At 73.1% G+C, this 55,738-nt stretch carries 51 protein-coding genes (2 of these 51 running past the window's edge); 26 read left to right on the forward strand and 25 right to left on the reverse strand.

The window, feature by feature from the left end; all coding sequences use genetic code 11:
* The 6 genes from ACWCO8_RS08460 to ACWCO8_RS08485 all read left to right on the forward strand — a co-directional run.
* Positions 1–473 carry the final stretch of a S8 family serine peptidase gene (locus ACWCO8_RS08460; protein ID WP_451031581.1) on the forward strand. The gene continues 841 nt to the left of window position 1, outside the view, so the window shows 473 of its 1,314 coding nt (coding positions 842–1,314); its start codon lies beyond the left edge, outside the window; it ends in the stop codon at positions 471–473.
* Between the two features lie 182 nt (positions 474–655).
* The gene (locus ACWCO8_RS08465) at positions 656–1,351 is read left to right on the forward strand and encodes a sigma-70 family RNA polymerase sigma factor (RefSeq protein WP_451031582.1); all 696 of its coding nucleotides are present in this window, start codon (positions 656–658) and stop codon (positions 1,349–1,351) included.
* 41 nt (positions 1,352–1,392) lie between these two features.
* Complete coding sequence (locus tag ACWCO8_RS08470; RefSeq protein WP_451031583.1) at positions 1,393–2,646, forward strand: nucleotide-binding protein; 1,254 nt, start codon at positions 1,393–1,395, stop codon at positions 2,644–2,646.
* 75 nt (positions 2,647–2,721) lie between these two features.
* The gene (locus tag ACWCO8_RS08475) at positions 2,722–3,327 is read left to right on the forward strand and encodes a hypothetical protein (protein WP_451031584.1); all 606 of its coding nucleotides are present in this window, start codon (positions 2,722–2,724) and stop codon (positions 3,325–3,327) included.
* A gap of 358 nt (positions 3,328–3,685) precedes the next feature.
* Positions 3,686–6,529, forward strand: coding sequence for a BTAD domain-containing putative transcriptional regulator (locus tag ACWCO8_RS08480; RefSeq protein ID WP_451031585.1), 2,844 nt, complete (start codon positions 3,686–3,688; stop codon positions 6,527–6,529).
* 70 nt (positions 6,530–6,599) lie between these two features.
* Positions 6,600–7,844: a cytochrome P450 gene (locus tag ACWCO8_RS08485; RefSeq protein ID WP_451031586.1), complete on the forward strand. Its 1,245-nt coding sequence runs from the start codon at positions 6,600–6,602 to the stop codon at positions 7,842–7,844.
* A 9-nt stretch (positions 7,845–7,853) separates the two neighbouring features.
* Here the strand turns inward: ACWCO8_RS08485 and ACWCO8_RS08490 are convergent, their stop codons facing one another.
* From ACWCO8_RS08490 to ACWCO8_RS08505, 4 genes are all read right to left on the reverse strand, one after another.
* Positions 7,854–8,132: a hypothetical protein gene (locus tag ACWCO8_RS08490; protein ID WP_451031587.1), complete on the reverse strand. Its 279-nt coding sequence runs from the start codon at positions 8,130–8,132 to the stop codon at positions 7,854–7,856.
* 179 nt (positions 8,133–8,311) lie between these two features.
* Positions 8,312–9,874: a GMC family oxidoreductase gene (locus ACWCO8_RS08495; protein ID WP_451031588.1), complete on the reverse strand. Its 1,563-nt coding sequence runs from the start codon at positions 9,872–9,874 to the stop codon at positions 8,312–8,314.
* A gap of 53 nt (positions 9,875–9,927) precedes the next feature.
* Complete coding sequence (locus ACWCO8_RS08500) at positions 9,928–11,484, reverse strand: APC family permease (RefSeq protein WP_451031589.1); 1,557 nt, start codon at positions 11,482–11,484, stop codon at positions 9,928–9,930.
* Positions 11,472–12,941, reverse strand: a complete 1,470-nt coding sequence (locus tag ACWCO8_RS08505) for an aldehyde dehydrogenase family protein (protein WP_451031590.1) — start codon at positions 12,939–12,941, stop codon at positions 11,472–11,474. Before ACWCO8_RS08505 ends, ACWCO8_RS08500 begins: the two co-directional genes overlap by 13 nt.
* A gap of 314 nt (positions 12,942–13,255) precedes the next feature.
* Here ACWCO8_RS08505 and ACWCO8_RS08510 point away from each other — a divergent pair, with 314 nt between their 5' ends.
* Positions 13,256–14,638 carry an MFS transporter gene (locus ACWCO8_RS08510; RefSeq protein ID WP_451031591.1) on the forward strand — a complete coding sequence of 461 codons (1,383 nt, stop codon included), beginning with the start codon at positions 13,256–13,258 and terminating at the stop codon, positions 14,636–14,638.
* A gap of 61 nt (positions 14,639–14,699) precedes the next feature.
* Here the strand turns inward: ACWCO8_RS08510 and ACWCO8_RS08515 are convergent, their stop codons facing one another.
* The 4 genes from ACWCO8_RS08515 to lnt all read right to left on the reverse strand — a co-directional run bounded on the left by ACWCO8_RS08515 (position 14,700) and on the right by lnt (position 19,900).
* Positions 14,700–16,595 (reverse strand): helix-turn-helix domain-containing protein, encoded by a 1,896-nt coding sequence (locus ACWCO8_RS08515; RefSeq protein WP_451031592.1) that lies wholly within the window; start codon positions 16,593–16,595, stop codon positions 14,700–14,702.
* Positions 16,596–16,673: 78 nt separating this feature from the next.
* On the reverse strand, positions 16,674–17,534 hold the full coding sequence (locus ACWCO8_RS08520) for a 3-hydroxybutyrate dehydrogenase (RefSeq protein ID WP_451031593.1): 861 nt from the start codon (positions 17,532–17,534) through the stop codon (positions 16,674–16,676).
* A gap of 55 nt (positions 17,535–17,589) precedes the next feature.
* A complete protein-coding gene (locus tag ACWCO8_RS08525; RefSeq protein ID WP_362008552.1) occupies positions 17,590–18,072 on the reverse strand; it encodes an NUDIX hydrolase in 483 nt (160 codons plus the stop codon).
* Positions 18,073–18,298: 226 nt separating this feature from the next.
* Positions 18,299–19,900 carry an apolipoprotein N-acyltransferase gene (gene lnt / locus ACWCO8_RS08530; RefSeq protein ID WP_451031594.1) on the reverse strand — a complete coding sequence of 534 codons (1,602 nt, stop codon included), beginning with the start codon at positions 19,898–19,900 and terminating at the stop codon, positions 18,299–18,301.
* A 212-nt stretch (positions 19,901–20,112) separates the two neighbouring features.
* On the opposite strand from lnt, the gene ACWCO8_RS08535 reads away from it, so the two are divergent.
* On the forward strand, positions 20,113–21,201 hold the full coding sequence (locus tag ACWCO8_RS08535; RefSeq protein WP_451031595.1) for an O-antigen ligase family protein: 1,089 nt from the start codon (positions 20,113–20,115) through the stop codon (positions 21,199–21,201).
* 5 nt (positions 21,202–21,206) lie between these two features.
* Here ACWCO8_RS08535 and ACWCO8_RS08540 read toward each other — a convergent pair whose 3' ends face one another.
* Positions 21,207–21,782, reverse strand: coding sequence for a hypothetical protein (locus tag ACWCO8_RS08540; protein WP_362008561.1), 576 nt, complete (start codon positions 21,780–21,782; stop codon positions 21,207–21,209).
* Between the two features lie 72 nt (positions 21,783–21,854).
* Positions 21,855–22,640: a glutamate racemase gene (locus ACWCO8_RS08545; RefSeq protein WP_451031596.1), complete on the reverse strand. Its 786-nt coding sequence runs from the start codon at positions 22,638–22,640 to the stop codon at positions 21,855–21,857.
* 58 nt (positions 22,641–22,698) lie between these two features.
* On the opposite strand from ACWCO8_RS08545, the gene ACWCO8_RS08550 reads away from it, so the two are divergent.
* On the forward strand, positions 22,699–23,940 hold the full coding sequence (locus ACWCO8_RS08550) for a glycosyltransferase (RefSeq protein WP_451031597.1): 1,242 nt from the start codon (positions 22,699–22,701) through the stop codon (positions 23,938–23,940).
* Positions 23,941–23,999: 59 nt separating this feature from the next.
* Here the strand turns inward: ACWCO8_RS08550 and ACWCO8_RS08555 are convergent, their stop codons facing one another.
* The 3 genes from ACWCO8_RS08555 to ACWCO8_RS08565 all read right to left on the reverse strand — a co-directional run bounded on the left by ACWCO8_RS08555 (position 24,000) and on the right by ACWCO8_RS08565 (position 26,607).
* The gene (locus ACWCO8_RS08555) at positions 24,000–25,256 is read right to left on the reverse strand and encodes a TerD family protein (RefSeq protein ID WP_451031915.1); all 1,257 of its coding nucleotides are present in this window, start codon (positions 25,254–25,256) and stop codon (positions 24,000–24,002) included.
* Between the two features lie 89 nt (positions 25,257–25,345).
* Positions 25,346–25,648: a hypothetical protein gene (locus ACWCO8_RS08560; RefSeq protein ID WP_362008570.1), complete on the reverse strand. Its 303-nt coding sequence runs from the start codon at positions 25,646–25,648 to the stop codon at positions 25,346–25,348.
* Positions 25,645–26,607, reverse strand: a complete 963-nt coding sequence (locus tag ACWCO8_RS08565; protein ID WP_451031598.1) for a serine hydrolase domain-containing protein — start codon at positions 26,605–26,607, stop codon at positions 25,645–25,647. Before ACWCO8_RS08565 ends, ACWCO8_RS08560 begins: the two co-directional genes overlap by 4 nt.
* Before the next feature lie 98 nt (positions 26,608–26,705).
* Between ACWCO8_RS08565 and ACWCO8_RS08570 the strand changes: the two genes are divergently transcribed.
* From ACWCO8_RS08570 to ACWCO8_RS08595, 6 genes are all read left to right on the forward strand, one after another.
* Positions 26,706–27,332, forward strand: a complete 627-nt coding sequence (locus tag ACWCO8_RS08570) for a TetR/AcrR family transcriptional regulator (protein ID WP_451031599.1) — start codon at positions 26,706–26,708, stop codon at positions 27,330–27,332.
* 51 nt (positions 27,333–27,383) lie between these two features.
* A complete protein-coding gene (locus ACWCO8_RS08575) occupies positions 27,384–28,079 on the forward strand; it encodes an alpha/beta fold hydrolase (RefSeq protein ID WP_451031600.1) in 696 nt (231 codons plus the stop codon).
* A 253-nt stretch (positions 28,080–28,332) separates the two neighbouring features.
* Entirely contained in the window at positions 28,333–28,806 is a 474-nt protein-coding gene (locus tag ACWCO8_RS08580; protein WP_451031601.1) for a DUF6643 family protein, read from the forward strand.
* A 36-nt stretch (positions 28,807–28,842) separates the two neighbouring features.
* Positions 28,843–29,667, forward strand: a complete 825-nt coding sequence (locus ACWCO8_RS08585; protein WP_451031602.1) for an MOSC domain-containing protein — start codon at positions 28,843–28,845, stop codon at positions 29,665–29,667.
* 99 nt (positions 29,668–29,766) lie between these two features.
* Positions 29,767–30,375 carry an Rv1733c family protein gene (locus ACWCO8_RS08590; protein ID WP_451031603.1) on the forward strand — a complete coding sequence of 203 codons (609 nt, stop codon included), beginning with the start codon at positions 29,767–29,769 and terminating at the stop codon, positions 30,373–30,375.
* A gap of 82 nt (positions 30,376–30,457) precedes the next feature.
* Positions 30,458–32,890 (forward strand): right-handed parallel beta-helix repeat-containing protein, encoded by a 2,433-nt coding sequence (locus ACWCO8_RS08595; RefSeq protein ID WP_451031604.1) that lies wholly within the window; start codon positions 30,458–30,460, stop codon positions 32,888–32,890.
* Here ACWCO8_RS08595 and ACWCO8_RS08600 read toward each other — a convergent pair.
* Positions 32,860–35,325: a hypothetical protein gene (locus tag ACWCO8_RS08600; protein ID WP_451031605.1), complete on the reverse strand. Its 2,466-nt coding sequence runs from the start codon at positions 35,323–35,325 to the stop codon at positions 32,860–32,862. The two genes, ACWCO8_RS08595 and ACWCO8_RS08600, sit on opposite strands and share 31 nt — an antisense overlap.
* 170 nt (positions 35,326–35,495) lie before the next feature.
* Here ACWCO8_RS08600 and ACWCO8_RS08605 point away from each other — a divergent pair, with 170 nt between their 5' ends.
* The 3 genes from ACWCO8_RS08605 to ACWCO8_RS08615 all read left to right on the forward strand — a co-directional run bounded on the left by ACWCO8_RS08605 (position 35,496) and on the right by ACWCO8_RS08615 (position 37,346).
* Positions 35,496–36,320 (forward strand): DeoR/GlpR family DNA-binding transcription regulator, encoded by an 825-nt coding sequence (locus ACWCO8_RS08605; protein ID WP_451031606.1) that lies wholly within the window; start codon positions 35,496–35,498, stop codon positions 36,318–36,320.
* Complete coding sequence (locus ACWCO8_RS08610; protein ID WP_451031607.1) at positions 36,317–36,748, forward strand: SRPBCC family protein; 432 nt, start codon at positions 36,317–36,319, stop codon at positions 36,746–36,748. Before ACWCO8_RS08605 ends, ACWCO8_RS08610 begins: the two co-directional genes overlap by 4 nt.
* Before the next feature lie 97 nt (positions 36,749–36,845).
* The gene (locus ACWCO8_RS08615; protein ID WP_362008598.1) at positions 36,846–37,346 is read left to right on the forward strand and encodes an SRPBCC family protein; all 501 of its coding nucleotides are present in this window, start codon (positions 36,846–36,848) and stop codon (positions 37,344–37,346) included.
* Here the strand turns inward: ACWCO8_RS08615 and ACWCO8_RS08620 are convergent.
* The gene (locus ACWCO8_RS08620; RefSeq protein WP_451031608.1) at positions 37,306–38,436 is read right to left on the reverse strand and encodes a PLP-dependent cysteine synthase family protein; all 1,131 of its coding nucleotides are present in this window, start codon (positions 38,434–38,436) and stop codon (positions 37,306–37,308) included. The genes ACWCO8_RS08615 and ACWCO8_RS08620 overlap by 41 nt on opposite strands.
* Positions 38,437–38,626: 190 nt before the next feature.
* Here ACWCO8_RS08620 and ACWCO8_RS08625 point away from each other — a divergent pair, with 190 nt between their 5' ends.
* The 3 genes from ACWCO8_RS08625 (at position 38,627) to ACWCO8_RS08635 (ending at position 40,897) form a co-directional block, all read left to right on the forward strand.
* Positions 38,627–39,736, forward strand: coding sequence for a PP2C family protein-serine/threonine phosphatase (locus tag ACWCO8_RS08625; protein ID WP_451031609.1), 1,110 nt, complete (start codon positions 38,627–38,629; stop codon positions 39,734–39,736).
* A 71-nt stretch (positions 39,737–39,807) separates the two neighbouring features.
* The gene (locus tag ACWCO8_RS08630) at positions 39,808–40,125 is read left to right on the forward strand and encodes a hypothetical protein (RefSeq protein WP_451031610.1); all 318 of its coding nucleotides are present in this window, start codon (positions 39,808–39,810) and stop codon (positions 40,123–40,125) included.
* 172 nt (positions 40,126–40,297) lie between these two features.
* Positions 40,298–40,897 (forward strand): ATP-binding protein, encoded by a 600-nt coding sequence (locus ACWCO8_RS08635; RefSeq protein WP_451031611.1) that lies wholly within the window; start codon positions 40,298–40,300, stop codon positions 40,895–40,897.
* A 101-nt stretch (positions 40,898–40,998) separates the two neighbouring features.
* Here ACWCO8_RS08635 and ACWCO8_RS08640 read toward each other — a convergent pair whose 3' ends face one another.
* From ACWCO8_RS08640 to ACWCO8_RS08650, 3 genes are read right to left on the reverse strand one after another with little or no spacing between them, the layout of a single operon-like run.
* On the reverse strand, positions 40,999–43,551 hold the full coding sequence (locus ACWCO8_RS08640; RefSeq protein ID WP_451031612.1) for an ABC transporter permease: 2,553 nt from the start codon (positions 43,549–43,551) through the stop codon (positions 40,999–41,001).
* Positions 43,548–44,354, reverse strand: coding sequence for an ABC transporter ATP-binding protein (locus tag ACWCO8_RS08645; protein WP_362008613.1), 807 nt, complete (start codon positions 44,352–44,354; stop codon positions 43,548–43,550). Before ACWCO8_RS08645 ends, ACWCO8_RS08640 begins: the two co-directional genes overlap by 4 nt.
* A complete protein-coding gene (locus ACWCO8_RS08650; protein WP_362008615.1) occupies positions 44,351–44,632 on the reverse strand; it encodes an SHOCT domain-containing protein in 282 nt (93 codons plus the stop codon). The genes ACWCO8_RS08645 and ACWCO8_RS08650 overlap by 4 nt, the downstream gene beginning before the upstream one ends.
* 169 nt (positions 44,633–44,801) lie before the next feature.
* Between ACWCO8_RS08650 and ACWCO8_RS08655 the strand changes: the two genes are divergently transcribed.
* Positions 44,802–45,389 (forward strand): TetR/AcrR family transcriptional regulator, encoded by a 588-nt coding sequence (locus ACWCO8_RS08655; RefSeq protein WP_451031613.1) that lies wholly within the window; start codon positions 44,802–44,804, stop codon positions 45,387–45,389.
* 92 nt (positions 45,390–45,481) lie between these two features.
* Positions 45,482–46,057: a DUF4865 family protein gene (locus ACWCO8_RS08660; protein ID WP_451031614.1), complete on the forward strand. Its 576-nt coding sequence runs from the start codon at positions 45,482–45,484 to the stop codon at positions 46,055–46,057.
* 7 nt (positions 46,058–46,064) lie between these two features.
* Here ACWCO8_RS08660 and ACWCO8_RS08665 read toward each other — a convergent pair whose 3' ends face one another.
* Positions 46,065–46,829, reverse strand: a complete 765-nt coding sequence (locus ACWCO8_RS08665; protein ID WP_451031615.1) for a class I SAM-dependent methyltransferase — start codon at positions 46,827–46,829, stop codon at positions 46,065–46,067.
* Between the two features lie 145 nt (positions 46,830–46,974).
* Entirely contained in the window at positions 46,975–48,201 is a 1,227-nt protein-coding gene (locus tag ACWCO8_RS08670; RefSeq protein ID WP_451031616.1) for an ROK family protein, read from the reverse strand.
* Between the two features lie 282 nt (positions 48,202–48,483).
* Here ACWCO8_RS08670 and ACWCO8_RS08675 point away from each other — a divergent pair, with 282 nt between their 5' ends.
* Both ACWCO8_RS08675 and ACWCO8_RS08680 read left to right on the forward strand, forming a co-directional pair.
* Positions 48,484–49,707, forward strand: coding sequence for an MFS transporter (locus ACWCO8_RS08675; protein WP_451031617.1), 1,224 nt, complete (start codon positions 48,484–48,486; stop codon positions 49,705–49,707).
* A 70-nt stretch (positions 49,708–49,777) separates the two neighbouring features.
* A complete protein-coding gene (locus tag ACWCO8_RS08680; protein WP_451031916.1) occupies positions 49,778–50,533 on the forward strand; it encodes a maleylpyruvate isomerase family mycothiol-dependent enzyme in 756 nt (251 codons plus the stop codon).
* Positions 50,534–50,552: 19 nt separating this feature from the next.
* On the opposite strand, the gene ACWCO8_RS08685 is transcribed toward ACWCO8_RS08680, so the two are convergent.
* The 5 genes from ACWCO8_RS08685 to ACWCO8_RS08705 all read right to left on the reverse strand — a co-directional run bounded on the left by ACWCO8_RS08685 (position 50,553) and on the right by ACWCO8_RS08705 (position 55,397).
* Positions 50,553–51,218, reverse strand: coding sequence for a response regulator (locus ACWCO8_RS08685; RefSeq protein ID WP_451031618.1), 666 nt, complete (start codon positions 51,216–51,218; stop codon positions 50,553–50,555).
* A complete protein-coding gene (locus ACWCO8_RS08690) occupies positions 51,215–52,453 on the reverse strand; it encodes a sensor histidine kinase (RefSeq protein ID WP_451031619.1) in 1,239 nt (412 codons plus the stop codon). The genes ACWCO8_RS08685 and ACWCO8_RS08690 overlap by 4 nt, the downstream gene beginning before the upstream one ends.
* A gap of 241 nt (positions 52,454–52,694) precedes the next feature.
* Complete coding sequence (gene lysA, locus ACWCO8_RS08695; RefSeq protein WP_451031620.1) at positions 52,695–54,035, reverse strand: diaminopimelate decarboxylase; 1,341 nt, start codon at positions 54,033–54,035, stop codon at positions 52,695–52,697.
* A 9-nt stretch (positions 54,036–54,044) separates the two neighbouring features.
* A complete protein-coding gene (locus ACWCO8_RS08700; protein ID WP_451031621.1) occupies positions 54,045–54,488 on the reverse strand; it encodes an SAV_915 family protein in 444 nt (147 codons plus the stop codon).
* 189 nt (positions 54,489–54,677) lie between these two features.
* Positions 54,678–55,397, reverse strand: a complete 720-nt coding sequence (locus tag ACWCO8_RS08705) for a TetR/AcrR family transcriptional regulator (protein WP_451031622.1) — start codon at positions 55,395–55,397, stop codon at positions 54,678–54,680.
* A gap of 180 nt (positions 55,398–55,577) precedes the next feature.
* Here ACWCO8_RS08705 and ACWCO8_RS08710 point away from each other — a divergent pair, with 180 nt between their 5' ends.
* Positions 55,578–55,738: the 5' portion of a nitroreductase family deazaflavin-dependent oxidoreductase gene (locus tag ACWCO8_RS08710; RefSeq protein WP_451031623.1), read on the forward strand. The gene runs 316 nt beyond the window's last position; only the first 161 of its 477 coding nucleotides appear in the window; it begins with the start codon at positions 55,578–55,580; the stop codon falls past the right edge of the window.

The following is a 55,738-nucleotide window of genomic DNA, read 5'->3' on the forward strand; positions in this document are numbered from 1 at the left end:
CGGCGCCGGGCGAGGCCGTCATGGGGCCAGGTCCGGGCGGCAAGGGGCAGTTCACCGCCTCCGGGCCGAGTTACGCCGCCGCCCTGGTGGCCGGCACCGCGGCACTGGTGCTCGGCTACCGGCCGGACCTCGGCGGCGCGGCGCTCGCGCACCGGCTGCGGGCCACCGCGTCCGGCCCGGCCGGGGTGGACCCGGTGGCAGCCGTCACGGCGGTGCTCCCCGAGGAGCAGAAGGGCCCGGCACCGTCCCTGCCCTCCGGCACCAGGGCCGCCGCCACCGGCGTGGCGATGCCGCCGGACCCCGGGCCGTCGGCGGCGGGTCCCGCCTACCTGGTGTCGGCAGGTGCCTTCGCCGTGGCGCTGGGGGTGGCCGGTGCCGCCGTGGTCGTGCCGGGAGGGCGCCGACGCGGCTGGCGGCCGGGCCGATACCAGGCCCCTGTGGCGGAGCGGAAGCACACGACCGAGGCGCTCTGACGGTATGTCGGCGGCACACGCCCGGGCCCGTTGGAGGCCGTTGGCGAATCGTTGGTGGGACGTTGGGCCGGGCTGGGACTCTCACACCAGTCAAGCCCGACACGCCGGAAACAAGGCGGTCGGACGGTTGCCGTACGGCCCCACGATCAGGCCGGCGGTGCGATGCGGGAGGAACAGCCGTGATGGTGAACGAGCGGCAGTGCGCGCACCCGGACCCGACGGCCGACGGGTCCGCCCGGGACGGGGCCGGCGCCACGGACACGGAATCAGGCACGGATACGGACGTCGTGACCGACAGGGACGCGTGCGGGGCCGAGGGCCAAGGCGACGGCAAGGGCGCGGCGCGCCGCCCGACGATGGACCGCGACACGCTCGCCGAGCTGTACCGGCTGCACTCCTCGTATCTGCTGCGCGCGCTGCTCCGCCTGACCAGCGGTGACCGCGGCAGAGCGGAGGACATGCTCCAGGAAACGTTCCTGCGCGCCTGGCAGAACCCGCAGGCGCTGACCCGCGGCCCGGAGCACGGCCGTCCGTGGCTCTACACCGTGGCGCGCCGGATCGCCATCGACCACTTCCGGATGCAGGCCGCCCGCGCCAAGGAACTCGGCGACGAGACCCCGGAGGACCGGGCGGCCACGCACGATCCGTACGAGGAGATCCTCGTCGCCCACGACATCCACGGCGTACTCGCCGAACTGCCCCCGCACCACCGGCAGGTACTCGTCGAGCTGCACCTCAACGACCGCACCACCGTCGACGCCGCCGCCGTCCTCGGGGTCCCGCCGGGCACCGTCAAGTCCCGGAACTTCTACGCGGTACGGGCCTTCCGCCCCCTGCTGGAACAGCACGGCCTCGCCCCGGCGTGGTCGGGACAGTGAAAGGCGACCGCGAAGTGACCCTCGTCGTGGACAGAAACGACATGAACGACCCCGAACACTGGACGGGCGCCCCCGACTACGGCCCGACCCCTTGGCCCGGCGCCGCCGCCGCGCCTGGTGAGGCCTTGGAGACCGTAGAGCCCGGCGAGTCCGCGGAGCCCAGCGAGCCCGTGGAGGCCGTGGAACACGTAGAGGCCGTCGAGAAGTTGGAGACCGGCGAGCCCGCAGAGGCCACGGAGCCCGTACAGACCACGGAACCCGTGGAGCCCGAACAGACCACGGAGCCAACGGAGCCCGAACGGCCCGTCGTCGAAACCGCCCTCCTCGTCCAAACCGTGGAGGCGGTCCCGGCGGAGCCCGCCATGCCCGCCGCCTCCGCCACCGAGACGACCGCGGGCCTGGTCCCGGCAGCCCCGTTGGGCGGCCTCACCGAGGCCGCCGGGTTGTCGGCGGAACGGCTGGTCCGCCGTACGCCCCGTGAGCGGCTGCGCCTCGGCCTGCGCCGGGCGCCGGGCGGGTTCTCGGAGGCCATCCGCACCCCGCTGCGGCGCAGCCACCGCATCGCGGTGATCAGCCTCAAGGGAGGGGTCAGCAAGACCACGACCACCACCGCCCTCGGCGCGGTCCTGGCCCGCGAACGGCCCGACCGGGTCGTCGCGGTCGACGCGGACCCCGACTCCGGCACGCTGGGCCGCCGCGTGCGCCGGGAGTCCGGCGCCACGGTCCGGGACCTGGTGGCGGCCCTGCCCGACCTGCGCACGTACATGGACATCCGGAGGTTCACCTCCCAGGCGCACAGCGGTCTGGAGATCCTCGCCAACGACACCGACCCGGCCGTCTCCCGGCTGTTCGACGAGCAGGACTACCGCCGAGTCGTCGAACTGCTCAGCGGCCAGTACCCGGTTGTCCTCACCGACTCCGGCACCGGACTGCTGCACGACACCATGCGCGGCATCCTGGACCTGTCGGACCAGCTGGTCGTCGTCGCCACCCCGAGCGTCGACGGGGCGAGCAGCGCCGACATCACCTTCGACTGGCTGTACGCCAACGGCCTCCAGGAGAAGGCGCGCGACGCCGTGACCGTCGTCTCCGGCGTGCGCTCCTCCGCCCGGCTGATCCGGGTCGACGACGTCGTCTCCCACTTCCGCCGGCGCTGCCGGGCCGTCGTGACGGTGCCGTACGACGAGCACCTCGCCCGTGGCGGAGAGATCGACCCGGAGTGGATGCGCCACCGTACCCGGGCGGCGTACTACGAGCTGGCGGCCCTGGTGGCCCAGGAGTTCGGCCGCGCCTGACCTCCGTTCCCACCCGCCCCTCCCCCGCTCCCACCTCACCGCCCCGAAACCCGAGACTCACCTGGAGGAACACCCATGGCCTGGTACGAGGGCCCCTGCCGGATCACCGTCGTCGCCGTGGACGCCGACTTCCCCCAGCGCGCGGTGGTCGTCGTGTCCGGCGTCGGCGGGGCCCGGATCGAGATCCCGGGCACGGTCGGCGAGGTCCGGCACATCGACGCCCCGAGCTGGCACCTGGAGGTGGAGCACCAGTACGAGGGCGTCTGGCGGCCCAATGTCCGGGCGATCCGCAGCCGGTGGGAGACCGTCGACGGGGTCAGGACGCAGACGATCACCAGCAAGGACGTGGACTGGGCCCACGGGAACGCGCACGAGCGCAACCTGGTGCTCCGTCTGGAGCGGACGGGCGAACCGGCGGAGCGCTCGCGCGACCTCGACCTCGACCTCGGCCACGGGCAGGCCCGCGACCGTGGGCTCGGCGCCCCGTCGCGTACGACCACCCAGTCCTCGTCCACCGGGCCCGCCGCGCGCACGTCCACCGGCCCCGCCCGGTCCGTCACCCAGTCCTCGTCGGGCGGCACCGACTTCGCCGCGCCCGCGCCCACGCCCGCGCCTCCCACCACCGCCCCGGGCCGTACCGGCTCCTCCCACGGCTCGACGACCAGCAGCAGCCCCTGGTAGGCCACACCCGCCCCCGGTTGCCCCCGAATCCCGCCGGCCGCCCGCACCACCGCGCTTCATCCTCAAGATCATCCCGCGCCACCCGGAATTACCCCCTCAGCCGCCGGAAAAGGGTGAAGTCGGCTGAACCGCAAGGCACGCTCATCCGTGCAACGGTCATGGGCTAACCTCGGACCTGCCTCAAGGCGGTTTGACTTCGTTTCAGCGGTTTTCAGCCACTGGTCTGAAATCCGCTGGAGCCGGTACGGTGACCGCTCCAGTCGCTGCTGCGAGCACCCTCCCGAAGCGCCCGTGACCGCACGCGCCGCGTGCCGGGTGGTTCCACGTGCTTCGCGCATCGGCCGGTGGGGTGGGATTCATGAAATTACTGCTGTTGGGACCGTCCGAGCTGCGCTCCGACGAGGGTGACTGCGTACCCCTCGGCGGTGCCAGGCGCCGAGCCGTGCTCGCCGCCCTGGCGTTGAACCTCAACCGGGTCGTACCGGTGGAGCGGCTGCTCGACCTGGTCTGGGACGAAGCACCGCCGCCGAGCGCCAAGGCCGCGCTCCAGGGCCATGTCGCGAGCCTGCGCACCCGGCTCGACGGCACGCTCCACCTGGTGACCCGGGCCCCCGGGTACGCGCTGATGGCGGACCGGACCCTGGTCGACGTCCACCACATGGAGGACCTCGTGGCGGCCGCCCAGCAGGCGCCGGACGACGAGGCCGTACGGCTGCTGGACTCGGCGCTCGACCTCTGGCGCGGGCCGGCCCTGGAGGACTGCGAGTCGCGGTCGCTGCGCTCCTGCGCCGAGGCGCGCCTGGAGCACACCCGGCTGCGGGCCCTGGAACTGCTGGGAGAGCGGCTCCTGCGGACCGGGCGGGCCGACCTCGCCGTGCCGCGGCTGGCCGCGGCGGTGGAGGAGAACCCGCTGCGCGAGTCGCTGGTGCGGCTGCTGATGCTCTGCCACCAGCAGGAGGGCCGGCAGGCGGAGGCGCTGCGGATCTACCACGCGACGCGCGAGCAGCTGAAGGTCGATCTCGGCGTCGCTCCCAGTCCCCAGCTCCAGGAGGCGTTCGCCGACCTGCTCGGCCGCATGCGTTCCGGCCGGCCGGCACCGGCCGCACCCGCCTCTCGTACCGTCATCCCGTCGCCCCCGGCACCGCGCAACGCGACCGCCCCACCGTCCCCGCCCTCCCCGACCACCCACCACTCCCCAACCACCCCACCGTCCCCGACCGCCCCGCCGCCCCCACACTCCCCCACCGCCCAGCGCATCCGTCCGGCCCAGCTCCCGCGCACGCCGGGCGGTTTCATCGGCCGGACCGACGAGTTCCGTTCCGTGGACCGGGCGCTGGCTCCGGACTCCGCGGGGGTCGCCCTGGTCGTCGGTCAGGCGGGGGTCGGCAAGACCTCGCTCGCCCTGCGCTGGGCCCACGGCCACGCCGGCGACTACCCGGACGGGCAGTTGTTCGCCGACCTGCACGGCTTCGACGGCTCGACCCCGGTGGAGCCCTCGGTGGTGATCAGCGGGTTCCTCTCGGCGCTCGGCGTGCCGCAGGACCTGATACCCGACGACCCGGCCGCCGCGCAGGCCCTGTACCGCTCGATGCTGGCGGAGCGCCGGCTGCTGATCGTGCTGGACGACGCCCGGGAGTCGGCCCAGGTGCGCCCGCTCCTGACGGGCGGTGGCGGTTCGGCGACCATCGTCACGAGCCGGCTGCGGCTCGACGGGCTGCTCGCCCTCGACGGTGCGGCCCTGGTGCCGGTCGGGCTGCTGGACGAGGAGGAGGGCCTGGCGCTGCTGCGGGCCGCTCTCTTCGACGACCGGATCGAGCGGGAACCCGAGGCCGCTCGGGAGCTCGTACGGCTGTGCAGCGGGCTGCCGTTGGCGCTGCGGATCACCGTCGCGCGCCTCGCGGCGCATCCCTGGTGGTCGCTGGGGTCGGTGGCCGACGAACTGGGCGACGAGCAGCAGCGGCTGGCGGCCCTGGCGGTCGAGGACGCCGACATCACCGCCGCGCTGACACTGAGCGTGCGCGCGGTCAGCGGCGAGGCGCAGGCGGTCTTCTCGGCGCTCAGCGTCGTCCCTGGCGGTGACTTCACCGCCCACGCCATCGCGGCCGCGTGCCGGATGCCGCTGGCCGACTCCCGCCGGGCACTGGCCTCACTGGCGAGCGCGCACCTGATCGAGCAGCGCTCGCTCGGCCGCTACTCCTGCCACGACCTGGTTCAGCTCTTCTCCCGCCAGTACGGCGCGGAGGGGAGCGGCGATCGGCTGCGCGGTCTGCTCGACTTCTACGTGCAGACGGCGTACGCGGCCTCCCGGGTCTACGACCCCGAGGGCCGGCCCTGCTGCGACCTGCCGGAGTGGTGCGAGCGGCCGCAGGACGTCCCCGTGTTCGCCGACCGGCGCGCGGTGCTCGACTGGTACGAGACCGAGTCGGCCAATCTCTGCGCGGCGATCGAGGCGGCCGCCCGGGCTGGTGAGGCGGACCGGGCCTGGCGCCTGACGGTGCTGGTGTGGCCGCTGATGACCTGGCAGAGCCACCGCGACTGGACCCCGGTGGTGGCCCACGCCCTGCGGGCCGCCCGGGCGACCGGTGACGCGTGCGCGGAGACCCGGGTGGCGAACCTGCTGGGCTGGGCCACCGTGGAGGCGGGCCGGGCCGAGGACGCGATCCCGCTCCTGGAGCGCTCGCGGGAGCTGGCCGTACGGACGGGCGACGACTGCGACCTGGCCCAGGCCTTGATCAACCTCGGCCTCGCGCACGCCGCGTGCGGCTCGTACGAGGCCGCGGTCGTGGTGTACGAGGAGGCGGCCCGGGTCGCGGAGGAGATCCGGGACTACGGCACGGCGGCCATCGCCCTGCACCACGTGGCCCGGCTGTACCTGGACCACGGCCGGGCCGACCGTGCCCTGATCCACGCCGAACGGGCCCGGCTGATGCCCGGCGCGCGAGGGCTGATGGGGGTGCTGCTGTGCGACGTACAGGGCGTGGCGCTGTGCCGCACCGGGGACCCGTGGGCGGCCCTGCAGCTGCTTGAGGAAGGGCTGGCGGAGGCTCGTACGGAGAAGTTCATCACCGGCGAGGTCAAGGTCCTCGAACACCTGGTGGAGGTGACCGAACGGCTGGGTCTGCGCGCGGAGAACGAGGACTACCGCAGCGCCGCCACCCGCCTGCGGGGCCGTATGCAGGAGGGTGCGCGCGCTCCTTTGTGAGCGGGCCTTCCTTCGCACGTCTCCGTGCGGAAGGCGAACCCCGGTGGTGCGGGCGCACGTTCCCCATGTCATGAGCAGCCTGCACTCCGAGGGATTCGACCCGTTCGCGCCGGGCGTCATGGACGACCCGTATCCCGCTTACGGGGAGCTGCGCGAGAGCCGCCCGGTCCATTTCAGCCCGCGGACCGGACTGTTCTTCCTGTCCCGGTACGAGGACATCGCGGTGCTGGGTCGCGACCGGACCAAGCTGGTGCGGGGCAGCGCGCTCACGGACCATATCGAGGAGTTCCGCGGCACCGCGCTCCACCGGATCCTCGGGCCCCATCTGTTCGGCCTCGACGACCCCGACCACGGCCGGCTCAAGCGGCTGATCGTCCGTACGTTCACCCGGGGCCGGGTGGCGGCGATGGTTCCCCGGATCGAGGAAATCTGCGCCGGGCTGCTGGACCGGGCGGAGCTGGACCCAACGGGCGGAGTACTCGACCTCGTACCGGCGTTGGGTCACCCCCTCCCCTTCCTCGTCATCTGCGAGTTCCTGGGAATCGAGCCGCGGGACCGGTCCCCCTTTCTCGGCTGGACCCACCAGGTGCTGCCGATCGCCGACCCCTTCCCCACGGACGAGGAGAAGAGGCAGGCGGTCGCCGGCGGCGCCGCCTTCGAGGGCTTTTTCGCCGCGCTGATCGCCGAACGCCGCGGCCTCCTGCACCGGGGGCAGCCGCTGCCGCCCGGCCTGATCAGCGATCTCGTGACGATCGCCGAGGAGGAGGACGGCCAACGGCTCACCGAGGTCGAGTTGCTCTCGCTGGCGTTCACCCTGCTGGTGGCCGGCTTCGAGAACGTCACCCATCTCCTCGGCAACGCCATGCGGGCCCTGTGCGAGAACCCGGACCAGCAACAGGCCCTGCGGGCCGAGCCGGAGCTGCTGGACAACCTCGCCGACGAGGCCCTGCGCCACTACAGCACCACGCAGTACAACCTGCGGGAGGCGGCCGAGGACATCGAGCTGCACGGGGTGCGGATCCCGGCGGGCTCGCGGGTGGTCCTGCTGCGGGGCGCGGCCAACCGGGACCCCCGGCAGTTCCCGGACCCCGACCGTTTCGACCTGCGCCGCCGCAACAGCGCCACCAACGTGGGCTTCGGCGAGGGCGCCACGCACTGCACGGGCGCGGCCCTGGCCCGCCTGGAGGTACGGATCGCCTTCCGCGAACTGCTACGGCGCTGCGGCACGTTCGAGATCGCCCACTTCCGGACCGGCCCCACGAAGCTGTTCTGGGGACCGCGCGCGCTGTCCGTGGCGTACGGCCCCCAGAGCTGACGCCGGCCCTCAGTGGGCGAGCGGCAGGCCACCGAGCAGCTGCGTCGGGTCGCCGGTCGCCTTGAGCCCGTCCGAGGCCTGCTTGACGATGTCGGCGGCGTCGTTGTCCCCGACGCCCAGCATGCTGGTGCTCACCGGCGTCACGTCCAGGGTCGGCTGACTCATCAGCGTGTCCAGGCCGCCGTCCAGGCTGGTGGGCATCGGGCCCTCGGCGTGAGCGGGCGCGGCGGCACCCGCGATCGCCACGAATCCGGCGAGGACAGCGGCAGCCTTCAGGGACTTCATCATGTTCCTTTCACGGTCACTCTCGTCGCCCTGGGCCGGGCCACCCAGGGGCGTCACTGCTCAGGCGACCACGTCTGCCCGGGCCTCTCACCGGTCCTAACGACCGGAGACCGCGGCGGACACATCCCTGGTCGACACCGCCCTGCCCAGCTGAGAGGGCCTATGTCAGTCCCGGGTGACGTTCACCGCCCGGCCCGGATCATGTCCGAGCACTTCTCGCCGATCATCATCGTGGTGATGCACGGATTGACCGCGGGCAGGAACGGCATGATCGACGCGTCCGCGACCCGTAGCCCCTGCACTCCCTTGACCCGCAGCTGCGGGTCGAGGGGGGAGTCCGCGTCGCCCTCGGCGCCCATCCGCACGGTGCCCGCCGGGTGGTAGACCGTGTTGTGCGTCTGGCGGATGTAGGCGAACAGCTCCTCGTCGGTCGTGGCGTCCGGGCCGGGCGCCAGCTCCGCGCCCTTCCAGTCGGCGAGCGGCGCCTGCGCCGCGATCTCCCGTGCCAGGCGCAGCCCGTGGATCATCACCCGGATGTCGTGCTCGTGGGTGAAGTAGCGCGGGTCGACCTTGGGCTTGTCCCGGAAGTCACGGCTGCGCAGCCGGACCGTGCCCTGCGAGCGGGCGCGGGTGACGTTCGGCGTGAGACAGAAGGCGTTGTCGGTGGTCGGGTAGCCGCGACGGTAGGTGTTCATGTCGAACGGGACCGAGCCGTAGTGGAACATCAGATCCGGCCGGTCGAGACCCGGTTCGGTGTCCGCGAAGATGCCGATCTCCCACCACTGCGTGGACGAGGTGACCATGGGCTGCTTGGCCTCCCACATGATCACCCCCTCGGGGTGATCCTGGAGGTGGGAGCCGACGCCGGGAGAGTCCACCCGTACCTCCACGCCGTTGTCGCGCAGATGGGCGGCGGGCCCGATACCCGACAGCATCAGCAGCTTCGGCGAGTCGATCGCCCCGCAGGAGACGATCACCTCGCGCCGCGCCCGTACGGAGTCGACGTGGACGGCGTCCGGCTGCAGGTACTCGACACCCGAGCAGCGCGCGCCGTCGAAGAGCAACCGCCTCGCCTGCACCCCGGTGCGTACCTCCAGATTGGGCCGCCCACCCATCACGGGATGCAGATACGAGACCGAGGCGGACGAACGGGTCCCGTCCTCACGGCAGTTGATCTGGAACCAGTTCGCGCCGCGCACCACCGTACGGCCGGAGTTGAACGGCACCGTCGGGATGCCGTTCGCCGCGCAGGCCGCCAACAGCGCCCGGCCGCACGGGTCCCGGGGCGGCACCGAGCGGATCGTCACGGGGCCGGAGCGGCCATGGTGGTCGCCGGGGCCGTCGTTGGTCTCAAGGCGCCTGTACAGCGGGAAGCAGTCGGCCGCGCTCCAGCCCGTGCACCCCATCGCGCCCCACTCGTCGAGGTCCTCGGCCGGCGACCAGAAGGCGATGCACGAGTTGTGCGACGAACAACCGCCGAGCACCTTGGCGCGGGCGTGGCGCATGAAGCTGTTGCCGTTCTCCTGCGGCTCCACCGGGTAGTCCCAGTCGTAGCCAGACTCCAGGAGCGCCATCCAGCGGTCGAGGCGCAGGATGGCCTCGTCGCCCTGGTCGGAGGGGCCCGCCTCCAGCACGCAGACGCTGACACCGGGATCCTCGGACAGGCGGGCCGCGACGACCGCCCCGGCGGTGCCGCCGCCGACCACGACGTAGTCGAACTCAGGTGCAGAGGGCTGTGCGGGCATGGTCTCTCCAGTACCAGTACGAGATGTCCCGTGAGGGGAGGAGTGGGCGCGGGTCAGGGGGCTTCCGCGCGGTGTTCGGCCAGTACGCCCGTACGGTGCCGTTGTACGAACCAGTAGTAGGCGAAGCCGCCGAGCGCCACGATGCCGATGAACAGGAACGCACCCCAGCGCAGGTACCAGTGCTGGGCCCCGGTCGCGTTGTAGACCTCGGCTCGGGGCCAGGCCAGGTTCAGGGACATGGCCGCGCCCCACAGCACGGCCAGGATGTTGATCGGCAGTCCGAGGCGGCCGAGGGAGAAGTCTCCCTCGCGGGGGTGCCACTTCCCGCGCAGCCGCTGGATCAGCATCGGGACGGTGACCATCAGGTACGCCACGTAGATCATGATGACCGCGATGCTGGTGATGACCGAGAAGATCTGCGGCTGGTTGATGTTGATGACCAGGATGATCACACCCACCACACCGATCACGACGGCGGGAATCACCGGGGTCCGGAAGCGCGGGCTCACCTTGGCGAGCACCGATCCGGCGGGCAGGTTGTTGTCCCGTGCCATCGCGAACATCAGCCGGATGCCCGCCGCCTGGACGGCCAGCACGCACACGGTGATCGCGACGACCACGCACCACAGGAAGATCTCACCGATCGTCGACCCGAGCGTCTCCAGCACCACGTACTGCAGGCCCCCCGTGCTCAGCTCCTCCGCCTGCAGATTCGGGACGGACATCAGCGCGAACAGCAGGATGAGACCACCGATGACGAAGGACGCGACGAGCGCCCGCAGAATCGCGCGCGGCGCGTTGCGGCCCGGGTTGTGCGACTCCTCGCCGAGCGAGGACGCCGTGTCGAAGCCGTACATCACGTACGCCGACGCGAGTGACGCGGTGAGGAACGCCCCGAAGTAGCCGAGCGTCTCCCCGCTGCCCAGACCGTACGTGTCGGTCAGCACCGTGCTGGGTCCGCGGGTGATGTGCGCGGCGAGGAAGATGATCAGACCCACGGCGGCGATCAGCTCGATGAAGACACCCGCCGAGTTGATCCGCGCCATCAGTTGGACGCCGAAGGCGTTGACCAGCGTGGAGAAGAGGATCAGCACCGTGCCCAGCAGGACCGCGTTGGCCGCGGCGTCGTTCTCGCCGCTGCCGTCGCCGACGAACTGGAACCAGGAGTCGATCTGCGGCAGCGTGATCTGGTACGCGAGGGCCACGGCCGACAGGGTCACCATGGTGGCCGTCATCATCATCCAGCCGCCGAGCCAGCCCACGTGCGGGCCGCCCATCTTCTTCGCCCAGTTGTAGACCGAGCCCGCGACCGGGTAGCGCGCCGCCAGCTCGCAGAAGCACAGGGCCACCATCAGCTGGCCCACGAACACCATCGGCCACGACCACCAGTAGGCCGGGCCGCCGAAGGCGACGCCGAAGTAGAACAGCTGGAACGTGCCGGTCAGGATCGAGATGTAGCTGATCCCCGCGGCGAACGTGTGGAAGTTGCCCAGGGTGCGCTTCAGTTCGGGCCGGTAGCCGAGCTCGGTCACCGAGTCGTCGTCATGCGCGGCTCCGTCGCCGGCACCGGGCCGGTCCTGGCCTGTCGGCTGTGCCGTCACTCGAACCACCTCTGCGCCTTGGGGGCGAGATTGCGCCAGATGTGCTTGGTCTCCTGGTATTCGGCGAGTCCCGCCGGCCCCAGTTCACGGCCGAAGCCGGATTGCTTCATGCCGCCCCACTCCGCCTGCGGCACGTACGGATGGAAGTCGTTGATCCACACGGTGCCCGCCCGGAGCCGGGAGGCGACCCGGTGGGCGCGGCCGGTGTCCTGCGACCAGACCGCACCCGCGAGGCCGTACATGGTGTCGTTGGCGACGGCAACGGCCTCGGCCTCGCAGCCGAACCGCTCGACCGTGAGCACCGGGCCGAAGGACTCGTCCCGGACCACGGACATCCCGGGCGTGCAGTCGTCGAGGACGGTCGGCGGATAGTAGTAGCCGTCGGCGAGTGCCGGGTCCGTCGGCCGTGCCCCGCCGCAGCGCAGCACCGCGCCCTCGGCCAGGCCCGCGGCCACGTAGGCCTCCACCTTGTCGCGGTGTGCCGCCGAGATCAGCGGCCCGGTCCGCGCGTTCTCGTCGAACGGGCCGCCCATCGGGATGGCCCGCGCGCGGGCCACGATCTCGTCGACGAAGGCGTCGTGCAGCGAGTCCTCCACGAGAAGCCGGGCGCCTGCCGAGCAGACCTGTCCGGAGTGCAGGAAGACGGCCATCAGCGCGTAGTCGACGGCCGCCTCGAAGTCCGCGTCCGCGAAGACGATGTTCGGGTTCTTGCCGCCGAGCTCCAGGGCGACCTTCTTCACCGTGGGCGCCGCCGCCGCCATGATCCGGCGTCCGGTGGCCAGGCCGCCGGTGAACGACACGAGATCCACGCGGGGATCCTCGGTGAGCGGCGCGCCGGCCTCGGCGCCCGTCCCCAGGATCAGATTCCCGACCCCGGGCGGCAGCCCCGCCTCGGTGAGCAGCCGCATCAGCAGGATCGCGGTGTGCGGGGTCAGCTCGCTCGGTTTCAGTACGAACGTGTTGCCCGCACCGAGCGCCGGGGCGACCTTCCACGCGGTCTGCAGCAGCGGATAGTTCCATGGGGTGATGAGGGCGCACACCCCGACCGGTTCGTGCACCACCCGGCTGTCCGCGTCCGGGTTGCCGGTGGCGATGATCCGGTCGTTGCCGCCCGCCGCGGTCAGGTTGCCGAAGTAGCGGAAGCAGGCCGCGATGTCGTCCATGTCGTACTCGGACTCGACGAGCCGCTTGCCGGTGTCCAGGGACTCGGCGCGGGCGAAGGCCGCCTTGTCACGTTCCAGCAGATCGGCGACGCGCACCAGCAGCCGTCCGCGCTCCGCGACGGGCGTGGCGGGCCACGGCCCGCTGTCGAACGCCTCGCGGGCTGCGGCGACGGCCGCCGCCGCGTCCTTGGGCCCGGCCTCGTCCACGGTGGCGACCAGGCTGCCGTCCGCCGGGCAGCGGATCTCCCGGGTACGACCGTCGGCAGCGGCGGCCCACGTGCCTCCGATGAACAACTCCGGCATCACGCACCTCCGGGTCGACGGACCGGGCACTGTCTGTGTGCTCCACCCCATGACACTAGGCAGCCTCGGCCAACCCCGCAGAACGAAGACACGCACGGCTGACGCCACCACAGGCGATGTCCACCCGTCGGCGAGCCTTCCCGACGAGGCGGTCGCGGAGCCCCCGACACCGCCCCATGGTTGTCCCGCGCACTCCGTCCGATAGAACTATGGTGTCCCACCACATACGACGGTGACCTGCGCGTTTCTACGGTGTGGCGACACGGAAACGTTCCCCGTCCCCCGCCCCCGTCACACGCCAGGAAGTGGTGCCGATGTCCTCCCCCGCGAGCGCTCCACCCGCCCCCTCGAACCTCAAGCGCATCGTCGCCGCGAGTCTGATCGGCACCACCATCGAGTGGTACGACTTCTTCCTCTACGGCTCGGCCGCCGCGCTGGTCTTCAACAAGCTCTTCTTCCCCGACTCCGACCCGCTCGTCGGCACCCTCCTCTCCTTCCTCACCTACGCCGTCGGCTTCGCCGCCCGGCCGATCGGTGCGTTGGTGTTCGGGCATTACGGTGACCGGCTCGGGCGCAAGAAGCTGCTGGTGCTCAGTCTGCTGCTGATGGGTGGGGCCACCTTCGCGATCGGGCTGCTGCCCACGCACGCGACCGTCGGGTCCGCCGCGCCTCTGCTGCTCACCGCGCTGCGGCTCGTGCAGGGGTTCGCGCTCGGTGGTGAGTGGGGCGGGGCCGTGCTGCTCGTCTCCGAGCACGGGGACGCGAAGCGGCGCGGGTTCTGGGCCTCGTGGCCGCAGACGGGGGCGCCCGCCGGGCAGTTGCTCGCGACCGGTGTGCTCTCCGCGCTCACCGCGCTGCTCTCCGACTCCGCGTTCCTGTCATGGGGCTGGCGCATACCCTTCCTGCTCTCGGGTGTGCTCGTGATCGTGGGTCTGTGGATCCGGCTCTCCGTCGACGAGTCGCCCGTCTTCAAGGCCGCGCTCGCCGCCGCCGAGGAGCGCAAGGCCTCCGCCGCGCAGGTCGAGAAGATGCCGCTGATCGCCGTCCTCAAGCACCACTGGCGGGACGTGCTGATCGCGATGGGCGCCCGTATGGCGGAGAACATCTCCTACTACGTGATCACCGCGTTCATCCTCGTCTACGCGACGACCCAGGTGGGCCTCTCCAAGCAGACCGCGCTCAACGCCGTCCTCATCGCCTCCGCCGTCCACTTCGCCGTCATCCCCGCCTGGGGCGCGCTGTCGGACCGGATCGGCCGACGGCCCGTGTATCTGATCGGCGCGGTCGGTGTCGGTGCGTGGATGTTCCCCTTCTTCATGCTCATCGACCGGGGGACCTTCGGTGCGCTGCTGCTCGCCGTCACCGTCGGACTGATCCTGCACGGGGCGATGTACGCGCCGCAGGCCGCGTTCTTCTCCGAGATGTTCGCGACCCGGATGCGCTACTCGGGTGCCTCCATCGGCGCCCAGTTCTCCTCGGTCGCCGCCGGCGCCCCGGCCCCGCTGATCGCCACGGCGCTGCTCAGCGACTACGGCTCCTCCACCCCGATCTCCCTGTACGTGATCGCCGCCGCGCTCCTCACGGTCGTCGCCATCGCCTGCGCCCGGGAGACCCGCAACCGCGACCTGTCGGAAGTCGCCGAGGACGCCCCTGCCCACACGACCGCCTCAGCCGCCGCCGTTCGCGCCGACGTCTGAGCGCACGACCACTGAGAAAGGCGCCGGTCCCCTTCCTGGGGACCGGCGCCTTCTCGCGTGTTCAGCGGGCGACCGCCGCCGACATCGCGTGCAGGCGCAGGGCCAGTTGGATCTCCAGGGCGCGGGCCGGGGACTGCCAGTCCGGGCCGAGGAGGCGGCCGATCCGTTCGACCCGCTGAGCCACCGTGTTCACATGGACGTGGAGGTCGTCCTTCGTACGCGCCGGGCTCATCCCGCTCGCGAAGTACGCGTCCATCGTGCGCACCAGGTCCGTTCCTCTTCGCCGGTCGTACGCGACGACCTGGCCGATCGTGCGGTCGACGAAGCCCTCGATGTCCCGCGTGTCGGCGAGCAGGAGGCCGAGGAAGCCCAGGTCCTCGGCGGCCGCGCCCTCGCCCGAGCGGTGCAGCAGGCGCAGGGCGTCCAGGCAGCGGCGGGCCTCCTCGTACGCGGAGGCGACCTGGCCGGGGGCGGCGAGCGGTGAGGGGACCGGTGACGAGGCGCCCACCGTGACCGGTTCACGCAGGGCTCCGCCGAGGTGCTTGGCGGTCTGGCGGGCCAGTTCGGCGGCGTCCTCCCCGGGGCCGAGCGGGAGCAGCAGGACCGTCCCGCCGTCGCGCGCGGAGGCCAGTCCCTGCCGGGTGGCGGCCAGATGCGAGGCGGCCGACCAGAGGCGCTGCCGGTCCGCGCTCTCCCGTACGCCGCCCTCGGCCTCGCCCCCGGCTCCCGCGCGGTCGATCCGGGCGGCGAGCACCACATGGGGCGCGTCGACGTCCGTACGGAGCCGGGCGGCGCGCTCGCGCAGCAGCCGGCGGTCGCGGTCGGGGGCGTCGAGGAGGTCGTCGAGCAGTTCGCCCCGTACCCGCTGTTCGGCCTCTCCGGCCGAGCGGCGGGCGAGCAGCAGCAGGGAGGTCACCAGCGCGGCCCGCTCCAGGGTGCGCTGGTCGACGGGGTCGAGGTCGGGCTGCCCGTGCAGGACGAGGGCGCCGAGGCACTCGCCGCCGGCCGCGACGGCGGCCACCCAGGTGTCGCCCTCGCGCAGGGCGTGGCCGTCGGCGAGCCGGGCCGAGCCCGCGCCGTGGCCCTGCTCGATGAACTCGACCCGGCCCCCGAGGACCTCGGAGACCGCGTCGGCCACGTCGTGGACCCCGCCGCCGCGCAGCACCAGTTCGGTGAGCCGGTCGTGGACCTCGGAGGCCCGCTCGATGACGCCGCTGTGCTCGCGGATGATGTCGTTGGCCCGCTCCAGCTCGGCCAGGGCCGAACGGGTCTCGGCGAGCAGGTTGGCGGTGTCGATGGCCACGGCCGCGTGCGCGGCGAAGGAGCCGAGCAGGGCGACCTGCTCCCGGCCGAAGACCCGGGCGCGCCGGTCCGCCGCGAAGAGCACGCCGATGACCTGGCTGCCCAGGGTCAGCGGGACGCCGAGGATGGCGACGAGCCCCTCGTCGCCGACGGCCGAGTCGATGGTGCGGGTGTGCTGGAAGCGGGCGTCGTCGAAGTAGTTCTCGGTGACGTACGGCAGGGCGGTCTGGGCGACGAGCCCGCCGAGCCCCTCCCCCATGCCGAGCCGGAGCTGCTGGAAGTGCGCGGAGACCGAGCCCTCGGTGACGCGCATGTACGTGTCCCCGGCGGCCGGGTCGTTGAGGCTGAGGTAGGCGACCTCGGTGCCGAGCAGGGAGCGGGCCCGCTGGACGATGGCGCGGAGCACCGCGTCGAGGTCGCGCAGCCCCGCGAGGTCGTGGGCGGTCTCGAAGAGCGCGGAGAGCTCCGCCTCGCGGCGCCGTCTCCCCTCCAGCTCGGCGCGGACGCGCAGCGCGAGCTGCTTGGCCCGCTCCAGCTCGGCCAACGCCTCGGGGCCCGCGCCGCTCGCACGGGCGAGCAGCACGGGCCGGTCGTACGCCTCCGCCGCGGCGCCTCGGGCGAGGAGCTCCAGGTAGGAGACCGGTTCTTGGGACATGGACACAGGGATACCTGCCGTACGGGTCGGAGCACCAGCCCTGTGGAAAAGCTGTCGGCGCGCGGCTGTGGACAACCGTCAGTGCGCGGTCCAGCCGCCGTCGAGGGTCAGGGAGGCACCGGTGATGAACGAGGCCTGGGGCGCGCAGAGGTAGAGCACCGCCTCCGCGACGTCCTCCGGCTCGATGAGCCGCTTGAGCGCCGAGTCCTTGAGGAGGACCTCGGTCAGGACCCGCTCCGGAGGGATGCCGTGGGCCGCGGCCTGGTCGGCGATCTGCCGCTCGACCAGGGGCGTGCGCACATAGCCGGGGTTGACGCAGTTGGAGGTGACGCCGTGCGGGGCGCCTTCGAGGGCGGCGGTCTTGGAGAGCCCCTCGAGACCGTGTTTGGCGGCCACATAGGCGGACTTGAAGGCCGAGGCGCGCAGCCCATGAACGGAGGAGATGTTGACGATCCGCCCCCAGCCCTGCCCGTACATGTGCGGCAGGGCGCCCCTGATCAGCCGGAACGGTGCCTCCAGCATCACGGTCAGGACCGTGTGGAAGACGTCCGGCGGGAACTCCTCGATGGGGCGCACGAGCTGCAGCCCCGCGTTGTTGACGAGGATGTCGGCGCCCGCCGCCGCCTGCTCGGCGGCGTCCAGGTCGGTCAGGTCCAGGGTCTGCGGCTCGACGGCGCCCGGCAGCCCGTCCGCCGCCTCCACGAGCGCCACGAGGCCGTCGGCGGCCCGGTCCACGGCTCTGACCGTGGCCCCCGCCGCGGCGAGCCGGAGCGCGCAGGCCCGGCCGATGCCGCCGGCCGCGCCGGTGACGAGCGCGGTGCGGCCGGCGAGGTCGAGCCGGACGGAGCCGGGCGCGGGGACGGCCTCGGGCCCCTGGGAAGCGGCGGGGGCCTGGACGACTGGTGCCGGTACGGGACCGGATGTGGTGGGGGCGCTCATGCTCCGCACTGTATGAAGCGCCCCACCCTCAACCGATGTGTGCTGAAGCCATACTTCAGCCGTTCGGCATGGGGTCGAACCATGTGGGTTCGTCGAGGAGCGCCTGCTCGATCCGGAAGTGCGAGAACCTCTTCATCTGCGGCAGGTCGTCCACGTCGAACCAGCCGACCTCCGTCGACTCCTCGTCGTTGACCCGGGCCTCGCCGCCGACCGCGCGGCAGCGGAAGGTGACGTCCATGAACTGGCAGGTGTCGCCGTTCGGGTACACGATCGGCTTGCGCAGGGTCTGCACGATCACGACCCGCTCCGCCTCGCAGCGCACGGCGGTCTCCTCGTACACCTCGCGGACGGCGCAGGCGGCCGGCTGCTCCCCGGGTTCGACGATGCCGCCGACGATGGCCCAGAGGCCGTTGTCGGCCCGTCGGCCCAGCAGCACCCGGCCCCGGTCGTCGAAGACGACGGCACTCACGCCCGGCAGGAAGAGCAGCTGGTGGCCGGCGCTGGCCCGGATCTCACGGATGAAGTCAGGTGTACCCATGACTCGACCCTAGGGCCTGTCGTTTGGATCATGCCGGGCTCGCGGGCCCTGGCACGCCCGCTCGCCGCGTTGTCGTCAGTCGCCAACGCTCCGCGTTGACTCCCTCCTCCGCCTTGCGATCGCACGCACCAGACCCCGCTCCCTGATCCGGCCTGATCCAAACGACAGGCCCTACCCCGGTGGATCAAGCACCCCCGGGCCACGATGCCACCGCCGTACCGGAGGCTCAGGTCTCGCGGCTCCGGCGGGCCCGTACGGAGCGCAGCACCGACCAGCCGAGTCCGGCGGCGGCCACGGCCACCAGGAGCGCCTCGGGCAGCGTGCCCATGCGGGTCGCCGGGGTGAGCGAGGAGCGCAGCGGCACCTTCTCGACGAGGACGTCCGGGGTGAACATCTTCGTCTGCTCCACGATCCGGCCGTCCGGCGCGATGATGGCGCTGACGCCGCTGGTGACCGGGACGACGACGGCGCGGCTGTGCTCGACCGCCCGGACCCGGGACATGGCGAGCTGCTGGTACGTCATCTCGCTGCGGCCGAAGGTCGCGTTGTTGCTCGGCACGGAGATGAGCTGCGCGCCGTGGGTGACGGTGTCGCGCACGGCCCAGTCGAAGGCGGCTTCGTAGCAGGTGGCGAGGCCGACCTTGGTGCCGGCGAGGTCGAAGACGCCGATCTTGTCGCCGGGGCCGAAGTCGCGGCTGACCCGGTCCACGTTGCTGTTGAAGATGCGGACGAAGGACCGCATCGGGATGTACTCGCCGAACGGCTGGACGTGGCGCTTGTCGTAGGTGGTGACCGGGCCCTTCTGCGGGTCCCATTCGATGAGCGTGTTGCGCAGCTTGCCCGTGGGCGGGGCGATGACGGCGCCGATCACGGTCGGCACGCCGATCTTCTTCACGGCCTGGTCGATGGCGTCCGCCGCGTCGGGGTTGGCGTACGGGTCGATGTCGGAGGAGTTCTCCGGCCACAGGACGAAGTCGGGCTGCGGCTCCTCCTTGCGGGCCACCGCCTCGGCCAGTTCCTCGGTGCGCGCGACATGGTTGTCGAGGACCGCGCGCCGCTGGGAGTTGAAGTCGAGTCCGAGGCGCGGAACGTTGCCCTGTACGGCGGCGACGGTCGCCGTGCCGTCCTCGGCGCGGTCGTCGACCAGCGGGAGGGCGGCGAGGGCGCCGGTGACCGGGACCAGGACAGCGAGGGCGGCGGCCGCGAGCGGGCCGCGCGGGACGGTTCCCGTGGCGCGGTACGCGCGGACCTGCCGGATCACCTCGTACAGGCCGAAGCCGCAGAGGGCGACGGCGAAGCCGAGCACGGGGGTGCCGCCGACGGCCGCGAGCGGCAGGAAGAAGCCGTCCGCCTGACCGAAGGCGATCTTGCCCCAGGGGAAGCCGCCGAACGGGACACGCGCGCGTGCCGCCTCGGCGAGGATCCACACCGCCGCGGCGAAGACCGGCCAGGCGGGAAGCCGGGAGACGGCGGCGATGCCGAGGCCCGCGGCGGCGATGAAGAGCGCCTCGACGGCCGACAGCGCGATCCACGGGAACTGGCCGACCTCGGACCCGGTCCAGATCAGCAGCGGGAGCAGGAACCCGAGACCTGCGAGGTAGCCGAGGCCGAAGCCCGCGCGCAGCCGGCGGCCGCGCAGGGTCCAGCCGAGCAGCGCGAACCCGGCCAGCGCGAGCCACCACAGCGGGCGGGGCGGGAAGCTCAGGAAGAGCAGCGCCCCGGACAGCACGGCAGCGCCGGGCCGTACGAGTCGCCGAAGTCCGGCCGGGCCGGGCTCGGGTGCGGCGGCGGAGCCGGAGGCGTCGACGGGGGTGATGGTGGTGCTCACGTTGCGGAGTCTACGGCGCGCACCTGTGCCCCGAGCAGGGCGACCCCGGCCGGTCCGGGTGATCGCGGGCGCGATCGCGGACGGGCCGTGCGCGGCGCGGCGGAGCGTCGTCACGCTTCCTTCACTCCTGCCACAACGTTTCTGCGCATCTGCTCCCCAAATCTCGGCTGCCCCGTTACGGTGTCGGCCAGACGGAGCGGGGGTCGACGGGGATGGCTGCATCTGCGGCGCGGGTGGTCGTCGTGCGCGAGCGCGACGGCCGGGGCGTGGACGTGGCCGGGGTGCTGGTCCTCGGCGGCTGTGTCCTGTGGTCGCTCGTCAGCGCGACCGGGCGGGAGGCGCGCCCCGAGGGCGTCCTCCTCGCCGTGCTCGCCCTCACCGCCGGGTACGCCTGCGGCCGGATCGCCGGCTCGCTGCTCCCGGTGGCCGCCGCCGTCGCGGCGGCCCTGGTCACGCTCGGCCTGGCGCTCGCCTCCGGGCCCGGAGTCCCGGGGGCCACCCCCGTCGGCTCCGTACCGACCGGTCATACGGGCGCGGCGGCCGCGCTGCTCGTCCTCGCCGCCGGGGCGGCCTGCTGCGCGGCCGCGGCGGCCGGTTCGCGGCCCGCCAGGCTCCTGCTGCGCCTCCTCGCCCTGGCCGTGGCGGGAGCGGCGCTCGCGCTGGGCTCGGTCGCGGGGTTCGTCGCCTCGGCCGGGGTCCTGCTCTGCTCCCTGGCGGCCGTACGGATGCGGCGTCGGCTGCTCGGCCTCGTGGGGCTCGCCCTGGCGACGGGTCTCGTGGTGGGTGCCTCCTGGGCCGTGGCGGAGGAGCAGCTTCCGGAGGGGCTCGCGGCCTCCTTGGAGGGCCAGCTGACCGGGCACCGGGTGCTGCTGTGGCAGGACGCGGTCGCGCTGGCGGGGGAGAACCCGGTGCTCGGGGTCGGCCCCGACCGGTTCGGAGCCTTGAGCCCGACGGCCCGGGAGACCTTCGCGGCGGACGGCAAGCCGCACTCGGCTCCGCTCCAGCAGGCGGCGGAGCAGGGCGTTCCGGGCGTGGTCCTGCTGGGGGCGGCGTACGGCTGGCTACTCTGGGGACTGCGATCCTCGCCCCGCCCGACGGCGGTCGTGCTCACGGCGGGCGCGTCCCTGACGGCGCTGGCCGCCCTGGCGACGGTCGGCAACGCCCTGAGCTTCACCCCGGTGACCGCCTGCGCGGGCCTCCTCGCCGGCCTGGCGACGGCGGGCGTCGCAGGAGCGGGAGCGGGTACGGGCGGCGGCGGTGGCGGCGGCGCGGGCGGCGGGAGTACGCACCCGGCGGACTGAGCCGGTCAGGCGCCCGGCGGCGCCGTCGGAGTGGCGGGACGGAGCCGGTCGAGGATCACGCGTACGCCCGACTCGGCGTCGTCGACGGTGACCGTGAACGTGCGGCCGTCCTTCAGCCGCAGCAGCAGCGCCTCGCCCCGGCGGACGATGACCGCCTTGCCCTTCTCGGGGCGCCAGCGGTAGCCCCAGCCGCCCCATTCGTGCGCGGTGACCTTCGGGACGTACTCGGCGCCGTCCACCTGCGACAGCAGGATCCGGCAGCGGGGTACGCCGATGTGGCCGCAGCGGACCTCCATGGCCCGGTCGTCGATCTTCACCTCGACGTGGACGAAGGCGAGCGTGCCGAACAGCACGAGCAGCCCGGCCGCCACACAGCCGATCACGGCCATCAGCAGCGGCGCGATGCCGGACGTCCACGGCGACTCGACCGCGAGGGTGATGCCGAGGGCCATGCAGCCGGCACCGGCGACCGCCGCGACCCACTGCATGCGGTTGGTGGCGCGGCCCGTCCACACCTCGGGCAGCGGAGCGGCCGTGCCCAGGGGACGGGGATGACGGGGATGTCGGGAATGGTCCCTCATGCGTCGCAGCCTACTCACGTTCCGCTCGTACGGCGCTTCCTCCGGCGCGGATGCGACGGCGCCGGCGCGGCGTCAGTGCGCGGCGGCCGCGGCCCGAAGCAGCCGGCCTTCGGCGTACCCCAGAGCGGCGGGCGTCAGCTCGCCGGTCCGGCCGCTGAGCAGGACCGTCAGGCCCCCGGTCGGGTTCGCGTCGGGCGCGGGCTCGGCACCGATGCGGCGCAGCGCCTGAGCTGCGACTGCCCCGGCGGAGCCGTGGAAAACCACGGGCGGAAGGTCGGCGGACTGCACGGCCGCACGGATCCGTTCGGCGACCAGTTCGTAATGGGTGCAGCCGAGGACGAGGGCCCGTACGTCGCGCGGGGTGAGCTCCGCGGCGGCGGCCACGGCCCGGTCCACGGCCTCGGGGTCCGCGTGCTCCACGGCGTCGGCGAGCCCGGGGCAGGGCACCTCGGTGACCTCGGCGCCGTCCGCGAAGTCCCGGATCAGTCCGCGCTGGTACGGGCTGCCGGTGGTGGCCGGTGTCGCCCAGATGGCGACCTTCCCGCCGCCGGCGGCCGCGGGCTTGATCGCAGGGACGGTGCCGATGACGGGGATACGGGGTTCCAGCGCGGCGCGCAGCGCGGGCAGGGCGTGGACGGTGGCGGTGTTGCAGCCGACGATCAGCGCGTCCGGCTCAAGGGCGGCGGCGGCCCGGGCGACGGCAAGGGCACGCTCGGTGAGGTCCTCGGGGGTGCGGGGGCCCCACGGCATGCCGTCGGGGTCGCTGGAGAGGACCAGATCCGCGTCCGGCCGCAGTCGGCGGACCTCGGCCGCCGCCGGGAGCAGGCCGATTCCGGAGTCCATGAGCGCGATCTTCACCCGGTCACCCTAGCCGACCACCCTTGCGCCACCGCCGATCTGGGGCAGACTGCGGCAAATGAGCGTGCTTGCCTGGATCGCCGTGGGTTCGCTGGCCGCCTGGGGGTGGCTGCTCCTTGGCCAGGGGTTCTTCTGGCGTACCGATCAGCGCCTGCCGATCCGGCGTCGGGCGACCGGCCACGCGCGCGTGGAGCCGGAACCGGGGACCTGGCCGCGGGTCGCCGTCGTCGTACCGGCACGGGACGAGGCCGAGGTGCTGCCGCTGAGCCTGCCGTCGCTGCTCGTCCAGGACTATCCGGGCGAGGCGGAGATCGTGCTGGTCGACGACGGCAGTACGGACGGCACCGGGAAGCTGGGCGGCGAGCTGGCCGCGCGGTACGGCGGGCTGCCGCTGACGGTCACGTCCCCCGGGGAGCCCGAGCCGGGATGGACGGGCAAGCTGTGGGCCCTCCGTCACGGCATCGCCCTGGCACGCGCGCGTGGCCGGGAAGGTGCGCAGAGCACAGGAGGCGGCGGCGATCCCGAGTTCCTCCTCCTGACCGACGCCGACATCGCGCACGAGCCGGACAGCCTGCGGCTGCTGGTGGCCTCGGCGGTCGGGAGCGATCTCGACCTGGTGTCCCAGATGGCGCGGCTGCGGGTCGCGAGCGGCTGGGAGCGGCTGGTCGTGCCGGCCTTCGTCTACTTCTTCGCCCAGCTCTATCCGTTCCGCTGGATCAACCGGCGCCGCCGCCCCCTGGCGACCGCCGCCGCCGGGGGCTGTGTGCTGCTGCGGACGGAGACGGCCGAGCGGGCGGGCGTGCCGGAGTCGATCCGGCAGGCGGTGATCGACGACGTGTCGCTCGCCCGGGCCGTACGGCGGGCCGGCGGGCGGATCTGGCTGGGCCTCGCGGAGCGCGTGGACTCCGTCCGCCCGTACCCGCACCTCGGCGACCTGTGGCGGATGGTCTCGCGCAGCGCGTACGCCCAGCTCCGGCACAACCCCCTCGTCCTGGCCGGGACGGTCGCCGGGCTCGCCGTCGTCTACCTCGCCCCGCCGGTGGCCCTGGCGGCCGGGCTCTTCGGCGGGGACACGGTGGCCGGCTGGGCGGGCGGGCTCGCGTGGGCGGTGATGGCGGGGACGTACGTCCCGATGCTCCGCTACTACCGGCAGCCCCTCTGGCTCGCGCCCACCCTCCCCTTCACCGCGCTGCTCTACCTCCTCATGACGGTCGACTCGGCCGTGCAGCACTACCGGGGCCGGGGCGCCGCCTGGAAGGGCCGGACCTACTCCCGTCCCGAGGCGGCGCAGGACCGGTGACTCGGGCGAAGGCCGCGTGACCCAATGCCGGCCGGTGACTCAGGCGCCCGGCCGGTGACTCACTTGACCGCCGGGGTCCAGTTGAGGCCCCAGCCGTACGCCTCGTCGGCGGTCTGCTGCATGGAGATTCCGGGCTGGTTGACCAGGAAGCGGGCCTCGCGCCGTACGAGCAGGTCGCCGTTCTCCTGGGTGAGGAGCGCGAGCGCGCAGGTACGGGCCGGCACGGTGCACTCGTCGAGGGAGAATTCGATCGGCGCGCCGCCGCGCGACTGGAGGGTCACCGTCGCGTTCAGGTCCCCGAAGTCGCTCGCGCCCTCGTAGATGACGACGAACACGAGGAGCCGACGGAACGCGTCGGCGTGGTCCAGGTTGATGGTGAGGTTCTCGCCCTCGGCGCGGGCGCCGGTGCGGTCGTCCGCGTCGAGCTGGATGTACGGGGGTTCATGCAGCGAGCCGAAGCCCTGGAGCGCTTGGACCACGCCCTTGGAGCCGTCGGTGAGTTCGTAGAGGACGCACAGGTCGAGGTCGAGCGCGTGCGCCGCGTGGGCGGTGGGTTGTCGGCGGCGGCCCAGGGCCCAGCGGCCGGCCCGGGTGTCGTCCGTCTTCCCGCCCCGGGTCGCCCAGTTGAGGTTCACCCGCATCACGCCGCCGGTCGCGCCGACGTCCTTGGTGAGGGAGACCGTCGGGGACTCCTTCGTGAGCGTGACCTTGGTGAGCCGTACGGGCGGCGTGGGGGCGACGGCCGCGACCGGCTCGGCGGGTCGAGTGGCGACGGGCTCCGCCGCGGCCGGCTCGTCGACCGTGATGCCGTAGTCCGTGGCGAGGCCGGCGAGACCGGACGCGTAACCCTGGCCCACCGCCCGGAACTTCCAGCCGCCGTTGCGGCGGTAGAGGTCTCCGAGGACGAACGCGGTCTCGACGGTCGCGTCCGCACTCTCGTAACGGGCCAGTTCCGCCCCGCTGTCGGCGTCGAGCACGCGGATGAAGAGCCCGGGCACATGCCCGAAGTCGCCGCCGTCGGCCGACGCGGCGAGGACTATCTGCTCGACCTCCGGCTCCACGTTCGCCAGGTCGACGGCGAGGACGTCGGTGACGGGCCCGCCGGGGGTGGTGGGGCCGGACTTGCCCTCGTGGCGTACCGCCCCCGACGCGTGCGCCGGCTGGTTGTAGAAGACGAAGTCCGCGTCGGAGCGCACCTTTCCGGACACCAGGAGCAGTGCGGAGGCGTCGACGTCCGGCACTCCGGCGCCCGTACGCCAGCCCAACTCCACGCGGACGCCGCGCGCCGACACCGGAACGTTGGCTCCCTTGAGCATGAGCATGCTCGGCTCCCCCACCCTCACTCCGCGTACCAGGACTTCGTCACGCCATCCAATACCCGGACGCACCCCACGTGGAAGGCCTGTCAGCCGCGGGTCGCCTTCATCTCCGACAGGCCCTTGGCCAGGTCCTCGGCGTTCATGACGGGCACGACGGAGACCTCCGCGTTGAACTGCATGAAGAGGTCCTCCAGCAGGGGCGGCATCCGCGAGCTGTCCTGGAGGTCGAAGACCATCCAGCAGGTCCGTACGCCCTCGTCCACACCGAAGTAGGCGGCTTCCGGCTTGAGGGACTCCATCAGGCTCTTGACGGTCTGCGGCAGGACGCCGGTCTTGATTCCCTCGTTGCCCGCGGCCGTGTCGATGTGGGCCTTCAGCATGACTCTCATGTGGGACTCCTTTCGTCCTCCCCCACCGTTGGACACGCGCCCGGTGGCGGCAACCAGAGGAGGCCGTCCGAGCCCACGCCGGCCCCCGGACGGGTGCGGCCCAGGTCCCACACGGCGAGTGCCGTACGTTCCGCCGCGAGCAGCAGCGCGAGCGCCACGCCCCCGACCGCGCCCCACCCCGCGTCGGGCAGCCACAGCAGAGCCGACTCGATCGTGCCGCCGAGAGCCGCGGGCAGCACCCACCACAGCAGAGCGGCGAGCGTGAGTGACGCGGCGACCGCCCCGGCGGTGTTCAGGACGATCCGGTGCCGGGAGCGGGCGCGGGCCGCCGCCCTCCGGGCCGGCAGGACGCGCAGGACCGGCGCCGCCACGCACAGTGTCAGCGCCCCGGCGAGGGCGGCCGTCGCCCATGGCAGGACCGGGGCGAGCGGGTCGGTCGCCACGCGGCCCGGATCGGCGCCGGACAGAATGCGGGCGGTCCCGAGCGCGGCGTGGTGGAATTCCTGGGCCCGCAGCAGCTGGAAGGCGTTCTGCAGGACGATCACGGCCCGGTCGCCGTCGGGCAGCATGACGACCATGGCGTCGTGGCCGGGCAGCGATCCGGACTTCCAGACCATGCGCTCGCCCGTGCCCTCGAAGGTGCCGACCGACCAGCCGAGGCCGAACCGGTCGCGGTCACTGTCGACGTGGCCGAGCGCCGGTCGTTCCCGTGCGAAGTCCCGGTCGGTGGCGACGGCGTGCTCCATGCCGAGCGGACCGAGGCCGTTCTCCCGCAGGTACGGGCCGAACGGCTGCCCGGAGACCTCCTCGATCAACGCGCCGAGGACAGCGTAGCCCGCGCTGGAGTAGGCGTAGGTCTCGCCAGGCGCCGCGGCGGGAGCGATCTCCGCGAGGTCGTGGACCGCCTCGGCGAGGGCGCCGGGAGCGTTGCGTGACGGCCCCGCCCCTGCCGTCCTCACCGAAGCCCTTCTCATGCACGACCCGACCGCCCAGTTTTTACAATACGAGCATACGGTTTAAGTGATCCGCAAGGTTCGCGGCCGGTTAGGCTGGCGGCATGCCGAAGGTCGTCGATCATCAAGCGAGGCGCGTCCAAGTCGCCGACGCGGTCCAGCGATTGATCACCGAGCAGGGCCTCGACCGCGTCACCGTCGCCCGCACCGCGGAAGCGGCAGGGGTCTCTGTCGGCCATGTGCAGCACTACTTCTCGACCAAGGACGAGATGCTGCTGTTCACCCACGAGCGGGTCGTCCAGAAGATCCTCGATCGCGTCTCGGCGCTCGAAGAACGGTCCAAGCTCCAGCAGTTGCCGATCCGCGACGTGGTCGCCGAGGGGCTTGCCCAGTGGCTGCCCCTGGACGCGCCCCGCCGCTCGGCGCTCCGGGTGACGCTCGCCTTCGTCGGGCGCACCGTCGACAACGCCCGCCTCGCCCAGGCACACGCCGAGACGGGCCGGCTCATCCGCTCGATGCTCGCCAGGGCCGTCCACAACGGCAAGGAGTGCGGCGAGGTCCCGGCCGACAGCGACCCCACCCTCGCCGCACTCGAACTGCACAGCCTGGTCGAGGGGCTGGCCCTTCAGCTCGGCCCCGAGCCCGACGACAGCGCGGCCCGCACGGCCCTGGACCTGGTCTCGACACGGGTCCATGCCGTGTTCCCCGGACGGTGTCGCCAGTACGAGTGACCCGCCGGGCCCCTGAATTCCCCCCTTCGACCGACCAGAAAGTGAATACCCATGACCGACGGGGTCTTACGTCCGACGCTGCTCCTGGTGCACGGGGCATGGCACGGCGCGTGGTGCTGGGAGAAGCTGACGCCGGCGCTGGAGGCCGACGGGTGGCGGACCCGGGCGATCGACCTGCCGAGCACCGGTCCACGGGCCGGCACAGTCGGCATGCAGGACGACGCGCGGGCGATACTCCGCGCCTTGGAGACCATCGACGGCCCCGTCGTGGTCGTCGCCCACTCGTACGGCGGCATACCGGTCGGCCAGGCCGTCGCCAAGGCGCGGAACGTCTCGCACATCGTCTTTCTCGCGGCGTTCCAACTCGATGTCGGCGAAAGCCTCTTGGGCTTTCTCGACGAGCCGGAACCACCGGCGCAGGACGGTCTCCACGCCGTACCGGACAATCCCGTCGCGCTGTTCTACGGCGACGTACCCGCGGCCGACGCCGAGTGGGCCGTCGAGCGGCTGACGCCGCAGAGCGCGAGGTCCAACAGCGACGCCCCGACCGCGGCGGGGTGGCACACCGTACCGTCGACGTACATCCTCTGCGAGGAAGACCAGGCCCTGCCCCCGGAGACCCAGCAGGTGCTGGCGGCGAGGTCCCGGGTGGTCCACCGGATCGCGACCGGCCACTCGCCCTTCCTGTCGAAGCCGGCGGAACTCGCCGAACTCCTCGCCCGGATCGCACTCGCGTCGGACGGTTGAACACAGCCCTCGGACTCAGCCCGGACAAGCGCCGCGATTACTGTCGGTAATCCGGCGATTGTCGTGAGTTTCCGGCGCTCGACACCGCCACCCCCGACTCTCGTCAACCATGCGCGCTCCAGCGGAAAAGCCCCCGGAGTTAACGGGGTCTTTAACGTTGTTTTGGCAGGTCAGGTGGACAAAACCAGCGTAAAACGGATGACCCTAAGAATGGGACTCCCCAACCAGCACATCGTGGGCTTAACTTATGGCCATGACCTCCCCCCGCTCCACCTACGGAGGCGGTTACTACACCGCGCCGTCGTTCCCCGACACCCCCATCTACGACTCCCTGGTCGCGGAGCGGGGCACGCCTCAGATCGCCCCGATCCGAGTGCCTTCCGCTTACGACACCGGCAACAGCTACCTGCCGGCGCTGCCGGCCGCGCTGCCCGCCCTCCCGGCGGCGCCCAGCCCTGCCCCGTCGTACGGCGGCGGCGGCGGCGGTTCGTACGGCTACCCGCAGGCCGCGCAGCAGATGGCCCCCGTGCCGCTGCAGCACGCCCCGGCGCCGTACATCCCGCAGCAGCCCGGCCGTGGCTACCCGGGCCCGCAGCAGCAGCCCCAGATGCAGCGCCCGGCGCCCAACGGCTACGAGGCCATGCGTCCGGCCGCCGCGAGGCCGGCCCCGGCCCCCGCGCAGTACCAGGACCCGTACCAGCGCCCGTACCAGGGTCAGGGTTACTGACCGACCCGGACGCCGAGCGGCTGGCAGGATGACGGCATGTCGACTCCTCGCCTGCGCTCCGTCCATGTCCACCCGGTCAAGGCGCTGCGCGGTCACGCTCTCGCCGAGGCGGAGGTCGAGCCATGGGGACTGGCCGGCGACCGCCGTTGGGCCGTGGTGGACGGGTCGCACACGGTCGTGACCCAACGCCGTCATCCGCGGATGGCGTTGGTCTCGGCCGAACCGCTGCCGGGCGGCGGCATCAGGCTGTCCGCCGCCGGCCACCCCACGCTGCCGGTCGAGGAACCGCGGCCGTCGTCCACGATCCGGGTGGAGGTCTTCGACACCCCCGTGGAGGCGGTCCCGGCCGGTCCGGCCGCCGACGCCTGGTTGAGCGACTTCCTCGGGGCGGAGTCCCGGCTCGTCCACATGGACGACCCGGCGCGTCGGCGACCCATCGATCCGGAGTACGCGCTGCCCGGCGAGACGGTCAGTTTCGCGGACGGCTATCCGCTTCTGGTCACCACCACCTCCTCCCTCGCCGCCCTCAACGCGCTGATCGCCGAGGGGGACCACGCCCACGAGGGCCCGCTGCCGATGGACCGGTTCCGGCCGAACGTCGTCGTCGAGGGGACAGCCCCGTGGGCCGAGGACGACTGGACCCGGCTCGCCATCGGCGAGGTCACCTTCCGGGTCGCCAAGCCCTGCGGCCGCTGCGTCGTGACCACGACCGACCAGCTCACGGCCGCGCGCGGCAAGGAACCCCTGCGCACCCTGGCCCGGCACCGCAGGCAGGGCTCGCGGCTGATCTTCGGCCAGAACCTGGTCCCGGAGCACCCCGGCACCATCCGGGTCGGCGACGAGATCAAGATCCTCGACTGACTCCTGGCCCCCGGTCCCGACAGGCGGGGAACCCGCCCCCGGGGCAGACTCGTTGAGAGGACCTGGGAGGTCCACGGAACGACGAGGGGGTGTGAGCACGTGCGCGCAGCCACGGGAGTCTGGCGCTGGCGGCACAACCCCCTGCGCCGGACCACGGACCTGATCGAGGCGTGGGTCGCCCTCACGGCGGTCGTGCTCCTCCTACTCGCCGTCCCCGCGGCCGGCTGGATCGCCGGCCAGCGGACCGACGCCTCCCTCCAGCGCGCGGTACGGGCCCAGAGCCTCCAGCGGCTGCCCACGACCGCTCATGTGGTCCGGCTCTCCGACTCCCCCGCCCCCGGCCTGCAGAGCCCCGACGCCGCGGGCGAGCAGCCGGCCCGCCGGGCCGTCGTCGCCCACTGGACCGCCCCGGACGGCACGGACCGCACGGGCACGGTCTCCACGCGCCGGGAGCTCTCCGATCCGGGCGACACCTTCCGGCTGTGGACCGACCGCACCGGGCGCCCCGTGTCCGCCCCGATGCGCCCCGAGACCGCCCACGCGCACGCGATCGTCGTCGGGCTGCTCGCGACGATCCTGGCGGGCGTCTTCGTGGAGACCGCCCGAAGACTGGTCGTACGTCGGCTCGTACACCGGCGGTACCGGCGACTCGACCGCGCGTGGGCCAGGGCCGGTCCCGACTGGGGCCGTACGGACGCGGGCAGCTGACACGTCAACCCGGTGCCCTCGCGCGCGCTACGGTGGGGCATCGGATCAGCGGCGACGCATGAGGCGGGGGCAGAGCACACCCATGGCACAGGGCACGGTCCAGGTGACGCACACCGGCACATCGCGGTGGCGGCGCCGCACGGGTGAGTACGCCTCCCTCGCCGCGGCTCTGGAGGCCGCCGGGGACGGCGACGTCCTCACCGTCGCGCCCGGCACCTACCGGGAGAACCTCGTCATCCAGCGCGCCATCACCCTGCGCGGCCCCGAGGGCGGGGTCGGCTCGGTCCGGATCGCGCCCGTGGACGGCGTACCCCTGACCGTACGGGCGTCGGCGACCGTGCAGGACCTGCACGTGGAGGGGCAGGACTCGGCCGCGCCCGCCCTGCTCGTCGAGGACGGCACCCCCGAGCTGCTCGATCTGCGGATCGTGACGCGCTCGGCTGCCGGACTGGAAGTGCGCGGCGCGGCCCGCCCCACGGTCCGCCGGATCACCGTCGACAATCCGGCGGGCGTCGGCATCGCCGTACTCGACGGCGCGGGCGGGGTGTTCGAGGAGTGCGAGATCGTCGCGGCCGGCCAGTCCGGGGTCTCGGTGCGCGGCGGCGCGCATCCGCGCCTCGAGCGGTGCCGGGTCCACCACGCCTCCGGCGCCGGGATCAGCGTCACCGGCGAGGGCAGCGGCCTGGAGGGCGTCGGCTGCGAGGTGTACGAGATCAAGGGCGCCGGTCTGCACATCGCGGCCCGCGCCACCGCGCATCTCACGGACTCCTCCGTGCACCGCACCTCGGCGGACGGCATCACGCTCGACACGGACGCGGCGCTCACGCTCTCCGACTGCGACATCCACGACATCCCCGAGAACGCGGTCGACCTGCGGTCCCGTTCGGTGCTGACGCTGACCCGCTCGACCGTGCGCCGCTTCGGCCGCAACGGGCTCTCGGTGTGGGACCCGGGCACGCGCGTGGACGCCAACCAGTGCGAGATCCACGACAGTACGGGCGACTACCCGGCGGTGTGGGTCAGCGACGGGGCGACCGCCGTCCTCGATGCGTGCCGGGTGCACGACGTGCCGGACGCGCTGTTCGTGCTCGACCGGGGCTCGCGGGTGGACGTCGTCGACAGCGATCTGTCGCAGGTGCGGAACACGGCGGTGTCGGTGAGCGACGGGGCGACCGCGCAGCTCGACGACTGCCGGATCCGGGAGGCGTCCACCGGCGCCTGGTTCCGGGACCACGGCAGCGGCGGCACGCTCGGCGGGTGCACGATCGACGCCGTGCAGACCGGGGTGATCGTCACCAAGGGCGCCGACCCGACGATCGAGCGGTGCACGGTCACCTCGCCCGCGGAGGCCGGGTTCTACGTCTCGGCGGAGGGGCGTGGCTCCTTCCACGGCTGCCGGGTGACCGGCAGCGGCGGCTACGGCTTCCACGTGATGGACGGCTGCCGGACCACCCTGCGCAAGTGCCGTACGGAGCGGTGCGCGCGCGGCGGGTACGAGTTCCCGGAGGACGGGCCGGTCGCGGAGGACTGCACGAGCGACGAGAGCGGGGTGCGCCATGCCCCCGGTTCCGATGCGGGGACTGTCCTGACGGCGTCGGCGACGGCATCGGCGGGGCTGCTCGGTACGGTTCCGCCGCCGCGCTCCCCCGTCGCCCCCGCGTCCGTTCCGGAGCCCGCGCCCTCGTCCGAGGCCGTGGCGGAGGCGCGCTCCTCGCAGGACGTCCTCGGTGAACTCGACGGGCTCGTGGGCCTGGAGAGCGTGAAGCACGAGGTGCGGACGCTGACCAACATGATCGAGGTCGGCCGCAGGCGGCAGGAGGCGGGCCTCAAGGCGGCTTCCGTCCGGCGCCATCTGGTCTTCACCGGCAACCCGGGCACGGGCAAGACGACAGTGGCCCGGCTGTACGGCGAGATCCTCGCCTCGCTCGGCGTCCTGGAGCGCGGCCATCTGGTCGAGGTCTCCCGGGTCGACCTGGTCGGCGAGCACATCGGCTCGACGGCGATCCGTACGCAGGAGGCCTTCGACCGGGCGCGCGGCGGAGTGCTGTTCGTCGACGAGGCGTACGCGCTGTCGCCGGAGGACTCGGGGCGCGACTTCGGGCGCGAGGCGATCGACACGCTCGTGAAGCTGATGGAGGACCACCGGGACGCGGTGGTGGTGATCGTCGCCGGGTACACGCACGAGATGGAACGCTTCCTGACGGTCAACCCCGGTGTGGCGTCCCGCTTCTCACGGACCATCAGCTTCAGCGACTACGTACCCGACGAGCTGCTGCGGATCGTGGAGCAGCAGGCGGAGGAGCACGAGTACCGGCTGGCCGACGGCACCGACGAGGCGCTGCGGAAGTACTTCACGGAGCTGCCCAAGGGCCCCGCGTTCGGCAACGGCCGCACGGCCCGGCAGACGTTCGAGTCGATGGTGGAGCGGCACGCGGGCCGGGTCGCCGTGCTCGCCGACGCGAGCACGGACGACCTGACGCTGCTCTACCCGGAGGACCTGCCCGAACTGCCCTGATCCGTTGGCCTGTCGGCTTCGGCGCCGGTGTCGGCTTCGGCTTCGCGCGGGCGGGGCAGCGTGGGCGGCAACCGGTCCAGAAGTACGGACCGTTCGGTGGCGAACGCCGGGTCCGCCTGGTAGTCGGAGTGGCCCAGGATCGGTTCGGGCAGCGGGTGTGCGGGGGTACGGCCGTAGACGACCGGGTCGAGCAGCGGGGCGCGGTCCACGGCCGGCTTGTCGCCGACGGCGGGCACCCGCACGGGCCCGCCTATCGGGTCGGTGGGCCGGTGCAGGTTGCTCCAGCAGTGGAGCGTTCCGTACAGGGCGCGCAGCGACCCGGGACCGAAGTAGGCCGGGAACCAACGCCCGTAGAGCCGCTCCAGCGGGGATCCGTAGGTGAGCAGCGCGACGCGTCGGCGGGTCGCGGGCGGCAGTTGCCAGACGGCGGCCGCGGCGAGCACGCTGCCCTGGGAGTGGCCGGAGATGACGAGCCGGCCGCCGGTGTGCCGGGTCCAGGAGCTCATGCGCCAGGTGAGGTCGGGCACGGCCCGCTCGGCGTAGCAGGGCGGGGCGAAGGGGTGCGCGGCGCGCGGCCAGAACGTGCCGACGTCCCAGAGGATGCCGATCGTCCGGCGGGCGGAGGCGTCCTTGTAGGCGCGGCGGCCCCAGGTGACGAAGAGGAGGAAGCCGAAGCCGATCATCCAGGAGCCGAGGGACTGGGCGGTGGCGGCGACGGACGCGATCGCCGGGTGGGCGCCGTCGAAGGCCCGGCCGGGGACGTTGCCGCTGGCCCAGGCGCCCGCCACGGAACCGGCGCCGAGCAGCAGGGTGGCGGCCGAGACGGTGCCGACGAGGGTGGGCGCGGCGTCGGTGAGGGACGCGGTCGCGCGGGCGGCGGCGATCCGTCCGGTACGGACCGGATCCGGGTCCTCCGTACGGTAGTCGGCCTCCACGACGGGTCCGAGCCCGCGTGCGGCGCGGGCGGTCCGTAGGGCGAGGACGACGGCCGGGGCGAGCAGCAGCAGGAGCAGGACCGGGATGACGGACGCCTGCCAGCTGAGCAGCACGGGCGGGGCGATGGCGGAGCCCGCGCCCATCCCGGGTGTCCCGGGCCCGTCGAGCCAGTCGGCCACGCGCTGGGCGACCCCGCCGGACATCACCCCGGCCAGCGCGCAGGCGAGCATCGCGACGGCGGGGCCGCCGAGGCCGTGGAGCGCGGTGCGGGCGTCCTGGCCGGGGCGGTGGAGCAGCACGGCGACCGCGCCGAGGGCGACGACGAGCGCGCCCTGGGCGAGGGTCAGGACGCCGAAGGTCGCGTCGCCGGGGAGCGTTCCGGCGGAGCGCCAGTCGGGGCGGGACCAGCCGGCGTGCAGAACGGCGAGGGCGAGCAGGATCAGGGAGCCGGCGGGCAGCCAGGAGACGAGGGCCCGTTCGAGGCGCAGGTCGAGGCGCTTCTCGCTGCGGCCCCGGCGGCAGACGACCCAGAGGACGACGGCGCCGAGGACGATGTAGGCCGACTGGAGCGAGCGGGCGAGCACGTCGAGCAGGGCGTTCGTGGCCTCCCGGTCGTGGCGGGCGGCCGCTCCGGTGATCGCCGCGGCGACGGTCAGGAATCCGGCGGCGGTGTGCGCGGCCCGCAGCCGTGCGACGAGCCGCCGGCCGTACCAGAACCCGGGGCGGCCGAGGGCGGGGCGGACCTCGGCGGCGGCTTCGGCTGCGGTTTCGACGGAGGTTTCGGCTGCGGTTTCGACGGAGGTTTCGGCTGCGGTTTCGACGGTGGGGTCGTCCGCGACGGGTTCCTGGGGCGTGTCCTCGTCGTAGCCGGTGGGCGGGCGCTGGGCTTCGTACGCGCTCCAGGTCCGGTTGGAGAGGTACCAGAGCAGCCCGACGAGCGCGGCCGGGACGACGGCGGCGAGCGCGAGCCGGCGGCCCGGCTGGGACCACCAGCCGCCGCGCTCGGCGGAGAGGAAGCCGAGCCAGGAGCGGTCCTCCGCGCAGACGGCCGACCCCGCGCACTGCCAGGCCGTCAGGTCGAGCGCGACCTCGCAGGCGGCCGCCGTGAGCAGCACGGTGAGGGTGAGCGCCACCAGGCGCACCAGCGTCCCGTACAGCCGGACCAGCCTCGGGTGCCCCTTGGCCGGCGGGCGCATCCAGTGGGCGAGGTTGGCGACCATGAACGGCAGGAGCAGCAGCCACAGGGCGCGGGCGCCGTTGCCGGAGGTGAGGTTGGACCAGACGTACGCCTCCGGGACCGGCCGTTCGGCGTACCGCTCGGGGTGGTCCTCCGCGTCGGCGTCGTCGGCGCGCCGGTGCATGGCGGCGGTGGTGTCGCCGGTGATCCGTATCGTGCGGGGGTCGCCCAGCATGTCCTGCGGGGTGGCTCCGCCGACGCCGTGGACGAGGAGTTCGAGCGCCGCGCCGCCGCTCTTGGGGGCGCGAGAGGCAGGGGCCACTTCGGTGTCTCACTCTCTGGGTGGGAGGATTCGACGGCAGGCAGGACAGTTGGGCAATACAGGCAGACAGCCAGGCAATCAGGATCGCGGAAGGACGTGCGCCGGTGCAGGTGCTCTCACGGAATCCGCGCTCCATCCCCCAGTTCCCTTCGGAAGGACCGGCCCCGGTGGTGAGCGACCATCAGAATCTCCTCGCGGAGCAGCGGCGCGCCCTCATTCTGGACGAGGTGCGGCGGCGCGGCGGTGTACGGGTCAATGAGCTGACGCGGCGGCTCAACGTCTCGGACATGACGATCCGCCGGGACCTGGACGTCCTCGCCCGCCAGGGTGTCGTCGCCAAGGTGCACGGCGGCGCGGTGCCGGTGGCCGAGACGAGTTCGCACGAGCCGGGTTTCGAGGCCAAGTCCGCGCTCGAACTGGGCGCGAAGGAGGAGATCGCGCGGGCGGCGGCGCGGATGGTGGCGCCGGGATCGGCGATCGCGCTGTCCGGCGGTACGACGACGTTCGCGCTGGCCGGGCATCTCCTCGACGTACCGGACCTGACCGTGGTGACCAACTCGGTGCGGGTCGCGGACGTCTTCCACGCGGCCCAGCAGGGCGCCGCGGCGCGCGAGGGGCGGCGGGCGGCGGCCACGGTGGTCCTCACGGGCGGGGTGCGGACGCCGTCGGACGCCCTGGTGGGGCCGGTGGCCGACCAGGCGATCGGCGCGCTCCACTTCGACGTGCTGTTCCTCGGGGTGCACGGCATCTCGGTGGAGGCGGGGCTTTCGACGCCGAACCTGGCGGAGGCGGAGACGAACCGGCGGCTGATGCGCTCGGCGCGCCGCGTGGTGGTGGTCGCGGACCACACCAAGTGGGGGACGGTGGGGCTCGGTTCGTTCGGCCGGCTCGACGAGGTGGACACCGTGGTGACGGACGGGGGTGTCTCCCCGGAGGCCCGTGCGGAGATGGCGGAGCACCTGCCGGGCCTGGTGGTGGCGGGCGAGGAGGAGTGAGCCTCTTCCGCGTCGAGCGCCGCTCAGGGCTGCCGGTCGAGGAGGTGTGGCGGCGGCTGACCGATTTCGCCGCGCACGGCCGCCTGGTGCCGCTCACCCGGTCCCGGACGCTCTCGGCCGGGCCGACGCGGGTGGGCAGCCGGTTCGTGGCCCGTACCGGGATCGGGCGGCTCGCCTTCGACGACCCCATGGAGGTGGTCGTCTGGGAGCCGCCCGCGCCGGGGCGGCCGGGGCGGTGCCGGCTGGAGAAGCGTGGCCGGGTGGTGCTCGGCCACGCCGTGATCGAGGTGTACGCGGCCGAGGGCGGCGGCGCCCGCGCGGTGTGGGTGGAGGAGCTGCGGCTGCGCGGGGTGCCGGGTGCGCTGGACCCCGTACTGGCGCTGGCCGGGCGGACGTTGTTCGGCCGGGTGATGGACGGACTGCTCTGAGGGCCGGCCGCCGACCGCTCTGCCCACACCTGGGCAACTGACGGATCGTCAACTATGGTGGGCGGTCCTCGGATCCACGCCTCGGGAGGGACGATCCATGAATCGCCGACTTCGGCTCGTGGAGCTCGACTTCGCCGCCAGCGCACCCGTACGGCTCGTGTTCTCCGCCGAGTTGGCGGCACCGCCCTCGGCCGTGTTCCGTTCACTGGCCGTGGAACTGGGCTCCATGCCCTCGTGGTTCACGGCGGTCACCTCCGCGACCCCGACCGCCGAGGGCGCGGGACGGACGGTCAGGCTGCGCGGTGGGGTCGTGTTCCAGGAGACGATCCTCGCCCACGACCCCGACACCCGTTACGCGTACCGCGTCGACGCGACCAACGCGCCCGGTGTCAGCGCCCTCGTCGAGGAGTGGGCCCTCTCCCCCGCCGGGTCGGGGACCCGGGTCAGCTGGACGATGGCGGTCGACGGCGGTACGCCGTGCCGGCTCGCGATGCGCCTCGCCCGGCCGGGTGTGGGCAAATCCTTCCGGGACGCGATGCGCCGGCTCGACCGGCGGCTCACTCCGGCCAGACTCCCGTCGCAAGGAAGCGGTCGATAGCGGCGGCGTAGGGCGCGATGTCGAGGCCCTGCTCCGCCAGCCAGGCGTCGGAGTAGTACTTGTCCAGGTAGCGGTCGCCCGGGTCGCAGAGCAGCGTCACGACGCTGCCGGTACGGCCCTGTTCGACCATCTCGGCGACGATCTTCAGCGCGCTCCACAGCCCCGTACCCGTGGAACCGCCCGCCTTGCGGCCGATCGCGCCCTCCAGCGCGCGGACGGCGGCCACGCTCGCGGCGTCCGGGACCTTCATCATCCGGTCGATGGCGCCGGGCACGAAGCTGGGCTCCATCCGGGGCCGGCCGATGCCCTCGATGCGCGAGCCGCAGTCGGCGGTGGCTTCGGGGTCGTTGTTCGTCCAGCCGTCGAAGAAGCAGGAGTTCTCCGGGTCGGCGACGCAGATACGGGTGTCGTGCTGCATGTAGTGGACGTAACGGGCGATCGTCGCGGACGTGCCTCCGGTACCGGCGGTGGCCACGATCCACGCGGGCTCGGGGTACCGCTCCAGCCTCAGCTGCTGGTACATCGATTCGGCGATGTTGTTGTTGCCGCGCCAGTCGGTGGCCCGCTCGGCGTACGTGAACTGGTCCATGTAGTGCCCGCCGGTCCGCTCGGCGAGGGCCGCGGACTCCTCGTAGATCGCGCCGGAGTCGTCGACGAAGTGACACTGGCCGCCGTGGAACTCGATCAGGCGGCACTTCTCGGCGCTCGTGGTGCGGGGCATCACGGCGATGAACGGCACGCCGATCAGCTTCGCGAAGTACGCCTCGGAGACGGCCGTCGAACCGCTGGAGGCCTCGATCACGGGCTTCCCGGGCCGGATCCAGCCGTTGCAGAGGCCGTAGAGGAAGAGCGAGCGGGCCAGGCGGTGCTTGAGGCTGCCGGTGGGGTGGGTCGACTCGTCCTTCAGGTAGAGGTCGATCCCCCAGGCCTCGGGGAGCGGGAAACGCAGCAGGTGGGTGTCGGCCGAGCGGTTGGCGTCGGCCTGCACCTTGCGGACCGCCTCCTTCAGCCAGGCGCGGTACGCCGCGTCGCTCCGGTCGACGTCGACGGTCGCGACCGCGGCTCGCGCCGTGTTCTCCGTGGTGCTCATACGTCCTTCTCCTCGTCCGGCCCAGCGGTTCCCCCACTGCCGACGATAACTCGCTCACCTGCGCAAACGATCGCTTTGGGGGTCCATAGGAGTCCCTTGGGAACGCCCGTGCGGCCTGGCCGGAAGGGCGGGGCATCCGGCTCGGTTCGCCGGAGCGCTATGCCCCTCTTGCCCGGATATGCTGGGGTACGTGATCGAGTCTGCACGGCCGCGGCTCCCTCGGCGCTACGGCCGGGGGAGGCTTGTACGGCTGTCGCCGGTCATTCTGACCATCGTGATCGCCAGCCTGGCCTACGCCACTCCGCCGGAAATGGCCTTCAGCCGTCTCCTGCCCGCGGCACCGGCGCTCGCCGCCTCCATGTGGCCGGTCCTCCCCACCATCCTGCTCGGGACGGTCTGTCTCATTCTCATGATCGGCCTCAGCTTCGTCTTCCCCGACCTGGGAACGTGGTGGACCTGCGGGGGCATCGTCGCGGTCACCGTGGCCGCCGCGTACGGAAGCCACGTCCGGCTCAAGCGGGAGCGCACCCTCTTCCAGGTACGGCTCGTCGCCGACGCGGCGCAGCAGGTGGTGCTGAGCCCCATGCCGCGCCGCTTCCGCAACGTCGAGATCGAGTCGCTGTACCTCGCGGCCGCTGCGGAGGCCCGCATCGGCGGGGACTTCTACGAGGTGGTCGACACGCCCTTCGGGGTCAGGCTGCTCATCGGCGACGTACGGGGCAAGGGCCTGCCCGCGGTCGGGGCGGCCGCGGCGATCGTCAACGCCTTCCGGGAGGCGGCCTACGGCGAGCGCGACATGGTCGACGTCGCCCGCAGACTGGACGCCAGCAGCACCCGCTACAACGCCGCCTTCCCTCCCGAGGGGCCGATGGAGCGCTTCGCCACGGCCCTCCTCGTCGAGATCCCGCGCGAGGGCAGACGTATCGACATCCTCAACTGCGGACACCCTCCGCCACTGCTCCTGAACCGCGAGAAGCTCCGCCTCCTCGAGCCGGCCGCGCCCTCGCCCCTGCTCAGCCTCGCGGGACTGATCGGCGATCACTACACGGTCGACACCTTCGAGTTCACCCCCGGCGACCTCCTGCTCCTCTACACCGACGGGGTCGCCGAGACCCGCGCCCGCAACGGCGAGTTCTTCCCGCTGGCGGCCTGGATGCGCCGACAGCCCCCGACCCCGCCGCGCGACCTGCTGACGGCGCTTCACCGTGACCTCCTCCACTACAGCAGAGGGCGACTCGACGACGACATCGCCGCCCTCGCCGTACGCCTGGGCGACCCCGGAGGCAGGGAGTCCCCTTGAGCGGGTCTGGTGCGGCCGCCGCCCGCCCGGCACACTGGACGGAGCAACCGGTGCGAAGGGGGCGGAGCGAGATGGCGGAGCCGCAGTTCACGGCCAAGGGCGTACGGATCGAGCGGTGGCCGCGCTCGTTGACGCGGGCGGGCGAGGTCCGGATCGAGGACGGCCGGCTGTCCCTGCTGACCAGCTACGGCCGCGAGATCGACAGCGCCCCCGTGACCTCCGTACGGGCCGGACGACCCTGGTTCGCGAAACCGGACGAGACGGTCGCGACGGTGAACGGCACGCGCTACCGCCTGACCATGGACGGGCCCGCGCGCGGCCCGAAGGACCGGGCGTCCGGGCCCGGGGGCTTCCTCGACGCCCTGAAGCGGGCCGTCAAGGACCGTTGACCTGGGAGAGGTCGCCGCGAGTTGCGGGCCGGTCACCACTGGTTCACCCTGGAACCACCTCACCGAGGGTTTACCGGCGGTGACGCTGTGATCCAGCCCGCCGCCCTGCTGTACGCATGACAGATCCGAATCTTCGTCTTCTTCCGGACCTCAACTTCGGGGAGTCGCAGCCGTGATCAGCGAGCCAAGCAGGCACTGCACGGTGGAGCTCCAGGCCCTGCCGTCGCGGATCGGTCAGGTCCGCAGAATCGTTTCAGCGCACTTGCGCTACTGGCATCTCGATGCCTTGATCGACCATGCGGCGCTCGGGGTCACCGAGCTGCTGACCAATGTTCACCGGCACGCACAGCCGGACAAGATGTGCACAGTCGAGATCGAGCTGCTGCTCGATCGCCTCACCGTCTCGGTCCACGACCACGACCCGCGGATACCGGACGTCGAGGGCCGAACCGGTTTCGTACACCCCCACGACGTGGACGAGTGGGCCACCTCGGGCCGCGGCCTGGCCATCATCGAGGCCGTCAGCGAGAGCTGGGGCATCCGTCCGCACGACGCCGGGAAGGCCATCTGGTTCACCCTTTCGGCGCCCACCCCCACCGTGGCCGTACCGTCGCACGCGCACGCCGTGTACGGCGCGACCACCGACGGCCCCTTCGTCGGCCACACCCGCTTCCACGGCGCCCACGGCACGAGCCTGGAGGGCGTCCCCTTCGGCTCGCCCAAGGAGCCGGCCCACGCCCCGACGGCGGCCCACTCGGCCCTGGCGGGCTGAGCGGGCGCGGCGCCGCACGGGATGTCGGAGGTCGGATATCGGATCATGGATCTTGGATCCAATATCCATGATCCAATATCCAATATCCGACCTCCCCCTCGTCACTCCGTCGCGATCGCTCGCAGCACGTCCAGGCGGGCGGCTCGCCGGGCCGGGCGCCAGGCCGCGACCGCGCCCGCCGCGAGGCCGACCAGGGCGACGACCGCGAGCTGGAGCAGTGGGACGGCGAAGGCGAACGCGCTGTCGCTCGCTCCGTCGGACGCCTTGACCAGGACCCAGCCGAGGAAGCCACCGAGCACCACGCCTCCGACCGTGCCGAAGGCCGCGACGAGGACGGACTCCCAGCGGACCATGGCCTTCAGCTGGGCCCGGGTCTGGCCGACGGCGCGCAGCAGCCCGAGTTCACGGGTGCGCTCGTGGATCGCGAGGGTCAGCGTGTTGGCGATCCCGAGCAGGGCGATGAGGACGGCGAGGGCGAGCAGGGCGTAGACCAGCGTGAGCATCATGTCGATGCCGCTCGCCGAGGACTCGGCGTACTCCGCCCGGGTCTGCACCTCCGGGTTGCCGTAGTCGGCGGCGACGTCCGCCACCGCCGCCTTGCCGGCCTGCGCCGAGACGCCGCCCGCGAAGCCGACGGCGACGAGCCGGTCGGAGTCCTGGGCGCGGTGCGGGGCCCAGGCCTCGCGGGTGACGACGTAGTCCCCGGCCAGTTCGGACTGTTCGTAGACGGCCTTGACGGTGAAGGTGCGCCGGCTGCCATCGGTGAAGGCGAGTTCGGTCGTGCTGCCCGGCTTCAGGCCGGACTTGTCGGCCTCAGTGTCGGCGACGGCGATGCCGTCGGTGCCGAGACCGTCCAGCGAGCCCCGGACATCGCCGAGGTCGAAGGCGCGGGCGAGCGCGGCAGGGTCGGTGACGGTCAGGGCCCGGCCCTCGCCGTCGATCTCCGCCACCCCCTGACCCAGGCCGACGGCGGTCTCCACCTCGGGCAGCTCCGCGAGCGCAGGAGCGAGCCGCGGGCTGAGCCCGCTGCCTCCGGCACCGAACGCCGGCGTGCTCACGGCCACGTCACCGGCGAAGGACCGGGAGACCGTCTGGTCCATGGTGGCCTTCAGCGAGGCGCCGAAGACCGTGAAGAGCGAGACGACGGCGACGCCGATCATCAGCGCGGTGGCGGTCGCGGCGGTCCGCTTCGGGCTGCGCAGGGCGTTGCGCCGGGCGAGCCCCCGGTTGGCGCCGCGCAGCGGCCCTCCGAGGATCCGTACAGCGAACGAGGAGGCCACCGGGCCGAGGACGACGAACGCGGCGAGCGCGAGCACCGCCCCCGCCGAGGCGAGCCACAGCGACGGCGTCGCGAGGACCCCGGTGAGCACCACGGCGACGGCGGCGAGCAGCAGACCCGTACCGACCAGGGCACGCACGCGTGAGGCACCCGAGTCGTCCACGGCGGTCTCGCGCAGGGCGGCCAGCGGCGCGGTCCGCCCGGCCTTCACGGCGGGCAGCAGGGCGGAGCCGACGCAGACCAGGAGGCCGACGGCGAAGGGCAGGGCCATGGACAGGCCACTGATCACCAGTTCCCCTTCGGGGAAGGCGAAGCCGATCGCCGGGAAGAGCGCCTGGAGCCCGGCCGCCACGCCGATGCCACCGAGGAGCCCCACCGCCGAGGCGACCAGACCGACGGCCACCGCCTCGACCAGCGTCGAGCCGACGATCTGGCGGCGGGAGGCGCCGAGGGCGCGCAGGAGCGCGTTCTCGCGGGTCCGCTGGGCAACCACGATGGCGAAGGTGTTGTGGATGGAGAAGACGGAGACGAGCAGCGCCACCCCGCTGAAGACCAGCAGGAACGTGGTGAAGAGGGTGAGGAACTGACCGGAGATCAGGTCGGTGTTCTCCTGCGCCGATTGCTCTCCGGTGATCGCCTCGACGCCTGCGGGCAGTACGGGGTCGAGTGCGGCGACGAGTTCCTGCTGCGAGGTGCCGGGGCCCGCCCGGACGAGGATGCTCGACGCGACGCCCGGCTTCGGCGTCAGGTACTTCTCGGCGTCGGCGCGGGTCATGCCGGTGTAGGTGACCTGGGCCATGCCGTCCTCGCCGCCGAAGGTGGCCAGGCCGACGACGGTGACCTTCACCGGGTCCGGGGTGCGCAGCACGGTGGTGTCGCCGACGGCCAGGTCGCCGGTCTTCGCGGCGCCCCTGTTCACGACGACCTCACCGGACCGCTCGGGCGCGCGGCCTTCGGCCAGGGCGTACGGGTTGAGGGCGGCGTCGTCGATCCAGTTGCCGGCGAGGGTGGGCGGGCCCTGGCCGCCGATGGGTTCGCCGTCGGCGCCGATGAGCTGTCCCGCGCCCTCGATCCGGGGCACGGCCGCGGCGACCCCGGGCACCTGGGCGACCTGGTCGGCGAGGGAGGCGGGGACGGAGTCACGGGTCCCCCGGCCCTCTCCCTCGACGGTGACCACGCTCGTACTGCGGACCACGGCGTCCGTGCCGCTGGTGGCGCTGCCGAAGAGCGAGTCGAAGCTCGTGCGCAGGGTGTCCCCCATGACGAGGGTGCCGGTGAGGAAGGCGACCCCGAGCAGGATCGCGGTGAGCGTGCCGACGAAGCGCCGCTTGTGCGCACGGAGCGCGGACAGGCTGAGTCGCAGGGAGGCGTTCATGACGGCACCGCCCCACGCTGCTCCCCGTCCGGTGTCCGCGAGCCGCCGTCGAAGGCCTTCATGCGGTCGAGGACGCGTTCGGCGGTCGGCTCGGCCATCCGGTCGACGAGCCGCCCGTCGGCGAGGAAGACGACCTCGTCGGCGTGGGCGGCGGCCACCGGGTCGTGGGTGACCATGACGACCGTACGGCCGGTCTGCCGGACGGTCCGGCCGAGCAGCCGCAGCACCTCCTCGCCGGAACGCGAGTCGAGGTTGCCGGTCGGCTCGTCGGCGAAGACGACCTCGGGGGTGCCCGCGAAGGCCCTGGCGACCGCGACCCGCTGCTGCTGGCCGCCGGAGAGCTGGCTCGGCCGGTGGTGGAGCCGGTCGCGGAGGCCGACGGTGTCGACGAGAGCGTCCAGCCAGGCCCGGTCGGGGACGGTTCCGGCGAGGTCCAGGGGCAGGGTGATGTTCTCGGCGACGGTCAGGGTGGGCAGCAGGTTGTACGCCTGGAAGACGAAGCCGATCCGCTCGCGGCGCAGCAGGGTGAGCCGCCGGTCGTCGAGGGTGGAGAGGTCCGTGTCGCCGATGATCGCGGACCCGGAGGTGAGCGTGTCGAGACCGGCGGCGCAGTGCATGAGCGTGGACTTGCCGGACCCCGAGGGGCCCATGATCGCGGTGAAGCGGCCGACCGGGAAGTCGACGCTCACCCCGTCCAGCGCCCTGACCTCGGTGTCTCCGCCGCCGTAGACCTTGACGGCGTCCACGACCCGGGCGGCGGCGCGGGCGGTGCGCGGGACGGTGCCGGGGGCGGTGCTCGTCATCGCGCACGCCCCTTGGGCCCCGCCGTGCGGCCGAACTGCTCCTCCAGGACCGTCAGCCGCCGCCAGTACTCGTCCTCGTCGATCTCGCCGGCCGCGAACCGGTGGCCGAGCAGCGCGATCGGCGACTGCTCGTCGTAGGCGGGTCGCGGTCCCGGGCCGCGCCTGCCGCGCCATCCGGTGCGGCGCAGCACGGTGACGACGGTGAGGATCACGGCCGCCCAGACGAGGGGGAAGAAGAGGACCCAGGGGCCGGGACCCGCGTAGGCGAGAGTGTTCATGAGGCTCAGCTCCTCGTACAAGTGTGTCGCGTCTGTCGATGCTTCGAGCCTCGCTCGCGGAGGGGATGCGAGTCGTCGTACGGCCAGCGGCTTCGTCCGTACGCCGTGGGGAGTACGGAGCCTGGGAGCGGGAGCAGATCGGCGCCCGCGGACTTCTGTACCTACTGGTATGTACACTCGCCTCATGACGACGTCCGAGCGACTCATCGAGGCCACCCGCGAGCTGCTCTGGGAGCGCGGCTACGTGGGGACGAGCCCCAAGGCGATCCAGCAGGCCGCCGGGGCGGGGCAGGGCAGCATGTACCACCACTTCGCCGGGAAGCCGGATCTTGCGCTCGCCGCGATCCGCCGCACGGCGGAGGAGATGCGGGCCGTGGCCGAGGTGTCCTTGAGCGGCGGAGGATCGGCGTACGCGCGCGTGGAGGCGTATCTGCTGCGCGAGCGCGACGTGTTGCGCGGCTGCCCGATCGGCCGGCTGACGATGGACCCGGACGTGATGGCGAGCGAGGAGCTGCGCGCGCCGGTCGACGAGACCCTCGGCTGGCTGCGCGGCCGGCTCGCGTCCGTGATCCAGGAGGGCCTGGACAGCGGCGAGTTGGCGGGCCCGCCGGATCCGGCCGAGCTGGCGGCCACGATCGTGGCGACCGTGCAGGGTGGCTACGTGCTGGCCCGCGCCTCGGGCTCCCCCGCCGCCTTCGACACCGCCGTGCGGGGGCTGCTCGCCCTGCTCGGCCGGCTGTCGTCCCGTACCGCCTGAGCACCTGCCCAGCTGAGCACCCTCCCGGCTGCGCACTTCCCAACTCAGCACCCTCCCGGCTGAGCATCCTCACCAGAAGCGGAGACCGCCCCATGCACGCGATGCAGTACGAGATCACCCTCCCCGCCGACTACGACATGGAGGTCATCCGCACGCGGGTCGCGACCAAGGGTCACCTGCTCGACGACTTCCCCGGGCTCGGCCTCAAGGCGTACCTGATGCGGGAGCGCGCGGACGGGTCGCCGGTCAATCAGTACGCCCCGTTCTATCTCTGGAGCACCCCGGAAGGCATGAACTCCTTCCTCTGGGGCCCCGGTTTCCAGGGGATCGTGAACGACTTCGGCCGGCCGGTGGTGCAGCACTGGACGGGCCTCGCGTACGGGGAGGGTCCGGCGGCCGCCGACGCGCCGACGACCGCGACCCGCCGGAAGTCCCCGGTAGCGGAGGGCATCACGCCGGGCGACGCGGTGGCGGAGGCGATCGGGGAGCACGGGAAGGAGTCCGGGCGCGAGGGCGTCGTCGCGAGCGCGCTCGCGATCGATCCCCGGCACTGGGAGCTGCTGTCCTTCACCCTGTGGGCGGAGGGCGCGAAGATCCCCGCCGATGCGGGTGAGCGCTTCCAGGTGCTCCATCTGTCCGCGCCGGAGCGGGACTTGCTGGCCGACTGACCGGGACTCAGCCGACCGGGACGAGGGTGAGGTAGGCCATGTTGAGGACGCCTCGGTAGCCGTTCAGCCAGGACGACCGCTGGCGGTCGACGCGTTCGCGGGTCTCGGTGGCGAGCGGGTGGTCGGGGTGGGCAGCGAGCCAGAGTTCGGTGTCGTAGCGGTAGCCGGACTCGAACTCCTCCCACTCCTCCCGGCTCGCCGTCTCGATCCACGCGGGCCGGAATCCCTCCTCGATCGCGAGGTCGACGAGCGCGCCGAGGCCGAGGTGGTCGCCGACGTGCGCACCGGGCCACATGCGGGCGAGCTCCTCGTCCGTGGGGGTGCGTTCCCAGAAGCCCTCCCCGAGGACGACCCTGCCGCCGGGCCGGATCAGTCGGCGCAGCTCACGCAGGGCGGCGGCCGGGTCGTGGGGCTGATCCGGCTCGCACAGCGCCTGGCTGGAGCCGAGGCAGAGGACCGCGTCGACGGGGCCGCGCGTGGTGCCGAGCGCCGACTCCGCCACGAACGCGACGCGCTCGTCGAGCCCGCGCTCCTTGGCCAGGTCCCGGCCCCTGGCCAGATCCTCGGCGTTGATGTCGAGCCCGACACCGGTCGCGCCGGGGACGGCCTCCAGGACGCGGAGCAGCAACTCGCCCCAGCCGCAGCCGATGTCGAGCACGGTGGCCGGCTCGCTCTCGGCGATCCGGCGGATCATACGGACGGCGCGGGCCTCGGAGAGCGGCCCGTGGAAGGTCAGACTGCCGAGGCGCGGCGGAAGATCGAAATCGGTCATGAGGTGGAACGGTAGTTGCCCGGGGGCGGCTTGCCGAACGGTTTGCCGAGCGGATGGCCAGACGGTTTGCCGAGCGCGCCGGCGCTGCGTGCCCCGGCGGGCCTCGCGCCCCGGCGTCCCGCGTGCCCCGGCGTCCCCCCGTGCGTCAGGCCGCCGAGCGGCCCAGGGCGGCCAGCGGGTCGTCCAGGACCGGCTGCCAGGCCAACTCCGCCGCGCCCACCAGGCTGTTGTGGTCGAGCGTGCACGCGAGGATCGGCACGCCGCCGCTGCGGCCCCACAGGCTGCGGTCTGCGACGACCGCGCGGAGCCGGTCGGGGTCGGCGTCGAGCAGTTCGCGATGGAGCCCGCCGAGGATGATCCGGTCCGGGTTGAGGATGTTCACCAGGCCCGCGAGGCCGAGGCCGAGCCGGTCGATCAGCTCCTCGGTGGCGGCCCGCACGCCCGGCTCGTCCGGGCTGGTACGGAGCAGGTCGCGGGCCTGCTGCAGCAGCGACACCTCCGGGCCCGGGTCGCGGCCCGCGACCGTGAGGAAGGCGAGCGGGTCGGTCTCGACGTCAAGGCAGCCCCGGCTTCCGCAGTGGCACGGGCGGCCCTCCGGGTTGACCGTGAGGTGCCCGACTTCCAGGGCGAGGCCCGAACTGCCGGTGTGCAGGCGGCCGTCGAGCACGAGCGCGCCGCCGACGCCCCGGTGGCCGGTGGCCACGCAGAGCAGGTCCTTGGCTCCCCGGCCGGCGCCGTGCCGGTGTTCGGCGAGGGCGGCGAGGTTGACGTCGTTGCCGGTGAAGGCGGGGCCCTCGATGCCCGCGGCGCGGACGCGTTCGGCGAAGATCTCCCGTACCGGCGCGCCGGCAGGCCAGGCCAGGTGGAGCGGGTTGAGGGCGGTGCCCTCGGGTTCGGCGACCGCCGAGGGGGCGGCGAGCCCGGCCCCCACGCAGCGGCGGCCGCTCGCGCGGAGCAGGGCGGCGCCGGCGTCCACGACCTCGCCGAGGACCTGGGCGGGGTCGGCGGAGACGGTGACACAGCCGGGCGCGGTGGCGACGATCGTGCCGCCGAGGCCGACGAGCGCGGCGCGGAAGCCGTCGGCGTGGACCTGGGCGGCGAGGGCGACGGGGCCCTTCTCGTCGACGGCGAGCCGGTGCGAGGGGCGACCCTGGGAGCCCGCGGCGGCGCCGGGGTTGGAGTCGACGCGGATCAGGCCGAGGGCTTCGAGTTCGGCGGCGACGGCGCCGGCCGTGGCGCGGGTGACGCCCAGTTCGGCGGTGAGCACGGCACGGGTCGGCGCTCGGCCCGTGTGCACCAGTTCCAGCGCGGGCCCGAGCGCGCCGCGCCCCCTGTCGAGCCGTGTTTTGGTCGTGGTCGCCTTGCCGTTCATGGGGGCGAGTCTCCCATGATCGGACCGGGTCGCGGTCTGCGCGGGCCGGATGCGGGGATACGGCGCGGGGGTAGGGCGCGGACGGTGACGGGGGCCCGCCGTCCACGCGGGCGGTGCCGAGGCACCGCGCGGCCGAGACCGAGCCCGATGGGGCCGAGACCGGGCGCCGTGTAGGCCGGGACCGGCGCCGAGCGGGCGGAGACCGGTGCCGAGGGATCCAAGACCCGGTGCCGAGCGACCCGCCGGTTGAAATCCGTACCGCCTCGCCCCTATCCTGAGTTTGTGCCGCTACTAAACAAAGTACGGACGGCCGTACCGGGGGGCCCTGGCGGAGACACCGCCCCCTCCCTGTCCCGCCTCCGCTCCGCCCTGACCCTCTTCTTCGCCCTCGACGGCTTCCTGTTCGCCGGCTGGGTGGTCCGGATCCCGGCCATCAAGCAGCAGACCGGCGCCTCCGCCAGCGACCTCGGGCTCGCGCTGCTCGGGGTCTCGGCCGGCGCGGTGGTCACCATGACGCTCACCGGCCGGCTCTGCCGGCGCCACGGCAGCCACGCCGTCACCGTCGCCACCGCGGTCCTGCTCTCGCTCTCCATCGCGCTGCCCGCCCTCACCCGCTCCCCGCTCGCCCTGGGCCTCGTCCTGCTGGTCTTCGGCGCGGCGTACGGCGGGATCAACGTGGCGATGAACAGCGCCGCCGTCGACCTGGTGGCCGCGCTGCGCCGCCCCGTGATGCCGTCCTTCCACGCGGCGTTCAGCCTCGGTGGGATGCTCGGCGCGGGGCTCGGCGGCCTCGTCGCCGGGAGCGTGTCACCCACGGCGCATCTCCTCGGCCTGACGGTCGTCGGCCTGCTCCTGACGGCTGCCGCAGGTCCCGTACTGCTCCGCGAGCCTTCCCCCGCCCCGCCGGAGGCCGCCCCGGCCGCGAGCGGCGCCAGGACACGAGGCAAGACCGGTGCGCGCGGGCTCGTCGTCGTCTTCGGGGTCATCGCGCTCTGCACCGCGTACGGCGAAGGCGCCCTGGCCGACTGGGGCGCCCTCCACCTGGAGCAGGACCTCCACGCGCACCCCGGCCTCGCCGCCGCCGGCTACTCCCTCTTCGCGCTCACGATGACCATCGGTCGGCTCTCCGGCACCGCGCTCCTCGAACGCCTCGGCCAGACCCGCACCCTCGTGGCGGGCGGGGCGACGGCAGCGGCGGGGATGCTGCTCGGCGCGCTCGCGCCCAGCGTCTGGGCCGCCCTGCTCGGCTTCGCCGTGACCGGCCTCGGACTGGCGAACATCTTCCCCGTCGCCGTGGCACGGGCGGGCGCGCTCGCCGGTCCGAGCGGCGTGGCCACCGCCTCCACCCTCGGCTACGGCGGCATGCTGCTCGGACCGCCCTCCATCGGCTTCCTCGCCGACTGGTTCTCCCTGCCGCTCGCCCTGACCACCGTCGCCGTCCTCGCGGCGGGCGCCGCCGTGATCGGCTACGCGGCCCGCAACGCGCAGGCCCCGACGGCCGGGTGAGCGATCCGGGCATCGAGCCAGCCGTCGGGCCCGCCCTGACAGAATCCGGCGTATGACGTTCGTGACGCTCATGACGGTGGACGAGCACATCGCGGCCCTCGACACGGCGGGTACGTCCCTCGCGGACGCCGCCGCGACGGTCGGCCCGGACGCCGATGTGCCGACCTGCCCCGGCTGGCGGGTACGGGACCTCCTGCGCCACACGGCGATGGTCCACCGCTGGGCGACGGGCTTCGTCGCCGAGAGCCACGCCTCCTACCGCCCCGCCGATCCCGAACCCGACCTCGACGGCGACGACCTGCTCGCCCACTTCCGCACCGGCCACGACCGCCTGGTGGACGCACTGCGCGCGGCGCCCGCGTCCCTGGGGTGCTGGACGTTCCTGCCCGGCGCGCCCCCGCTCTCCTTCTGGGCGCGGCGCCAGGCGCACGAGACGACGGTCCACCGCGTGGACGCCGAGTCGGCGCTGCCCGCGCACGGCGCCGGACCCGTGGCCCCCGCCCTCGCGGCGGACGGCATCGACGAGTTGCTGTGCTCCTTCCACGCCCGCGAGCGCAGCCGAGTACGGACGCCGGAGCCGCGCGTCCTGCGGGTCCGCGCCACGGACACCGGTGACGTGTGGACCGTACGGCTGTCACCGGAGGCACCGCGCACGGAACGCGGCGGGCCCGACGCCCCAACCCCTGCCGACTGCGAACTGAGCGGTCCCGCCGACCGCCTCTACCTCACCCTCTGGAACCGGCTGCCCGACAGCGCGGTGACCGTGGCGGGCGACGCGTCCCTCGCCCGGCTCTGGCGGGAGACGTCGGCGATCGTCTGGTCGTAACAGTCCTGCACAGGAGTCATCAGCCCAGCCAGCCCGGGCGGACCAGCCCCGACTCGTAGGCGAGGACGACCAGTTGGGCGCGGTCGCGGGCGCCGAGCTTCACCATGGTGCGGCTCACGTGCGTCTTGGCGGTCAGGGGGCTGACGACCAGGCGCCGGGCGATCTCCTCGTTCGACAGGCCGATGCCGACCAGGGCCATCACCTCCCGTTCCCGCTCGGTCAGTTCGTCCAGGCCGCTCACGGCGGCCGGGGCTTTCGAGCGGGCCGCGAACTCCTCGATGAGCCGTCGTGTCACGCCCGGCGAGAGGAGGGCGTCGCCGTGGACGACGGCGCGTACGGCCCGGACCAGCTCCTCCGGTTCGGTGTCCTTCACGAGGAAGCCGGAGGCTCCGGAGCGGATCGCCTCGAAGACGTACTCGTCGAGCTCGAACGTGGTCAGCATGACCACCTTCACCGCGCCGAGCCCGGGGTCGGCGGTGATCGCGCGCGTGGCGGCGAGGCCGTCGAGCCGGGGCATCCGGATGTCCATGAGGACGACGTCCGGGCGCAGTTCGCGGGTCGTGCCCACCGCCTCCTCGCCGTCGGCGGCCTCGCCCGCCACCTCGATGTCGGGCTGGGCGTCCAGGAGCGCGCGGAAGCCCGCCCGTACGAGCGCCTGGTCGTCGGCGAGCAGCACACGGATCACGGCGTCTCCTTCGGGCGGACGGGAAGGACGGCGCGCACCCGGAAGCCGCCGTCCGGGCGGGAGCCCGCCTCGATCGTGCCACCGAGCGCGGTGGCCCGCTCCCGCATCCCGGCGAGTCCGTTGCCGCTGCCGCCTGCGTCGCCGCCGGTCGCGGGTCCTTCGTCGTCGACGCGGAGCTCCACGCGGCCGGGCCCGTAGCCGATCACGACGCTCGCGGTACGGGACCCGGAGTGGCGGACCACGTTGGTCAACGCCTCCTGGACGATCCGGAAGGCCGCGAGGTCCGTGCCCGGCGGGAGCGGTACGGGCTCCCCCTCGGTCGACGTCCGTACGGTGAGCCCCGCGGACGCCGCCTGTTCGACCAGCTCCGGGAGCCGGTCGAGGCCGGGCGCGGGGGTGCGCGGGGCCTCGCCGGGGGCGCGCAGGGTGTCGAGGACCTGGCGGACCTCCCCGAGCGCCTCCTTGCTCGCGGCCTTGATGGTGGTCAGCGCGGTGCGGGCCTGCTCGGGGTCGGTGTCCAGGAGCGCGAGGCCGACGCCCGCCTGGACGTTGATGACGGAGATCGAGTGGGCGAGCACGTCGTGCAGCTCGCGGGCGATCCGCAGCCGCTCCTCGTCGGCGCGGCGCCGCTCGGCCGCCGCGCGTTCGGCCCGCTGGGCGGCCCACTGTTCGCGGCGGACCCGGACCAGTTCGGAGGCGGCGAGGATCGCGACGACGAAGGCGAAGACGGGGATCTCCTGGCCCCAGGGCGCGGCGGAGTCTCCGGCAGGGGGCAGGTGGCGGTAGAGCCAGTGGGCGATCAGCAGGTGCCCCGCCCACAGCAGGCCGAGCGCCCACCAGGCGGCGCGCCGGTGGCCCTGCACGACCGCCGCGAAGCAGGCCACGGCGACGAGGAGGAAGACCGGGCCGTAGGCGTAACCGGCGCCGAAGTAGACGAGCGTGACGGCGGCGGTACCGAAGACCACGGGGACCGGGTGGCGGTGTCGCAGCAGGAGCAGCGCGGAGCCGAGGAGCAGCAGCGAGCGGCCGAGGAGGTCCAGCGACTCGCGGTCCGGCTGGTTCCTGGCCGCGAAGCCCGAGCCGACCATGACGAAGACGGCGAGCAGGAGGGTGGACCGCCAGGGCAGCCCGTCGCCGGGCTCGCGGTCGGCCCAGCGCAGCGGCCAGGGCGGTCCGCCCGGCGCACCACGCGCCCAGGGCGGACCGCCGTATCCGTGTCTGCGCTGTTCGTCCATGTCCGCCACGCTAGACGCGGTCGGGCGGCGGGAGCGTCAGCCGGGCGTGGTGATCGGGCGTACTCCCGCCGTAGTACGTCCTCCCTCACTGCTCCTGCCGGACCGCTCCGCGCAGGCCAGGGCCCGGGCCGCTGCGAACTGGGCCCGGTATCCCCACGCGGCCGACGGACGCTCGCGACGCTCATCGGCACCTCCCCGGCCCCGACAGCCTCCTCTTCCCCGCGAACGAACCGCGCCGGCGTCAGACGCCGATGTCCCGGACGCTGATGTCCTCGAGGGACTCCCGGCGTACGAGTGTCCGCGCGGTGCCGTCGACCACGGCGACGACCGGGGGGCGCCCGACCAGGTTGTAGCCGGAGGCCATGGAGAGGTGGTACGCCCCCGCCACCGGAACGGCGAGCAGGTCTCCCTGGTGCACGTCGCCGGGCAGCGGCACGTCCTGGGCGAGGAGGTCGCCGGCCTCGCAGTGGCGGCCGACGACGGTGACGCAACGGGGCTCGGCGGTCGAGTGACGGCCGATGAGCCGGGGCGCGTACCGCACTCCGTACAGCGCGGGCCTGGGGTTGTCGCTCATGCCTCCGTCGACGGCGACGAAGGTCTGCGTCCCGGTGCGCTTGACGGCGAGGACCCGGTAGAGGCAGATGCCGGCCGGGCCGACGATCCCCCGCCCCGGCTCGATCGCGAGGCGGGGGACGGACAGCTTCGCCTTGCCGCAGCCGTCCTCCAGTTCGGCGCGGACCCGCGCGGCGAGGGCCGGCACGTCGAGGCTCTCCTCGCCGGGCCGGTAGGCGATGCCGTGTCCGCCGCCGATGTTCAACTGGGGCATTTCCAGGCCGTGTTGTTCCCTGATTCGGGCCATCAGCCCGATCATGCGGCGCACGGCGGAGACGTACGGCCGCACGGTGGTGATCTGCGAGCCGATGTGGCAGTGCAGTCCGACGAGTTCGAGGCGCGGCTGGCCGAGCACCCGGGCGATCGCGTGCTGCGCGGATCCGTCGGCGACCGACAGGCCGAACTTCTGATCCTCCGTACCCGTACGGATGTGGGCGTGTCCGCCGGCCGCGACGCCGGGGACGACCCGCACCATGACCTGCTGCCGCTCGCCCGCGGGGACGAGGGCGGCGAGGCGCGCGATCTCCGACGTACTGTCCAAGACGACCCGTCCGACGCCGAGGCGGACGGCCGTCGCGAGGTCCTCCGGGCTCTTGGCGTTGCCGTGGAGGACGATCCGCTCCGGCGGGAAGCCGCTGGTGACCGCGAGGGTCAGCTCGCCGGCGGAGCAGACGTCGAGGCCGAGGCCCTCCTCGCGGACCCAGTTGATCAGGCCGCGGCAGAGGAAGGCCTTGGCCGCGTAGAGGACGTCGGCGCCGGGGAAGGCGGTGCGGTACGCGCGGCAGCGGTCCCGTACCTCCTGCTCGTCCAGGACGTAGAGGGGCGTACCGAAGCGTTCGGCGGTCTCGGTGAGCGAGGCACCGCCGACGCTCAGGTCGCCGCCGCGCTCGGCGCGGGTGGAGCGGGGCCAGATCGACAGGCCCTCGGGCTCGTGGTCGGCCGCCGAACGGCTCTCCAGCGAGATGGTCATGACGCTCCCTCAGCCGATCAGCAGGTTGACACAGGAGACGCAGGAGACGACGGCACCGGCGATCGCCACGCGCAGGAGACCGACGCGCCGCGGGTCCCGGCGCCAGGCGGGCTGCCCGGGGGCCTGCGTCGGCGCGTGTGCGCGGGCGGGCGCGGGCGCGCGGGTGTGGGCGGGCGCGGAGCTCGGGGGGTCGACGGTGAGGTCGGTGACGCCCAGCGGCGCGGTGAGGGCGCGGAGCGCGGGCTCGGAGAGCCTGATGCAGGCGTGGTCGGCGCCGAGGGTGGCGCAGAGCTTGGCCCGGGTGGTGAAGCCGACGGCGGTACGGCGGCCGAGGGGCGTGCGGAAGAGACGGGCGGAACAGCCCGCGGGACCCGACCGGACGGGGACGAACAGCGGTCCGGCCGGGACGGGTTCGGAAGGCTCGGGGTCCTCGGCGTACGTGGTGTCGGACATGGCATTCCCCTCACGACATGGTGTGCCTCGGAGCCGCCCGGCCCGGTCGGCCGTGCGCGCTCCTGTGACGCTATGCCCGTCGCCCCGGGCGTCGGAGAGTTCGCTGACGCGTGCTTGACGGTGAAGCGGCCACCCGTAACGTGCTCATGACGGGGTGGCCGCGCCGGCCGACTCGTGGCCAGGGACGGGCTACCGGCGAGACTCCGCCTTGGGCAGGAGGCCGATGTCGCGGCCGAGGCGGGCGGCGGCCGTGCTGAAGAACGTCTCCCGGTCCTCGACGACCCGGTTGAACTGGCCGAACACCTCGAAGGAGACGAGCCCGAAGAGCTGCGACCAGGCTGCGACCATGGCGAAGGCGAGGGCGGGCGGCAGATCGTGGGCGAAGTCGGCGGCCATCCGTTCCGCCTCGGGGCGCAGGGCGGCGGGGACGGGCGGCGGGGCGATGCCGTCGGTGGTGAAGGCCTCGCGGGCGATGGCGATCAGGACGAGCGCGACGCGCGACGCGGGCTCGATGGTGTCCTGCGGGGCGGAGTAGCCGGGCACCGGGGAACCGTAGATCAGGGCGTACTCGTGGGGATGGGCGACGGCCCAGGCACGGACGGCCCGGCAGACGGCGGTCCAGCGGGCGAGGTGGTCGTTCGGGGCGGTGGCGGCGCGGGAGTCGGCGAGGGCCTGCTCGGCGGCGGCGCCGACCGCGTCGTAGGCGTCGACGATGAGGGCGGTGAGGAGGTCGTCACGGCTGGGGAAGTAGCGGTAGAGCGCGGACGACACCATGCCGACCTCGCGGGCGACGGCGCGCAGGGAGAGCTTGGCCGCGCCTTCGGCGGCGAGCTGGGTGCGGGCCTCGTCCTTGATGGCGGCGGTGATCTCGATACGGGCGCGGGCGCGGGCTCCTTGGACGCTGGTCATGGGGAACAGTGTGCCACTTTTCGGAGCACTGCTCCAAAGGGAGTGCATCAGACTGAAACAAGAGCGCCACACCGAATTGAGAGCACTGCTCTTGCTTTGGTGCGGCGATCCGTGCACACTGATCTCAAGAGAGAGCAGTGCTCACACTTTCCTTGCTCATCGATCGCCTCGGAGGCACCCATGTCCGCTCAGTCCAGCCCCGCTCAGCCCGGCGCCTACGTCGCGAAGCCCGGCTGGTTCACGGTGAACGTCCTGAACAGGACCGTCGCGTGGCTCACCCGCCGGGGCGTCAGCGTCTGGGGCTCCCGCGTCCTCGCGGTGCGCGGCCGCAAGAGCGGCGA

Source organism: Streptomyces sp. NPDC001927 (assembly GCF_053594455.1).

What these genes read in the sequence shown, in the direction of transcription:
- ACWCO8_RS08465 (WP_451031582.1), top strand. Translation starts at nt 656, where the DNA reads ATGGTGAACGAGCGGCAGTGCGCGCACCCGGACCCGACGGCCGACGGG.
- ACWCO8_RS08470 (WP_451031583.1), top strand. Translation starts at nt 1,393, where the DNA reads ATGAACGACCCCGAACACTGGACGGGCGCCCCCGACTACGGCCCGACC.
- ACWCO8_RS08475 (WP_451031584.1), top strand. Translation starts at nt 2,722, where the DNA reads ATGGCCTGGTACGAGGGCCCCTGCCGGATCACCGTCGTCGCCGTGGAC.
- ACWCO8_RS08480 (WP_451031585.1), top strand. Translation starts at nt 3,686, where the DNA reads ATGAAATTACTGCTGTTGGGACCGTCCGAGCTGCGCTCCGACGAGGGT.
- ACWCO8_RS08485 (WP_451031586.1), top strand. Translation starts at nt 6,600, where the DNA reads ATGAGCAGCCTGCACTCCGAGGGATTCGACCCGTTCGCGCCGGGCGTC.
- ACWCO8_RS08490 (WP_451031587.1), bottom strand. Translation starts at nt 8,132, where the DNA reads ATGATGAAGTCCCTGAAGGCTGCCGCTGTCCTCGCCGGATTCGTGGCG.
- ACWCO8_RS08495 (WP_451031588.1), bottom strand. Translation starts at nt 9,874, where the DNA reads ATGCCCGCACAGCCCTCTGCACCTGAGTTCGACTACGTCGTGGTCGGC.
- ACWCO8_RS08505 (WP_451031590.1), bottom strand. Translation starts at nt 12,941, where the DNA reads ATGCCGGAGTTGTTCATCGGAGGCACGTGGGCCGCCGCTGCCGACGGT.
- ACWCO8_RS08510 (WP_451031591.1), top strand. Translation starts at nt 13,256, where the DNA reads ATGTCCTCCCCCGCGAGCGCTCCACCCGCCCCCTCGAACCTCAAGCGC.
- ACWCO8_RS08515 (WP_451031592.1), bottom strand. Translation starts at nt 16,595, where the DNA reads ATGTCCCAAGAACCGGTCTCCTACCTGGAGCTCCTCGCCCGAGGCGCC.
- ACWCO8_RS08520 (WP_451031593.1), bottom strand. Translation starts at nt 17,534, where the DNA reads ATGAGCGCCCCCACCACATCCGGTCCCGTACCGGCACCAGTCGTCCAG.
- ACWCO8_RS08525 (WP_362008552.1), bottom strand. Translation starts at nt 18,072, where the DNA reads ATGGGTACACCTGACTTCATCCGTGAGATCCGGGCCAGCGCCGGCCAC.
- ACWCO8_RS08535 (WP_451031595.1), top strand. Translation starts at nt 20,113, where the DNA reads ATGGCTGCATCTGCGGCGCGGGTGGTCGTCGTGCGCGAGCGCGACGGC.
- ACWCO8_RS08540 (WP_362008561.1), bottom strand. Translation starts at nt 21,782, where the DNA reads ATGAGGGACCATTCCCGACATCCCCGTCATCCCCGTCCCCTGGGCACG.
- ACWCO8_RS08550 (WP_451031597.1), top strand. Translation starts at nt 22,699, where the DNA reads ATGAGCGTGCTTGCCTGGATCGCCGTGGGTTCGCTGGCCGCCTGGGGG.
- ACWCO8_RS08555 (WP_451031915.1), bottom strand. Translation starts at nt 25,256, where the DNA reads ATGCTCAAGGGAGCCAACGTTCCGGTGTCGGCGCGCGGCGTCCGCGTG.
- ACWCO8_RS08560 (WP_362008570.1), bottom strand. Translation starts at nt 25,648, where the DNA reads ATGAGAGTCATGCTGAAGGCCCACATCGACACGGCCGCGGGCAACGAG.
- ACWCO8_RS08570 (WP_451031599.1), top strand. Translation starts at nt 26,706, where the DNA reads ATGCCGAAGGTCGTCGATCATCAAGCGAGGCGCGTCCAAGTCGCCGAC.
- ACWCO8_RS08575 (WP_451031600.1), top strand. Translation starts at nt 27,384, where the DNA reads ATGACCGACGGGGTCTTACGTCCGACGCTGCTCCTGGTGCACGGGGCA.
- ACWCO8_RS08580 (WP_451031601.1), top strand. Translation starts at nt 28,333, where the DNA reads ATGACCTCCCCCCGCTCCACCTACGGAGGCGGTTACTACACCGCGCCG.
- ACWCO8_RS08585 (WP_451031602.1), top strand. Translation starts at nt 28,843, where the DNA reads ATGTCGACTCCTCGCCTGCGCTCCGTCCATGTCCACCCGGTCAAGGCG.
- ACWCO8_RS08595 (WP_451031604.1), top strand. Translation starts at nt 30,458, where the DNA reads ATGGCACAGGGCACGGTCCAGGTGACGCACACCGGCACATCGCGGTGG.
- ACWCO8_RS08615 (WP_362008598.1), top strand. Translation starts at nt 36,846, where the DNA reads ATGAATCGCCGACTTCGGCTCGTGGAGCTCGACTTCGCCGCCAGCGCA.
- ACWCO8_RS08620 (WP_451031608.1), bottom strand. Translation starts at nt 38,436, where the DNA reads ATGAGCACCACGGAGAACACGGCGCGAGCCGCGGTCGCGACCGTCGAC.
- ACWCO8_RS08630 (WP_451031610.1), top strand. Translation starts at nt 39,808, where the DNA reads ATGGCGGAGCCGCAGTTCACGGCCAAGGGCGTACGGATCGAGCGGTGG.
- ACWCO8_RS08640 (WP_451031612.1), bottom strand. Translation starts at nt 43,551, where the DNA reads ATGAACGCCTCCCTGCGACTCAGCCTGTCCGCGCTCCGTGCGCACAAG.
- ACWCO8_RS08645 (WP_362008613.1), bottom strand. Translation starts at nt 44,354, where the DNA reads ATGACGAGCACCGCCCCCGGCACCGTCCCGCGCACCGCCCGCGCCGCC.
- ACWCO8_RS08650 (WP_362008615.1), bottom strand. Translation starts at nt 44,632, where the DNA reads ATGAACACTCTCGCCTACGCGGGTCCCGGCCCCTGGGTCCTCTTCTTC.
- ACWCO8_RS08655 (WP_451031613.1), top strand. Translation starts at nt 44,802, where the DNA reads ATGTACACTCGCCTCATGACGACGTCCGAGCGACTCATCGAGGCCACC.
- ACWCO8_RS08660 (WP_451031614.1), top strand. Translation starts at nt 45,482, where the DNA reads ATGCACGCGATGCAGTACGAGATCACCCTCCCCGCCGACTACGACATG.
- ACWCO8_RS08665 (WP_451031615.1), bottom strand. Translation starts at nt 46,829, where the DNA reads ATGACCGATTTCGATCTTCCGCCGCGCCTCGGCAGTCTGACCTTCCAC.
- ACWCO8_RS08670 (WP_451031616.1), bottom strand. Translation starts at nt 48,201, where the DNA reads ATGAACGGCAAGGCGACCACGACCAAAACACGGCTCGACAGGGGGCGC.
- ACWCO8_RS08680 (WP_451031916.1), top strand. Translation starts at nt 49,778, where the DNA reads ATGACGGTGGACGAGCACATCGCGGCCCTCGACACGGCGGGTACGTCC.
- ACWCO8_RS08690 (WP_451031619.1), bottom strand. Translation starts at nt 52,453, where the DNA reads ATGGACGAACAGCGCAGACACGGATACGGCGGTCCGCCCTGGGCGCGT.
- lysA (WP_451031620.1), bottom strand. Translation starts at nt 54,035, where the DNA reads ATGACCATCTCGCTGGAGAGCCGTTCGGCGGCCGACCACGAGCCCGAG.
- ACWCO8_RS08700 (WP_451031621.1), bottom strand. Translation starts at nt 54,488, where the DNA reads ATGTCCGACACCACGTACGCCGAGGACCCCGAGCCTTCCGAACCCGTC.
- ACWCO8_RS08705 (WP_451031622.1), bottom strand. Translation starts at nt 55,397, where the DNA reads ATGACCAGCGTCCAAGGAGCCCGCGCCCGCGCCCGTATCGAGATCACC.